This window comes from Ensifer sp. EB106-03-01-XG145 (genome assembly GCF_058792075.1).
Genome location: NZ_JBYTEC010000024.1, coordinates 1 through 54,897 on the forward strand (window position 1 = coordinate 1; position 54,897 = coordinate 54,897).

Below are 54,897 nucleotides of genomic sequence, written 5' to 3' on the forward strand. Positions count from 1 at the left end.
GGGCTGTCGAGCATCGCCTGGCCGACGACCGAGCCCTTGCCCATCACGAGGTTCAACACACCCTTCGGCAGGCCGGCACGGTGGAGGATGTCGACGATCGCCCATGAACTGCCGGGCACCAGCTCGGCCGGCTTGAAGACGACGGTGTTGCCGTAACAGAGCGCCGGCGCGATCTTCCAGGCGGGAATGGCGATCGGGAAGTTCCAGGGCGTGATGATGCCGACGACACCGACCGGCTCGCGGGTGATCTCGACGCCGATGTTGGGCCGGGCCGACGGCAGGACTTCGCCCGCCAAACGCAGGCATTCACCGGCGAAGAAGTCGAAGATCTGGCCGGCACGCACGGTCTCGCCGATGCCTTCGGCGAGCGTCTTGCCTTCCTCGCGCGACAACAACTTTCCGAGCTCGTCCTTGCGGGCGAGGATCTCGTCGGCGGTCTTCCGGAGGATCGCGTGGCGCTCGAGAATGCCGGAGCGCGACCAGGCGGGAAACGCCGCCTTGGCAGCGGCGATCGCGGCGCGGGCATCATCGGCAGACGCACGGGCATATTCGCCCACCACGTCATTGGTGTTCGAGGGGTTGATGTTGGCGACCCCGTCGCCACCGATCCATTCGCCGGCAATCAGGTTCTGGTGCAATGTCATGGTCGGTTCCATTCAGATCAACTGACGCGCCGCAAGATTGCGCATCAAGTGCGATGCACCAAAAGTCCAGGGACTGCACTCGGTCGACAATCGCACCGTGTTGACCAGTGATCCCAGCTGGGCATTTGAGATTGTCACGACATCACCGAGCTTGTGGGTAAAGCCCTGGCCCGGGACGTCACGATCTTCGACGGGAGCAAACAGCGTGCCCATGAACAACATGAAGCCATCGGGGTATTGGTGATGGGCGCCGATGGTCTGACGTACCAGATCGAGTGGATCGCGACTGATCTCTTTCATCGAGCTCCTGCCCATCAGCACATAGCCATCCTCGCCTTCTATCCGCAGATCGAGGTCGGCATTGCGCACGTCGTCGATCGAATAGCTCTCATCAAACAGCCGAATGAACGGCCCGAGCGCGCAGGAGGCATTATTGTCCTTGGCTTTACTAAGCAAAAGCGCCGAACGCCCTTCAACGTCGCGCAAGTTCACATCGTTGCCGAGCGTCGCTCCCTTTACCCGGCCCTTGCTATCCACGGCGAGTACGACCTCCGGTTCCGGGTTGTTCCACCTCGATATCGGGTGCAGCCCTACCTCATCACCATACCCAACTGCCGACATGACCTGCCCTTTGGTGAAGACTTCGGCGTCAGGACCGATTCCGACTTCGAGGTACTGTGACCAGACGCCCTCTTCGATCAAGGCCTCCTTGACCTTGGCCGCTTCCGGCGAACCAGCCTTGAGGTTGCGCAGACTGTCCCCGACAAGCACCGTCACGCGTTCGCGGATTTTGGAGGCGAGGTCGGGGTTTCCTGCGGCCCGCTCCTCGATCACCCGTTCGAGCATCGAGCGGGCGAATGTCACGCCGCAGGCTTTGATTGCCTGAAGATCACATGGCGCGAGTAGCCGGGGCGCCTCGGAGACCCTCGGAGCTGCCCCGAGAACCTCGGCCAGCTCGCAGATCGCCCTTCCCTCTCGTGCCCGGACGAACCCGACAGGATCATCCATCTCCAAGAGATCACGCATCGTTGGCGCTTCTTTTGTCGTGATGTCGAACACCACGCCGGCCCTGACTGTCACCAGGACCGGCCCCTTCTCCTCCGACAACCACACACGACCGACGAAGGTGCCGCTCCTATCGAGTTCCATATGTCTCTTCCCATTCCAAACTCATTGAACCAGTCAGCTCCTGGCCGTCTTCAAGTATCTTCAGGCCTGGCCGGCCCACGAGGTTATGTGCGTCTACTGGGTGGGAAACCGGCTCAAAACAAAAGAAGTCCGCCTTGGCGTCCGGCGAATAGAGCAGCGCATAAGCAAGATTGTCGGAGGCCGAGATCCTGACGGAGACCGCTCCCTCTCCTTGCGTGATGACCGCCTCTCCAGCCCACCCGCCGAAGGCGTTGTTGATCCACTGGTCAGGTAACGCCCGCCCTTGGTCGAAATTCCAATCTGGAACTTCGCAAAGCTTTCGCCGACCTGTCGGCAAGTGTTCCCTGTCCTCCAGCCATACCTCCGTGGCGCGAAATTGCAGCCGCGTGCCCGCATTTCGCGGAAACCACGGATGGAAACCGACACCGAAGGGCAATGGTTGTCCCGACAGGTTTTGAACCGTGAGCTTTGCTTCCAGCTTTTCGGTCCCAAGGGTGAAGACCTGTCTTGCCAGATAGCGAAATGGACCGATCTCCCCATCGCATTCGAGTTCGGCGGTATCGCCGTTGCGAGCAAGCAATCGCCAGCACCGCTGGAAGCCGTCCCCGTGAATAGGGAATGGCTCGCCGACAAGGTTAGCTGGAATGCGATGAAACACACCGTCATGTTCGAAACCGCCGCGTGAGATGCGGTTCGAGAATGGAACAAGCACATTACACCCCAGTTCAAAGGGGCCATCTTCCATTCGGCCATTCCACGGCCTGAACACAGGAAGCCACTCGCCTGACGGATGCCGTACATCAAGATGTGCGATACCACCGCCAAGTGTCGGTATTAGCTGCAAGTGCGCCTTGCTGTTCTCGACATTGATCCGCTCGACAATCATCTACCAACCGCCGTCGATGGCGAAGTTCTGTCCAGTGATCATGTCCGAAGCGGATGAGACAAGGAAATAGACGAGTTCCGCTACGTCCTCAGGCTTAACACGTGTTTTCAGGCATTGCCGCTCGAGGACCCAATCGTTGTATTCCTGAAGCCGGTCGGCAAATACCCGGTTCTCTGCTTCAGAAACCACCGCTCCCGGCGAAATCGCATTGACGTTGATCCCGAATGGCCCGAGTTCGCGAGCCAAGGATTTCGTCAGACCGATCATTGCGCCCTTCGATGCCACATAGGGCACATAGCCGTCCCATTGGCCATTGAGCGTAATGGAAGCAAAATTGAGTATCTTGCCGCGTCCTTTGCGTTTCATCAGGTCGGCGCAGGCTCGAACCGCTGCAAATGCAGCCGACGAATTGACGCGGATCTGGTCCTCATACTCCGCCAGACTGAATTCCTGGAACGGCTTATTGATTATGAGCGCAGCGTTGTTGATCAGGATATCGATACCGCCTGAGGCTTCGGATTCCTGCCGGATGACATGCTCGGATCGCTCAAGGTCGTTCAGATCGCATCCGAGAAAACGCGCATTTTCACCGCGACTTTCCGTCAGACCTGACGCCTTGAGGTCAGGACGGTCGAGCACGATGACCGTTGCGCCTTCCGCGGCGAGTTTACTGGCCTGGGCTCGACCGAGCGTGCCTAGTCCACCCGTGACAAGCGCCACTCTTCCCTGAAGTGGTTTCATGTGCGTTCCCCTCAAAGCACGGACTGGACTTCGTCGATCGACGTTTCGCTGACGCGCTTGTCGAGCACGATTTGCCCCCGCGCCATGGCGACCACCCGATCACAGGATTCGAAGACGTGGTGCATGTTATGGCTGATGAAGATGCCGGTGACGTTCTGTTCCTTCAACGAGCGAACGAAACCAATGACTTTGTTCGTTTCCTTGACCGAAAGATGGTTCGTCGGTTCGTCAAGGATCATCACCTTCGACTTGAAATGCATGGCACGGGCGATCGCCACACCCTGTCGTTGGCCGCCTGAGAGTTCGCCAACCAAAGCGTCAGGCGAGCGCAGATGAAGATCGACATCTGCGATGGCCTGCACGCTCTCCTCGCGCATCTTGCGGATATCCAGAACGCCGAGGCCGAAGACGGAGTATTTGAGCGGCTCGCGACCAATAAACAGGTTTCGCGCGATAGACATGGTCGGGACCATAGAGTTGTACTGATAGATAGTCTCGATCCCGAGCCGCATGGAGTCGCGCGGGCTCGATATCGCAGCCTCTTTTCCTTCGACAAAGATACTGCCTTCGTCCTGCTTCTGGACACCGGAAAGGATGTTGATGAGTGTCGACTTGCCCGCGCCGTTGTCGCCAATCAGACCGACGGCCTCGTTGCGTGCGAAGTCGACCGAGACGCCTTTCAGAGCATGGACGCCTGAATACCATTTGTGCAGGTTCCTGACGGATACAATAGAACCGCTCATGGCTTAGACCTCCACCTTGATCGATTTTGCCCGCTTGCGAAGCCAGGAATTGGCGACGACAGCAAAGATCGTCAGCGACCCGATTGCAAACTTAAACCAATTGGCGTCGACCTGACTGAGAATGAGACCGTTGTCGATTACGCGGATGAGGATGACTCCAATGATACCGCCGAAGACCGCCCCAACACCACCGTTCAGGGCGGTGCCACCAATGACGGCTGCGGCAACCGCTTGCAGTTCCATGCCCTCGCCAATCGAGGGCAGCGGCGAACCCAGGCGAAGCACCTGAATGAGCCCGGCAAAGCCGCTCAACACCGAGCAGAGAATGAAGCAGGCGATTTTGACGCGCGCAGTCGGGATGCCGAGGGCGTCGGCGGCCGGCAGAAAACCGCCGGTCGCTCTGATCCAGTTGCCGAAGTTCGTACGGCTCAGGAGCAGCGATACGAAAACAGCAATGACCAGAAACCAGAGGAACGACATGCGCAGCAGTTGGCCGGGCCCAACAAAACTGGTGAAGAGCCATGTGGGGAGATCAGCCGGCAAGAGTGGCGGAAAGCCGCCCGAGATCACGACCGTGAGAGATCTGGCGACAAACATCATGCCAAGCGTGGTAATAAAGCTTGGGATCGCAAAACGAATGGTCAGATAGCCATTCAGAAATCCAATCGCCACACAGACGAGAAGGCCCGCGATCAATGCTAATGGGAACGAGATCCCCGTAGCCATCAAAACGGCCATCGTCATCGGCATCAGCGCGAAAACGGCGCCCACAGAAAGATCAAATTCTCCGCAGATCATCAAAACAGTGACGCCGATCGCAACCAGCGCCATCTCCGGGAGGATCCCAAAGAAGCCTCGCAGGTTATCAAAGCTCAAGAAGACGCCTCCAGACCGGATCTGGAAGAGAACTACGAGCAGCAAGAGTAGAAGGAGCGCCGCCAGTTCCGGCTTCTCCATGTAGATTTTCAGCATTCTTTTCATCGCATGCACTCCCGTGCGGCAGGGCGGCTCGTTTCGCGGGCCTGCCGGCCAAATTCACTGCTTTGCGCGCCGTTCTCCGACGCGCAAAGCACATGCTTCATCGACAGGTTGTTTTCTCCGCAAACCATGAGATTTTTGGAGATGCCGTCTACCGCAGGCCCTGTGCTGAGAGGTCCATGATGTTGTCGGCATCAGCCGGACGGACGATCCCCTGCCCGGTATCAATGTCAGCCGGGGCGAGGCCAACATTCTTGGCGAGATAGACCTGCATCACAGGCATGAAACCCTGCATGTATGGCTGCTGATCAACCTGCACCTGCACGTAGCCCGTCTGCATTTGCTGGACGACTTCGGGCACCAGATCGAAGCCGCCCAGAAGTACCTGGCCAGGCGCGACGCCACGGTCCTTCAGCACCCTGGCTACCGCGGCATGCCAGAAGCCTGTATCGAAATAGGCGGTGGTGTCGGGGTGGGCATTCAGATAGGCGCCGACACGATCTGACGTGACAGCAAGGTCCGTTCCGCTATCGATCCGTTCCCAAGAGATTTCTCGACCGGGGTTGGCAGCCTTAAATTCCGCGAGGAATTCCATCACGCCCTGTCCGCGTGCCTCGGACCAGTTCTGGCCTGGCGCGGAAATTCCGACCAACACTTTGATCGGTCCCTCCTTCGGAAAATTCTCCGACATAGCCTTTCCAAGCGAGTACCCGGCGCGCCGGAAACCCTGGCCGACGAAAGCAGCGCGCGCATTTCCTTTCGCTCCCTCGCTGTCGTCCACGTTGACGCCGATGACCTCAACGCCGTCCTTGGCGGCCCGAGCGATGACGTCGTCAAACGCCTTGTCATCCACGATCGAGGTCAAGAGTGCGTCGGGCTTACTCGCCAACGCAGCTTCCATATTGGAGAGCTGTTGCTCAACAGAGCCCTCGGTCTGCGTGAACACCATCTGGCAACTTGCGCCGATCTTCTCACAGGCGTCGTCGAACCCCTTTTTGACTGCCTGCCAGAATGTATTCGACGCCGACGAGTGATGCGTGAAGACGATCTTCAACGGTTCCGCCGATGCGCCGAGCGCGGTCGAACCGAAAAGCGCCAACCCCAATGCACTCCCAATCAATATTGTTCGCATGCTTGCTCCTCCTTAAGCTGCAAAAAAAGAACTCGGACTTAGTCCCCGCTCGAAATGCGACGGGACACGGTAAATGCCTTTTCGAGGTCGGGATTAAGCTCCATGCCGAGACCGGCACCTGGCGGCACTGTGATCATCCCGTTTCGAACTTCCGGAAGCGCCGTAACGAGATCGCGATACCAAGTCTTGTAGAATGCGCGAACGCTCTCCTGGACCAACGCGTTGGGTGCGTTGAGCGACAGGTGCGTCGATGCGCAAAGAACGACCGGCCCGGTGCAGTCATGCGGTGCCACGGGGAGATGCCACGCTTCCGCCATCGCCGCGATCTTACGGGCCTCCGACAAACCGCCACACCAGCTGATATCCAGCATGACCACGCCAGCGGCGTCGGTCTCCAGGAGGTCGCGGAAAGCCCATCGCGAACCCAACGTTTCCGACGCCGAGATCGGCGCAGGCGAGACGGCTGCATAGCGCTTGAGGCTGGAGAGGCTGTCCATCTTGATGGGATCCTCGTGCCAGAACGTTTGATACGGCGCGAGCGCTTTGGCTATCTGCATTGCCGGCAATAGCTGCCACATCGAATGGAACTCGACCATAATATCCATGCGATCGCCAACGGCGTCGCGGATCTTTTGAAATGGCACCAACGCCGATTTCAAATCGGGCATCGAAATATACTGACCGCGCGACTTTTCCGCTGCGATGTCGAACGGCCAAATCTTCATTGCCGTAATCCCCTCTTCCAAGAGGGAAAGTGCCAGTTCGTCGGCACGGTGAAGGAAGCCGTTGAGGTCGTCGTAGTTGCGGGTGCCGGCAGACGACAGATCGTAGTTTGCGGTCGTCTGACCGGTTGCCTTTTTGATGTACTCTGTACCCGCACAGGTGTTGTACGTGCGGATCTCATTGCGGCTGAAGCCACCGAGCAACTGTGCGATCGGCTGGCCTGTCGCCTTTCCGAAGATATCCCAGAGCGCAATGTCGAACGCCGAATTGCCACGCACCTCTGCACCGGACGACCGAAACCCGAGATAACCAACCAAGTCATTTGCGAGAAGATCGATCTGCAGCGGGTTTCGCCCGATAACACGTGGGGCGACGTACTCGTGGATGTAAGTCTCGACGGTTTCTGCGCCGAAGAAGGTTTCTCCAAGCCCGGTCAAACCCTCATCGGTATGGACCAGCAGCCAAAGCAGGTTCGGCCGTTCCGCAACGCGGACCGTCTCAAGTCTCGAAATTTTCATCAGGTTGTCCTCTATGCAATTCCGGCCGCGAGCAGCGCTTTTGCGCTCTCGTCGAAATGGCGCGCCATAAGCTGGCTGGCGGCTTGCGGGTCGCCAGCAAGGATTGCCTCGGCCAACTCGATATGTATCCGGTTCATGGCATGCCGCTCGGCGTCGGACGCGCGGCTGCGCCACCCGATCGGCCAGGTCTGCCGGGAGACCCCCTGGAACGCGCCGACGATTATCGAAAAGATCGGGTTCTTGGAGGCGCGAGCGATCTCCAGGTGAAAGGCAAGGTCGCTTTCCATGACCTTGTCCGCATCAGCGAAATTGGTCTCCATCGCTTTCGCATGGCTGAGGATGATGCGGGCTTCCGCGTCGGTTCGGCGAAGTGCAGCCAGGGTCGATGTTCGCATCTCTATCGTTCGGCGAACGTCATAGACCTGGTTGATGTTGATCTGCGCCGTGTGCACGCCGTGCTCGATCATCAAAGACATTGCGCCATGATCGAGTTGGGCCACCGTGGCACGCTTTCCGACGTTGAGATCAATCAGCCGCATCGTGGCAAGCGACCTGAATGCTTCACGCACCACCGACCGGGACACGCTCAGTTCCTTCGACAGCGTGGCCTCGCTCGGCAGTCGATCGCCCGGACCAAGTTCGTTCGCCCGGATGTGCTGAGTAATGGCGCCGATAGCGGTGCTGACGAGATTACCTCCTGCAAGCTGCTCTTCGTCGACCGGCGCTACACTCATTTTCGTCTCCCAGTTTGATAAAACCTGTCGGACAGGTTGAATTGAACCGAGTCATAGTTTATGGACAAGCTGTGTGTCAAGAACCAATTTGAGAACAGCACGGAGGGTCTATGGAAATCGAAGTTGACGTGGCTTTCGCGGCGGAAAATATCGTTGGTGAGAGTGCAGTCTGGGATGATCGAGCGCACAAGCTTTGTTGGGTCGACATCGTGGGAAAAGCGATCCACCGGCTCTGCCCGATCACCGGCAACCATGAAAAGTGGAGTTTCCCCGACCTGATCACCTCAATCGGCCTTCGCAACGACGGCGGCGCGATCGTCGGATTGCGGAAATCAATCGCGTTATGGGAATTTGGAGGTGAGCTTCATGTCGTGGCCGAGGTCGAACGAGAGCTTCCGGGAAATCGACTGAATGAAGGCATCGTCGGACCAGACGGGGCTTTCTGGATTGGCACGATGCAGGACAATATCGCTGCCGATGACACGCCGCAGGCGACAACTGCAAAAGCAGGGAGACTCTATCGGTATTCGCACGGGGCATTGCATTCGGTTTCGGAGGATCGGTTCGGAATTACAAACACGCTAATATGGACCGACAATGGTCGGCTCATCACGGCAGACACGGAAGACAATGTGATCTACAGCTATGCCCTCGATGCCAATTCCTGGGCGCTTCACGACAGGCGATCGATCCTTTCGGGTTTCGATCGGGGTCTTCCGGACGGCTCTTGTATGGATGCTGAAGGCTTCATCTGGAACTGCCGCGTCGCCGGCGGCGGTTGTGTGGTTCGGTTTGCCCAGGACGGTAAAATTGACCGCGTTGTCGATCTACCCTGTTCATGGCCCACCAGCTGCGCGTTTGGCGGACCAGGCTTCGATACGTTGTTCGTTACTTCCGCTCGCTTCACGATGAGCGACGAGCACCTTGGCCTCAATCCGCAAGAGGGCGCGGTTTTCGCGGTGCGCACGGGTATTTGCGGGTTACCGGCCAACCGTTTCAGTCAATGACAGTCTAAATTGCCCCAAAAGCATATACGCGGGCTTCAAGATAGATCCTCAACGCAGCCAAGGGCGTGTGGCTAAAGCGGGAGAAACCAGTGCTACAGGATACGCTGATCGCTGTTAGGCCGAACTCGCTGCATGACACAGTCCAGTATCGTCGTGAACGATGAAACGTGCGAGCCTCGACGTTCCCGACGATACATTATGCACGCCGATGTGGACGGCTGCTCGCACATTCAGGCCGATGTGATTCAGGCGGCCCCGAAGATCGAATGCACAGGATCGACTGGCTGGGCTGCCGGAACACGACGACAAGCCCGAAATCCTGGAGGTCGATCGCCTCACCGTTGGCAGCACGAAGCTGCCGAAAGGTCGTCATCGGTGCAAACCTCTCCTTTGATCCGCGGGGGCAGATCGACCTGCCCGGGATCCCCAGCCCATGGCCGTACTTTTCCGTTGGACCGATTTCCTAGATCCATGAATTCAGGTATTTCCTCCTGTCCTCCCTGAAGGCGCGGGGACAATCCCTCGGGAGTTGGCTGGTATCCAAGCCGGTCAGTTCTCGCCAAGCGTGTTCGAACTTCGAGCTTGCAGACTGCCAGGGGGGCATGGCCTTTGTCGCAGTTACCCGCGCCAAAACAGGGCCACCTGCCCTTTCAACTGTTACGATTACGCTCCGGTGCCTGTCGTTTTCTGCGATCCCGTCCGCAACCGATCTCCCGCGCGCCACCGCCTGGCTGTCGCTAGCATGAAACGCTCCGGTGTGGTCGCGATTGACCGTCCCAAGAAGATGAATGTGAAAGAGGTATCGGCGCATCTTCGTACTCGAACACCGTCATGGCTCTCTACTTCTTAGCAGTTTCTAAAGTTCTTTGCGCGTGACAGTTGCGTGACGCGCGCCTCGCCGCCTGGTTGCTTTGTCGGGGCGCGACCATTCGTTCATCTGTCGTGTTGAAATACGAGGCCGCTCGTGCCGCCTGATGCGGCGCCCTCAGGGGCGTGACTTGCGTGCCTAAGTTCCAGCGAGATCCCCGAGACTCTGCTCGACGATGTCGAACATCTCGTTGATCTCCCCCCTTGTGATGATCATCGGCGGGCAGAAAGCGATCGCGTCTCCGATGTTGCGGGAAATCAGCCCGTTCTTCTGCAATAGGGCCGCCGCCCGGGCGCCCATAGTCCCCGTCGGTGCGCCGTCGGCAGCTTCGAGTTCCAAGGCCCCGATCAGGCCGACACCGCGCGCCTCGACCGCAAGTGGATGCCGTTCCAGCGCGTTGAGGCGCTCGAGAAAATGCGGGGCCAGCCGGCGCACGTTTCCAACCAGGTCGCGCTCCTCGATGATCGCCAGGTTTTCCAGCGAAACGGCGGCGGCGACCGGATGGCCACTTGCCGTATAGCCGTGACCGAGTACGCCGATCCCTTCCGCCTCGGAGGCGATTGGCTCGTAGACGCGCTCGTTGATCATAAGCGCCGAGATCGGCTGATAAGACGAGGAGAGCTGCTTGGACACCGTCATGATATCGGGGCGGATGCCGAAGGTTTCCGAACCGAACATGTTGCCGGTGCGGCCGAACCCGCAGATTACCTCGTCGGCGATGAGCAGAATGTCGTACCGGTCGAGGACTTCCTGGATGGCGGCCCAATAGCCTTCCGGCGGCACGATGACGCCGCCTGCGCCCATCACCGGCTCGCCGATGAAGGCGGCGATCGTCTCCGGTCCCTCCTCGAGGATCATGGCCTCCAGTTCCTCGGCACAGCAGCGCGAAAAGGCGAGTTCGTCCTGGCCGGGTTCCGCCCCGGTTCGATAATGGGGGCAGGTCGTGTGGAGGATGTTCGGCAGCGGCAGATCGAACGAACGATGATTATTGGGCAGGCCGGTCAGACTGGCGCTTAGCGCCGTCACGCCATGATAGCCCTTGATCCGCGAGATGATCTTCTTTTTGTCGGGCTTGCCGAGCGCGTTCGAACGATACCAAACGAGCTTGATCGCCGTGTCGTTCGCCTCCGAACCGGAATTGGCGAAGTAGACCTTCGACATCGGCACCGGCGCCAGGGACACCAGCTTTTCCGCCAGATCGGCAACCGGGCCGTGCGATTTTTGCGAGAAGGTGTGATAGTAGGGCAACTGGCTCAACTGCTTGCGCGCGGCCTCGACGAGGCGCTTTTCGCCGAAGCCGACGGCGACGCTCCAAAGCCCCGCCATGCCCTCGATGTAGCGCTTGCCGCTGTTGTCGAAGACGTGGATTCCCTCCCCGCGCTCGATCACCATCGGTCCATCGCGCTCCAGACATCGGGGATTGGTATAGGAATGGAGATGATACGCCATGTCCCGCGCTTCGGTGGAATTTGGCTGTGCGGTCATCGGCGTCTCCCTGCTGCAATCTCAAAGCGTGATATCATAGGTAATCCAATCGGTGCGTGACGCGACCCGGTCATAGAGCGTTCCTGCACGATAATTGTTGTCGCGCGTGATCCAGCGGATGGAGGACCAGCCACGTTCGTGTCCGATGTCGGCGACGGCGCGGATCAGAGCGGCGGCAGCACCGCTCCCGCGTGCCTCGGGCGCAACGAAGAGATCGTCGAGAAAGCCGCCGCGTACCGCAAACAAGGGCCGGACATATTCGCGAAAATGCGTCAGGCCGATCGGGTTGCCGGCGCCATCGAGCGCGAGGCGGCATTCGAGCTGGCCATCCCGGATCCAGCTCCAGACCCGATCGCGCATTTCGTCGGTTTGCTGGACGCCATAGAAGGCGGCAAACCCCGCATGAAGCTTGTTCCACGCTGACCGATCGCTCTCGCCCGCAGTGACGATCGTGATGTCACTCATAGTTGCCCCCAACCCAGGGCGGGCGAACTACCCACCCACCAGCCATTTTCGTCCCTATTGCCAGGCAGCCGCCGAGCGCTTGCGATACATCTCCCGAAACTGATTGGTGGAGACCGGTAGCAATTCACCGGTGTCCCAGTCGAGGATGACGGCATAGCGGCGGACGGCATCCATTGCATCGATCTCGCCTGCCTTGAACCGTTTGGAAACATCTTCCGGATCGACCGCCAGCCAACCGTTCCGCTCCGCCCGGATCTCCCGGCGTAAGGCGACGGTTGCATCCTTGTCGATCTCGTAGGCGCAGATTTCCGGATCGATGGGCAGGATCACGACGCCATAGTCCTTGGCCGCCCGCTCGACCGAGACGTAGTCGTCGATCACATCGTCCAGCACCCGCTTCGGATCGCGCTCCAGCGGATCGCCGAAGCCACCGCCGCCGGCGGTTGGACGGGAAAAGACGTCGCCGGGCTCGATCGCCACATCCGAGAAAGTCGCGCCGAGCCATTCCTTTTGGCCGGTAGTCGCGCGTGTCAGCGTCAGACCGTGCGGGATCGACGGCAATCCACCCTCGATACCCCAGACGATCGCCCGTTCGCGGTCGCAGATATACGAGATCACCGTGTTCTCGGCATCGAGCATGCGCGAAGTCTTCAGCACCCCGGCACCGCCGCGCCATTTCCCTGGACCGGCGGAATCCTTGAGGACTTCGAATTCGGTCGTCAGGATCGGGTTTGCCCTCTCCTGTCCTTCCACCGGCTGAGCCATCAGTCCCGTGCCGAAACAGGCGGTCGTGACGTTGCAGCCGTCTTTGCCGTTGCGCCCACCCCAGCCGCCGGGCAGCCAGTCGTAGAACATGAAGATCGGCTTTTCCTTCGCGCGGGCATCGCGCCCGCCGGTCAGCAGATATTCGAGGTTGAAGGCGCAGGCGATGGCCCGCTCCGGAATGATCTTCGACCAGATCTCGTAGATCGCATTCATGATCTTCTCGAACGGCATCAGAAACCCTGTGACCGCCACCGGCCATTTCGCATCGACGATCGAGCCTTCCGGGGCAATGATCTCGAAGACGCGATAGAAGCCGCTGTTGAGCGGCAGGTCCGGGAAGAAGGTCTTCATGCCGGCGGCAACGGCCGAGAAGGTCGCGCCGAATGCCGAGTTGTAGATGGAGCCGATCGTCGGATGGCTGCCGGTGAAATCATAGACCACCCGGTCACCCTTGATCGTCAGTTTGACCTTGATTGGGATCAGCCCTTCCTTGCCGGCGGGGTCGCGATCGATGAAGTCCTGCGTTTCCCAAGTCCCGTCGGGTAAAGCGGCAATGCGCTGGCGCATGGCGCGCTCGACATAATCCTGCACCCCGCCGAGGCCCTGACGGACTGTGCCTTCACCATATTTGCCGACGAGCCGAAGGATTTCGCGTTCGCAGACCTGCGTCGCCTGTGTCTGGGCGTGGATATCGCCGATGATCGAGGCCGGGTCGCGCGTGTTCGAAGCGATGAGGTTGGCGACGTCCTTGCAGAAGCGGCCGCGATCGAAGAGCCGGATCGGCGTGATACGCATACCCTCCTTGAACATTTCCTTCGCAGCCACATCGAAGGAGCCCGGCACGCTGCCGCCAAGGTCCGACCAGTGGCCATTGGACTGGCTGAAGGCGATGATCCGGCCATCGACGAAGATCGGACGGATCAGCCGGACGTCGTTGAAATGCGTGCCACCCGCGTAAGGGTCGTTGATCGCATAGACATCGCCCGGATGCATGTCACCGTCGAAGGCCCGAATGACGTCCTTGCAGGTGAAATGCAGCGTGCCGACATGCACCGCAATATCCTGGTTTCCCTGCGCCGCCGAGTTGCCCTCGGCATCGTGCAGCGCGCTCGAAAAATCGCGGTTGTAGATGACGAAGGAATAGCAGGTCCGCAATATCTGCTCGGCCATCTGGTCGACGCTGGTGATGAAGGAGTTCTTCAGCACCTCGAAGGTTACGGGGTCAAGGCTCTGCTGTTCAGACATTCTTTTCACCTTCGATGCGAATGATGATGTTGAGGTACTGGTCGACTTCGGCGCGAGTTTCCGGCGGGATGACGACCGTGGAATCGAGCTGCTCGACGATGGCGGGCCCCGCGAGAACGAACCCGGCCGGCAGGCTCTCGCGCTCGTAGACCGGCGTGTCCAGGCCGCGTTCGCCATCGAACCAGACCGTTCGCCGCGTCTTCGGCTCGGGCACGATACCCGTTGGCTCATGGCGCGCCAGTGTTGCCTTGGGCACCACGCCGATCGCCTTCAGATTGATGCGGAAGAGGCTCACCGGCGTTTCGTCGCGGCGGAAGTTGTATTCACGCTCATGCTCGCGATGGAACGCCTCAACGAGCGATGCGATCTCCGTCATGCCCGAAGGCGCGGCGACGGCGAGCGAGCGCCATTGACCGAGATACATCATGTCGATGCTGCGCTGGAGTACGACGTCCTTCTTGGCGACACCCTCATGGGCAAGTCGATCGAGCGCCTCCTTTTCGAGGCGGAGGAAGGCCGCCTCGATCGCAGCGGGATCAGCATCCGCCGCTGCCTTCAAATAACTTTCCGAGAAGTCGTGCTGCATGTCGACGAGCAGGCAGCCGAGTGCCGACGTCACGCCCGGATTGGGCGGCACGATCACCGCGGGGATCGAAAGCTCGCGCGCAATCGCCGCGCCGTGAAGAGCGCCGGCGCCGCCGAAGGCGACGAGAGCAAAATCACGCGGATCATAGCCGCGGCTGATCGAGATCAGCCGGACGGCGTCGGACATGTTGGCATTGGCAACGCGGATAATCGCGTCGGCAGCCTCATGCAGTCCGAGACCGAAGGCTTCCGCCACGCCCTCTTTGACCGCTGTCTCGGCGAGGCTCGCGTCGAGCGTGATCTTGCCGCCGGCAAGACTGGTGCCGAGACGGCCGAGAACCACATTGGCATCGGTGTTGGTCGGTTGCCGGTTGCCCTTGCCGTAGCATGCCGGGCCCGGATTGGCACCGGCCGACTGTGGGCCGTTGCGCAGCGACCCCGCCTCATCCGTCCAGGCGAGTGATCCGCCGCCGGCACCGATCGTCAGCACCTCAATCGAGGAGAAACGGATCGGGTAGCCGAATTCGATGAACCAGTCTTTCGTCACCCGCGACTGGCCGTCATAGGCAAGCGAGACGTCTGTTGACGTGCCGCCCATGTCGAGGCCGATCGAATTTTTGAAGCCGCAGAGTTCGGCAATATATTTGCTGGCGATCGCACCGGCGGCGATGCCGGAGCCGGCGAGCCGGGCGGCAAAGTCCTCCACGCTCTTCGGCGTCATCACCCCGCCGCCGGTGTGGAGCAGTAAGAGGTCACGTTGGTAGCCGTCCGCTGCAAGGCGCTTGCCGAGCCTGGAGGTGTAGTCGACGACGACCGGGCTCAGCGCCGCATTGGCAACCGTGGTCGAGAAGCGCTCATGCTCGAAGATCTCTGGCAGTACTTCCGACGAGGTCGAGACCGGCACGCCGGGCATGACCTCCATCAGGATCTCCTTCATCCGTCGCTCGTTCTCGCCATTCATGAAGGCGTTCATGAAGCAGACCGCGACGGCCGCGACCTTGCGGCGCTTGAGGATACGGGCGACCTCGCGGGCTTCCTCTTCGTTCAGAGGTGTCACGATATCGCCCTGGGCATCGACGCGTTCCGAAACGACGAGCCGGTCGCGCCTGGGAACATAGGGTGGGACGACGTCCTTGTAGGTGTCCCAGAGGTCTTCCTTGTTGGCTCGCCGGATCTCGATGACGTCGCGGAAGCCTTTCGTCGAAACCATGGCCGTGCGCGGCAGGCGCCGCGTGATCAGAGCGTTGGTGGCAACAGTGGTGCCATGTGAAAACAGCGCCACTTTTTCGAGATCTATGCCGGCCCTTTCCACCCCCGACATGATGCCGTCGATCGGATCGACTGAAGACGAGGTTTTCTCGACGCGGATGAGGCCCGTGGTCTCGTCCATGATGCAGATGTCGGTGAAAGTACCGCCGACATCGACCGCTACGCGAAGGTTCTGCAAATTCCGTCTCCTGTCTCGAAAAGTTGAATTCGCGCAAGGCTTCGCCGTCGGCCGAAGCGGCCGTAGGCAAGCGTCACAGTGTTGGTGCTTGTGGAGGGATCAGCCGAGCGCGGCCGGGCGCTCCGTCAGGTATCGCTCCCGCGCCTCAGTCGGGCTGAGACCAAAATGCGCCTTGTAATGGCGGCTGAGCTGGGCGTGGTCACCGAAACCCAATGCATAGGCGATCTCCGAGACCAGCTTGCGGCAGGCGGGATCCCGAAGCATCTCGTCACAGCGCAACAGCCGCTGCAGCCGGATCCAGTGGCAGACGGACGTCCCCTGCTGTTTCATGAGCTGGTGCAGGTAGCGTACCGAGATACCGCAGGCATCGGCAATCGTCTGCGGCCCGAGATCACCTCTGGCGAGATTGGCGCGCACGAAGCTTTCGACACGATGCAGATGGCCGAGCTGTACCGACGTCGCATCCGACATCAGCATGCGTTCGTCCGATGTCAACGACATGGCCAGGACGTCGACGAGATGCTTGCCGGTCATGTCGCGGGCCGATGCGTCCATCTCCACGAGGCGCGGCGCGACAAGACGGATCATGTCGACGAACAGCGCGCCGGTGCCACGGGTCGAATCGAAGCTCAACGAGGCTATCCGCTCGGGCAGGCCTACACGGGTGCGCAATGCGACGATCGGCACCTTGAGTACCCAGAGCGTGTTCTTCGCGCTGTAGCTGAATTCATAGGGCAGATGGCTGCGCTCGACGAGGAAGGCACCCGGCTTGCAGGTCACTGCCTTGCCACTCTGCTCGAAGCTGATCTCGGCCTTCTCCGGCACAGTGATCAGGTAGCTCTCTTCACGCTCATGCAGGAGATGTCGTTTTTGTCGGCGATAGAGAAGCCCATCCGATTCCAGCCGCGACAGCGAGACATTCCCGAGATCCCAGACATTGAGCTCACCGGAAAACTCTTGCGCATTCTGAAAACGCAGGTCGAGCGGGAAATAAGTGCTCGACACGGCCTCGTCCCAATAGCGCTTGCGCTCGAACGCAGCAGTGCCTGCCGTGGAATAACTCACGTCCATGCGAAGCTCCCATCAAGTCCGACGGCCCGTCGCCCGGCTGTTCCCTTGGTGCCGCGCGCGGCCGATCTCGGCCATTCTCCGATCCCGCTCGCCTTCGTTTTGCGACATCTTCGTGTCTTGCGCGCGAGGCTTTCGCGAAGGATCGAGGGTCAGTTAACTACGGCTTTGGCGCCCCGGCTAGTCTGAGAGCGCGCTCGCTCTTGTCGTTGGGCGTAGTTCAAACCTCTCGATACCCCGCGCGCACCACGTTTTCGGCGGCCAGCGCCACGGAGAGCAGATGCGTATCGTGGTGCGGCAGAGCGGAAAGCAGAAGGCCGACGGGCATGCCGGCTTCTCCAGTGCCACAGGGCAGCGACACGCCGCACCAGTCGAGGAAGTTGCCAATCGACGTGTTGCGCAGCGTCCTGCCATTCATTTCCACGAACAGCGCATCATCCGCTTCGAGCTGCGCCGTCGCAGGCGCCACATGGGGGACCGTCGGATAGGCGATAATCTCGCTCGGGCCGATCGACGCCGAGACCTCGGCGATGAGCCGCTCGCGGGCGGCGAGAACCGCGATGTAGTCGGAAAGCTCGATCTTCTCCCCAAGCCGCGCCCGCGCAACAACACGCCTGTCCATCAACCCGGCGTCCGCGCCTTCGAGCCTGGAGCGATGCAGGGCGAACGCCTCGGCCGTCACCAGCGGGCCGTGAGCGGCCATGATCTCGAAGATGTGCGTGAAAGCTGGGAAGGCCTGGCGCCGGACCCGGGCGCCCGCCCGTTCGAGCCGCAACAGCGCCTCTTCGAAGGCCGAGACCACTCCGTCTTCTGCACCATCGAACACGACATCGCTCGGTACGACGATCGAAAACCCCTCGAGGTTCCCCCTGCGCACCTCTGATGCGGGAAGACCCCGCATCGCGGCGTCGGTCCAGACGGCATCCTGCACCGTACGGCAGAGCGGCCCAAGGGAATCGAGGCTTTTGGCCAGGGGGAAGACACCGTGCATCGAATAGCGGCCGCGCGTCGCCTTGTAACCGACGATACCGTTCAGCGCCGCCGGGATGCGGATCGAGCCACCCGTGTCGGTGCCGATCGAGACCGGCACCAGGCCGGCAGCAACCGCGACACCCGAGCCGGAGGACGAGCCGCCAGGTATGCGCTCGACGTCCCGCGAGCACGGATTGCGCGGCGTGCCGTGGTGTGGATTGAGGCCGAGGCCGGAAAAGGCGAACTCGCTCATGTTGACCCGCCCGACACTGACCATGCCGGCCTTGGCAAGTGCTGCGACGACGGCCGCGTCCTCGCTGGCGGCCGGGTGGCTCTTCAGAACCGTTGAACCGGCGGTGGTCGGCAGTCCCTTGATCGCGAAGAGATCCTTCCAGGCGACGGGGATGCCGTCGAGAAGGCCGAGCGAACGGCCGGATGATAGTCGTTCGTGCGATGCCTCGGCCTCGCGCATGGCTCGCTCTGGCGTGACGGACGTAAAGATCGCCTGATCCGCATGATCCAGGATCCGTGCGAGCGTCCACTCTGTAAGGGCGCGCGGGTCGAGCGCGCCGGATTGCAACAACACCGAGAGCTGCGCGATCGAGCGCCCGCCAAGATCCTGCGTCATCGAGACTTCCTTTAGCGTTCCACGAGTTGCATCCAGCGGCGGACCAGATAATTGTGCTCGTCCATGGTGGTGTTCCAGACGGCAATGCAGTTGGCGCGCTGCCAGTAGGAGCCGCCACTGCGCACCGAGCCCGCCTTGATGCGGATGGTGCCGTCAGGCCCCGGCAGATCTTCCGCTGCCGGTAGCCCGCCGTACCAATAATCCCACTCCGCCGCGGACATGAATGCGCGTGATCGTTCGGGGGTCGAAATGTAGTAACCCTGCCGGGCAACGACTGCGCCCGGCCAGCCGGAAATCCACCAGTTGAGATACTCGTAGGCGACGTCAAGCATGCGGCCGGAGAGATGGCGCGCCAGGCAAAGGCCCCCATGCCAGGCGCGATAGCCCTCCGCGGGCACCGCCTGTTCCACCGGCAAGCCCTGACCGTTGAGGATGTTGATGCCCGTCGACCACATACTCTGGATATCGGTCTCACCCTTGAGCATCAGGCGGGCCGCATCTTCCGCGGTGCGCCAGAAGGCACGGAAGTAGCCATCCTTCTTGCGCTCCTCCAGGAGCCCGATCAGGCGATCGATCTCGTCGACGCTCATGCTACCGATGTTATTGAAGCTCATGAGGCCTGCCGCCTGCGCGGCGAGCGCCGCATCGAAGATGCCGATCGCCGGTTCGTCAACCAGCGCGGCGCGACCGGCCCAGCGCTCGTCCAGCAACGCCGCCCAGCTGTTCATCGCGACAGAGTTCGGCGCGACATCAGACCGATAGGCAAAACTGTCGAAGTTGTGGGTCGTTGGCAGCATGGAGATCGACGTGGACGGGGTATCGCCGAGTTCGAGATTGGGCTGAACGAAGAGCTTCTTGACAGGTGCATCCCCCTGCCCCAGCCGGGCATTGGGGCCGATATGCCCGGTCTTCGTCAGATCGTTGATCTCGTCCCAGAGTGCAATGCGCCCGATCCTGATCGGCTGGATCGCCCGCCAGTACCAGACGATGTCGAGGTTGTGGAAGCACTGATCGTAGATGTCGTAGCTGTCCGGCTCTTGCGCCGCCTTGTGCTGGGTGGTCAGGAAGTCGTTGTTGTCGAACACGACCTCGATGCCGAGATCCGCTTCGGCACGCAGCCGCAGTTCCTCGAGCAGCGAAATCGCCGTCCCGAGCACCCTGAGCTTCGGCCGCCCGGCCAGATGCAGAGCGGGCGTGGCAACTATCGATTGATCGGACTTGTGCTTGCTCATGGGGACGAAAGGCGTTCCTGTAAAACGGGTTCCTCGGCAACACCCGCTGCGTGCACGGGCGTCCGATCGAGCGCGAATGCCTCGAACGACCGTTTGAGCAGTCCGACATCGAGACCGTCAACGATAAATACGATCCGCGAGTGACGATCGTCGTCGGGCCAGCGTTCCATATGAACCGGCGTATGTACCAGATGCTGAACGCCATGGATGGCGACAGGCCGCTCTTCCCCGACGATGTTGAGGATACCCTTCACGCGCAAGACGCGTTCGCCGTGGCGATTGAGCAGCATGGTGAGCCAGAGGCCGAAGGCTGTCCAGTCCACCGCCCTTTCCATCGTCATTACGAAAGAGGTCACGGCGGACGCATGTGCCGTGCCGTCAGCCGTCGTCAGCACTGCCGGACCATCGCAGTAGAAACCGCTGGCCGACTGCAGGCCGTTCGCACGCAGCGTCGGCCTCTCGTCGATGAGAGCGGCAAGATCGATTGCCGGGTCGGCGGCAAGCGCCAGCGGCGCGTCCGGATTGATGATCCGCAGTTTGACCGACAGCGCCGCCACAACGCCGACATCAGCCAGATCCGACTTTGTGACGACCAAGCGATCGGCGACCGCTGCCTGGCGGTTGGATTCCACATAGGTCTCGAGCTGTGTCAGGCCGTTGACCGCGTCGACCGTGGTGATGACGTTTCCCGGGCGGAAATGATGGCGCAGCACCGGGTCCGCCTTGATCGTGGAGAGGACCGGAAACGGGTCGGCAAGGCCGGTGCTTTCGACGACGATGCGCCGGAAAGGCGGAACCAGTCCGCGCTCGCGCTTTGAATGAAGGTCCTTGATGGCGTCGGCCAGTTCGCCGCGAACGGTGCAGCAGAGACAGCCGGACTGCAGCAGCACCATGGTGTCGTCGATGCGCTCGACGAGATGGTGGTCGAGTCCCACTTCGCCGAATTCGTTGATCAGCACCGCGGCGTCGCTGAGCGCCGGGTCGGCAAGCAAACGCGACAGCAACGTCGTCTTGCCCGACCCCAGGAAACCGGTCAAAAGGTTGATGGGCGTGAGCAGCGGTATTTCTTCGGCCATCAGTCCTCCTCCGCCACAGCAATGAAAGCCCGGTCAAGCGGATCGCAGACCCGGCCACAGAGCCGTTCGGCTGCCGGCCACAAATGACCGAGATCCTCGATGATCTCGCTCTTTCCCGTACGCGTCGACAGCACGAAGGAGGCACCCTGCCAATCGGCAAGGGTCAGGCCGAAGCGGGCGAGCATCGTATTGGCGATGCGCACGCGATTGGCGCGCTCGCGCCGGCGGTCGACCCGCTCGACGTTGCGGGTGAAAACGCCGGGTCTGGCCACGGCGTCCGCCCAATGTTCGTTGCCTCCGAGGATACCGCAAAGGGAGCACATGATACCGTCCGTCCTGAGATGTCAGACGGGGTGACCAACGGGCCACCCCGTCTCGCTTTATTTCTTGCGCGGGAAGCGCTTGGCGAAATCATCGGCGATTTCGTTCATCGTCACGAACTTCACGCCGGGATGCTTGATCATATGGGCATAAAGGCGCTCCAACATCATCAGCACCTGCGGACGTCCGGCAACGTCAGGATGGATGGTGATCGGGAACACGGCATAGTCCATCTCGCGATAGACCCAGTCGAACTGGTCCCGCCACATCTGCTCGATATCGTGCGGATTGATGAAGCCGTGGCTGTTCGGTGACTTCTTGATGAACATCATCGGCGGCAGGTCGTCGAGGTACCAGGAAGCCGGGATTTCGATAAGATCGGTTTCCTTGCCGCGCTGCAGCGGCACCATCCAGTCCGATGGTTTCTTGGAGTAGTCGATCTTCGTCCACTTGTCGCCGACGCGCACATAATAGGGCGTGAAGTCGTTGTGCATCAGCGAGTGGTCGTACTTGATGCCGCGTTCGAGCAGGAGCTCGTTGGTGACGTTGGAGAACTCCCACCACGGCGCGACATAACCCGTCGGCCGCTTGCCCGACAGCTTGGTGACGAGCTCGATGCACTTGTCGAGCACTTCGGTTTCCTGCTCGCGCGTCATGGCGATCGGATTTTCGTGGGTGTATCCGTGAATGCCGATCTCATGGCCCGCATCGGCAACCGCCTGCATCTGTTCCGGGAAGGTCTCGATCGAATGTCCGGGGATGAACCAGGTGGTCTTGATACCGAAACGTTCGAAGAGCTTCAGCAGCCGTGGGCTGCCGACCTCGCCGGCGAAAAGACCGCGCGAGATGTCGTCCGGCGAATCCTCGCCTCCATAGGAACCGAGCCAGCCAGCGACCGCATCAACGTCGATGCCGAAGCTGCAAAAGATTTCCTTGGCCATGGGTTTCAGTCTCCTTCGTTTTCTCTTTTCATTGAGTCAGAGCGGAATGCGGGCGGAACGCCGCGCACATTTTTCCGCGGTCGCAATCAAGCTGGAATGACGGTCGCTTCGGTCAGTTGCCAGCTCAGAAGAATGTCGGCTCCGACCGGGAAAGCGTCGGGCTGGTACTTGTCGACATGGGCCTCGAGCGAGACGGTGCGCCCGTCCGGCAGCGCCGCCGTCAAATGCGAGACATGACCGACGACGTCGAAGCGTGTGACATTGGCGCCGACGACATTGCCGCCGTAGTTCGCTGCAATCCGGTCGCGGTCGACACGCGCGGCCGGGTGAACTTCAATCGCCTCCGCAGGAATGACGACGTTGACACGCGTCCGGCCGCTAAAGGCGCCGTTCGCGCGCCCGGACAATTGGCCGACGGCGGTCTGCACCAAAGCCCGCTCGCCGGAGGCATCGTCGACCTCACCGTGAAAGATGGTGTTGTTACCGATGAACTGAGCGACGAAGGCTGTGTTCGGCCGCGTGTAGAGCTGATGCGGCGGGCTGATCTGTTCGACGCGACCCTGGTTCATGACGACGATGCGGTCCGACAGGGCAAGCGCCTCGGACTGCGCATGAGTGACGAAGATGAAGGTCACGCCGAGCGTCTTCTGCAGCAGCTTGAGTTCGTTCTGGATCGCTTTGCGCAGATTGGCATCGAGCGCGCCAAGCGGCTCGTCGAGAAGCAGGATATCGGGTTCGACCACCAGGCCGCGCGCCAACGCGATGCGCTGCCGCTGGCCGCCCGAAAGCCGATCGGGTTTCTTGTCGGCGATATCTTCCAGACCGAGCGTCGCCAGGATGCGATCGACCTTGGCATCACGCTCCGGCTTGGCCATGCCTTTGACCTCAAGACCGTAACCGACATTGCGGCGCACGGTCATGTGCGGAAAGAGCGCGTAGCTCTGGAAGATCATCGATGTCGGCCGATGTTCGGGCCGAACGTCGTTCATCCGCTTGCCCTTGATCAGCATGTCGCCGGAGGAGATCGCCTCGAAACCGGCGATCATCCTGAGCGTGGTCGTCTTGCCGCAGCCGGAGGGGCCGAGGAACGCAATGAACTCGCCCTTGGCAACGGACAGATTGAAGTCGATCACGGCGGGCGTGCCGTTGTCATAGACCTTGCCGACATTGTTGAGTTCGAGGTCGAAGATCATCGTGGCGCTCCGGTACTGTCTTCTTATGCGTTGGTGAAAGGCCGGGACGGGTTGACGCCCCGGCCCCGTTCGTCAGGCGTTCAGGAACTCGTCCCACTTCTGGATCAGGTGGTCGTATTCATCCGGCCACTGGTGCCAGTAGGCGACGTTCTTGGCGCGCTCTTCGAGCGAACCGCCATCGCGCAGGTCGCCTTCCTTGATGCCGCGCTCCGCAGCACCGACCCAGGGCTTGCCCTCGTACCAGAAGGCATATTTTTCCGGCGCCATGACGTTCTTGATGTTGGTCGACGGCGAGTAGTAGCCCTGCTCCGAGACCGTGATGCCCGGTTCGCCCGAGAGCCAGTAGTCGGCATAGGCGATGACGGCTTCCTTGTTCGTGGTGCCGGCAATCATCGCCGGGCCGATCGCCCAGCCGCGATAGCCTTCCTTCGGCACGGCGTAGCGGCAGGGCTTGCCCTGCGCCTTGACCGCCATGACGGCCGGTTGCCAGGCGTCGCAAACCACCATTTCGCCCGATGCCATGAGGTTGACGAGTTCGCCGAAATCGCCCCAGAGCGCGCGGAACTGGCCTTCCTTCTTCTTGGAGATCAGGAACGCAGCCGCTTCGTCGATTTCGGCGGCAGTCGGATTGCCGGGGTTCTTGACATCGGAAAGGCCGAGCGAGTTCATCGCCATGATCGCCTGGCCGATCGCGATCAGCGGATCGGTGTTGATGCCGGACTTGCCCTTCCACTTGGGATCGAAGATCGCCGCCCAGCTGTTGGCTTCCTCTGCGGAAAGCACGTCGGGATTGTAGCCGATGGAATCGTAGTTGTAGACGGCCGGCACCATGTTGAGAGACGATTGGCTGTCGTCGGTCCAGATCTGGCCGACGATCTGCGCTGCGCGGTCCCACTTGTCGCTGGCGGTGGTGAAGGTATCGCGGATGTTTGCCCAGTTCTTCAGCGCCGATGCCGGGATCGGCTCGACATTGTTTGTCATCACGATCGAGGGCAGGCGCTCGGCGATGATCTCCCAGCAGTCATAGTCCTTGGAGCCAGAGAGGATCTTCGTCTGTGCGTCCGGGAAGGTCGCCGCCGTTCCCGAGGTGCCGCCGACGCCGGCAGCCGTCTTGAACTGCTCGAGAATGCGCTCCTGCACGGTCACCGAAAGGCCGATGGTGCGAAGCTGTTGGCTGGCGAGGTCGCTCGCCTGCGCAAAGGCGGCGCGCGAGGAGAGGAACGGCGTACCGCCCCCGATCGCAAGCGCCATCATTCCGGCGGAGCGTTTGAGGAGCGAGCGGCGATTGAGTTCCATACTAGGCATTGTCTCTTCTCCAGTTTTCGTTGTTCCCCGGAGACCGTTCGCCGGCCCCCATTTCATCATTCGCCGCCACCGCGGCACTCAGTCCGGAGGCCTGGAGCGCGATTGCTCCTTCGTGGCCGCCGTACAATTCCAGGGCCGATCAGTAGCGCCCGACCAGCAGTCCGCCGTCGACAACGAGAACCTGCCCGGTCATGTAGCGAGCAGCGTCGGACGCCAGGAACGCGATGACGTCGGCGATATCCTCCGGCGTGCCGAGACGCTTCATCGGAATGAAGTCGGCCGCCGCTTCGGCCCCGACGGGACCAAGCGAATTCTCTTCGGAGAGCAATTGCGCGGTGCGGATGTAGCCAGGCGCCACGCCATTGACGCGCACGCCATCAGCCGCAAGTTCGACTGCCAGTCCACGGACGAGGCCGACGACCCCAGATTTGGCGGCGGAGTAGTGGACATGCTCGTCCCAGCCATAGGCAACGCCCATGATCGACGAGAGCGCGACGATGCTGCCTGCCCTGCGGCGACGCATGCCGGGAGCCACCGCCCGTGCCAGCCGGAAAATGCCCTTCAAGTCGATGTCGAAGGTCAGATCCCACTTGTCGTCGGTCAGTTGGCCAAGCGGCGTGCGATGGGCAATCCCGGCATTGGCAACGACGACGTCGACACGACCGTGCCGGCTTTCGATGTCGGTTACCAACGCATCGGTCGCCGCGGTCGAGCGCACGTCGTAGTAGGCGAACTCGGCCGAACCGCCGGCTGCGCGGATCGCCTCGACCGTCGCTGCACCCTCGCGCTCCAGTATATCGGTCACCACGACATGATCACCGGCCGATGCGAAGGCTTTGGCCGTCGCTTGGCCGATACCGATACCGGCACCGGTGACAATGACAAGGCGGGAAGTCTTGGGAGGATTTGTCATCGCATCTTTCCTGTCAGAGCATTACGTCGCCGGAGTTCGGTCCAAGCGTCTGGCCGACGAAGAGGCTTGCCGCCGGCGACGCCAGGAACGACACCGTGGCGGCCACCTCTTCCGGCTCGCCGAAGCGGCCGAGCGGCAATTGCTGTTTCTTCGCGGCGCGCCAGTCGTCGGAAAGTTCCATCACGAGTGGCGTGTTGATCGGCCCCGGGGCGACGGCGTTGACGCGCACTCCGCGGCTCGACACTTCGCGTGCCAGTGCCTTGGTCATGCCGATAATCGCCGCCTTGGCACCGGAGTAGTGGACGAGTTCGACGCCGCCGATCTGACCGAGTTGCGAGGCGACGTTGATGACGACGCCCTCGCAGCGCTCGAGCATCGGGCGGAGCACCGCCTTGGTCATCAGGAACGTGCCGCGTACGTGAACGGCGAACATGCGGTCGAAATCGACGACATCAAGGTTTTCGAACAGCGTCTGATGCGCGATGCCCGCATTGTTGACGAGGAGCGCCGCGGCACCGTGCGCGGTCGTGCCCACCTCCACTATCCTATGGACATCGGCCTCGCTCGAAACATCGCCGGCAGCGGCGGTCGCCTTGCCCCCTGCACGGACGATCTCGTCGGCGACCGACTGGCTGCGCTCGGGCGAGAGATCATTGACGAGTACGGCGTAGCCGTCGGCGGCAAGCCGCAGGGCAATCGCGCGGCCGATGCCGGAACCGGCACCGGTGACGATCGCCGCCGGAGAAGGTGCCCCTGCCATCATGCTTCCTCCTGGATCGCAACGCGCTTGGCGCGGCGCACCGACAGCGTCATCAAGGCCGCATAGGTACCGAGCAGCGCGAAGGAGAAGAGCGTGGTCAGCACGCCGAAGGCGAAGACGTTCGGATGCACTTCGACCGAGAAGGTGCCGTAGATCGCCAGCGGCAGCGTCAGGTCGCGGCCCGAAGCAAAGAGCGTGCGCGAGAACTCGTCATAGGAGAGCGTAAAGGCAAAGAGCATGGCTGAGAGCACGCCCGGGAAGATCAGCGGGAACGTGACCTTGCGGAAGGTGCGCGCCGGGGTGACACCGAGCGACCAGGACGCCTCCTCCATGCTGGGGTCGAAGCGGTTGAAGATCGCCAGCATCACCAGGAAGGCGAAGGGGAAGGTGTAGACCACGTGCAGCACGAAGGCCGTGCCCCACCAGTGGCGGTCGATGCCGAGCGTGTTGGCGACCAGCGCCATGCCGAGGCCGACGAGCACGCCGGGCACCATCATGCCGAGGACGATGAGATAGAACACCACGCCGGAACCGCGGAACTTGCGGCGGAAGGCCTGGGCGGCGGTCACGCCGAGCACCGTGGACACGATCATCGTCATGACGGCGAGCACCAGCGAACGGACCAACGCCTGTTCGATCGGCAGCGGCGCAATGCGCGACGGCGGCGTCAGGCCGAAGAGATGCTGATACCAATAGGTCGACCATTCGATGATCGGGAACTGCGGTCCACCTTCCGGTCCGGTCTGGAACGAGAGGATCGCCAGAACCGCAAGCGGTCCGTAGAGGAAGACCAGGAAGAGCGCGGTATAGGCGCCGAGGCCGAGTTTCATGCCGCTGGCGTTCATGATCAGAGTTCCTTCCTGAGGTCGACGACCCTGAGGAGGGCGGCGATGACCGCCCCCATCAGGATGGTGAGGACGACGCCGGCGACGGCGGCAAAGGCCCATTTCAACGAGCCGACCTGGGTGACGATGATATTGCCGAGCAGGTTGACCTTGCGGCCGGAGAGCGCGGCAGAGGTGGCGAATTCGCCGAGCACCATGACGGAGACGAAGATCGCGCCGACCACCACGCCCGGCATGGACAGGGGCAGGATGATGGTGCGGAAGATCCGCCAGAAACCGGCCCCCAGATCCTGCGCCGCCTCGATGACGGAGTGATCGATACGGCCGAGCATGAAGGCGATCGGCCCGACCATGAAGACGCAGTAGATCTGCGTCATGCCGATGATGACCGAAAGCTCCGAAAACAAGAGAACCTCGATCGGCGCGTCGGTGATGCCGAGGTTCATCAGGATCATGTTGATCGCACCTTCCTTGCCGAGCATCGGCCGCCAGGCGAGAACGCGGATCAGGAACGAGGTCCAGAAAGGAATGACGCAAAGGACGAGCAGAACCGTCTGCAGCGCCTTGTTCTTGACGAAGAGCCCGACATAGAGTGCGGCCGGGTAGCCGACGAGGACAGTCGCGACGAGCACGATCAGCCAGATGCGCACCGTCGTCCAGAGCGCACCGAGATAGGTATCGCTGGTGAAGAAGGTGACCCAGCTTTTCAGCGTCAGCGTTGGCTCGATTTTGAAGGTGGTCTGCGTCCAGAACGAGACGTAGACCATCATCAGCATCGGCAGGACGAGGAACAGGACCATCCAGAGGACGCCAGGGGCGAGCAGCCATAGCGCCTTTCCGCCGGGCTTCTTCTCAGCGACGGTTTCCGCTTCCGTCTGTTCCGCAACGGCCATCATGCTCATCTCTCAATCTCCGGGGACCAGTGCAGCACCGAAGCACCGGCTTTGGCAGTTTCAGTTTCGGGCGCTTCAGGCATCGGTGTTTCAGGCGTAGACAAGGGCGTCCTCCCGCTTCCAAACGAGCGCATAGCGGCCCTGATCCACATAGGTTTCAGGCGCGGCATGGCTGAGATGGGTCTCCACTTCGAAGACCCGCCCGTCATCGAGGGTGAAAAAGGAATTGACCGCAGCGCCGGAATACTCGCTGGCGACGAAGTTGCCTTCGACGCGCACCTCATTCTCGCCGATCGCTGCCTCGCGCGGGCGCACCGCGACGCGGTCGTAGCGGATCGCATAGGCCGGTTGCGTCGCCCGGGTTGCCGGGCGGTTGCCGAGCGAAAAGCGCCCGGCACTGCCGACGAAGGCACCGCCTTCGAGGCGCCCGGGGAAAAGGTTGTAGCAATTGAGGAAGCGGGCGACCGCCGGTGAAGCCGGACGGTTGTAGATGGTGTCGGAATCGGCCGATTGCGCGATGCGGCCGCTGTCGAGCACCAATACCGTGTCACCCATTGCCAAGGCCTCGGTCTCGCTTCCCGTAACATGAAGGAACGTGACGCCGCAGCGCTCGCGGATGGCGCGCAGTTCGGTGCGCATCCGGGCGCGCAGATTGGCGTCGAGCGCGCCGAGCGGCTCGTCGAGCAATACCATGCGCGGTTCGGTGACCAGCGTCCGCGCCAACGCGACGCGCTGCCGTTGGCCACCGGAGATCTGTGTGACGGCGCGGCCTTCCAGACCGCTTAGGCCGACCAGAGCGATGATGTCCTTAACCAGGCCCTCGACCGCGCGACGGTCTGTCACCGCATCGACCTCGCGGTTTTCCAGGCCGAAGGCGATGTTCTGGGCGACAGAGAGATGCGGGAAGAGAGCGAAGTTCTGGAACACGAAGCCGATGCCACGCTGATGCGGCGCTACGGTGTCGATGCGCTTGCCGTTAAACAGGATGCTGCCGCCGTCCGGATCCTCGAAACCGGCGATCACGCGCAACAAGGTGGTTTTGCCAGAGCCGCTCGGTCCGAGAAGCGAGATATAGGCGTCGCCCGGCAATGCGAGGTCGATGCCATCGAGAGCACGCATCTCGCCAAAGGCCTTGGTGACGTTCTTGAGCTGTAGGACTGTCGACATCGCTTTCCTGCCCGTTGTCGCCGACCGACCACCAGCCAACGCTTCGCCCTCGCCGGTGCCGATCAGGCATCCGAACGCACATGCGAAAGCAATCACGCATGGGTCACATGCGCGGCTGAGATGACGGTCCTTTGCGATTCAAAAATAAGTTCCACCTGTGCGCTTCTTCTGAGCGCTTGCATGTCACGAACCATGACACGAATGATTTTTGTATGCAATAGACTTTTATCGGCTTTTGCCGAGTGTGAATGAATAGCATTCTGACAACGCAAACACGACGTCCGCACACCTGCCCTGCACTCGAGCCGCATACCGCCCACAGATGAGAACACCGCGCAATTGCACCAGGTTCATGGGGTGCAACCGCAGGAGATCTCCAATCAGGCTATAGCCTCACCATCGCCGCAGCCACGCATACTCATGCTGGCGCGCCACGTCTATCGGCGACAATGCGATAGACAAGCGCATAGAAAAATTGCACATATGTATGCAATATGCATTTATTTTGCGCTGTCACGGTCACCGGCAAGTGGCGTAAAGAAAGGGGACGACATTGCCAGCCAAACGGAAGATGCCAGACCGCATGAGCGAGCCACGCCTCGGCCAGAATACGCAGCGCCGATACGAAATTGCCGAGGATGTGCTGCGCACGAACATTGCCGAAGGCACCTTGCCGCCCGGCCTTGTTCTGCTCGAAGGACCGATCGCCGATATCTTGCAAATCTCCCGCGCGCCGGTGCAGCGCGCCCTGCTGCAGCTCGAAAGCGACGGGCTCGTACACCGTTTCAAGGGACGCGGCTATCTCGTCGGCCCTCCCGGCCGGGCGATCGAGCCAAACCGCACCGACATCAAAACACTCGGCCTCATCGTGCCGCAACACGCCGACGAGGCACTGCAAAGCCGCTCGTCCTGGGAGCGCATCTACGACGAGATCGAGAACGATGTCGCCGGCTGCGTGATCTTTGGCCAATACCGCATCATCGAAAACGAGCTCGCCAACCACTTTAACGTCAGCCGCACGGTCGTGCGCGATGTGCTGACCCGATTGCGCGAGCGCGGGCTCGTGCGCAAGAACCAGAGCTCGCACTGGATCGCCGGCCCGCTGACGGCCCAGACGGTAAAGGATCATTTCATGTTGCGCCGGCTGCTGGAGCCGCAGGCGCTGGCGCTTGGCGCGCCGCACATCGACCGCGACCGGCTTGCCGCACTTTTCAACCGGCTCGTCGAGTTCGGCCAGACGCAAGACGGTGACGGCTGGCTGGGCCTTGAAGACATCCTCCTGGAGTTCACCGAGGCTTGCGTCCTTGCCATGCCGAACGAACGCCTGCGTGAGCTGATCCGCAACAATCTCCTGCCGGTCACCGCCACCGAAAAGCTGCTGCGGCAACTGGGGCTGCCGGGTGATCCGGCTGTCATCGCCGAACTGAAACTCATCGTCGAGCTCATGGCGCGAGGCGCCAATTCGGCGGCCGCGTCGATGCTCGAAAGCCATATCGACGCTTCGCTGAACCGCACCATCGCGCAGATGAAGATCGTGGCGATCATCCCCGGGCCGAGCTTCACCGCCGCCTATCTGACACGTGTTGTCGAATAGAGCGCTCGCCGGCTTGAAACGGGCGCAGTGAAGCCGAGCGGCCGCTGCCGCCGGTTGCAAGATCAGGTCCGTCCTCCTCACCGCCTGCCCTCCTGTCTTCACAACGCCTGTTCGGTTGCAGTGATCGCGCTGCTAACGCTTTAGCGCCGCCGGACGCCCTTGCGTCCGGTCGCCAACTGCGTCACGCGCTTGTAGCGATAGCCGTCCGCAGCGCTTCGAGCCGCTTGCCTTCTTCGGCGCGGGCCGCCAGCGCCTCCTCCATCGTCACTTCGACGAAGCGCGTCGGCGTGTGCGGCTGCAATTGCCCGATCAGGTCCATATCCGCCGAGATCACCGTTCCGACCATGAAGTAGCCGCCACCCGATACTGCATCGCGATGCAGGATGATCGGCTCTGTGCCACCCGGCACCTGGATCGAGCCGTAGGGATAACAACTGTCGACGATGTTCGAGGGATCTGACCCGGCACCGAACGGCTGGTCGCGATCGACGAAGCTCAGCTTGCGGCCACCGCGGAAGCGATAGCCCATGCGATCGGCCTCCGGCGCAACCTTCCACTCATCGGCGAAGAAGCTCTGCTTTGCCTCGTCCGTCAGGCGATCCCAGTAGAGCCCGGGCAGCACACGCAGGGCTGCAGGTTCCGCCGGCTTGCGGCGCAGGCTTTCATCCACCGTCAGTCCCTTGCCGGCGGCGCGGGCCTGCCCGACTGGCAGAACATCGCCTGCCGCAAGCGCGCGTCCCTTGTATCCACCAAGTGCGCCGATCGGATAGGTCGAGCGGCTGCCGAGCGCCTCCGGCACGTCGATGCCGCCGGAGACGGCGATGTAGATGCGCGCGCCGGACTTGAGGAAGTCGAAGCTCAAGGTCTGTCCGGCCTTGACGCGAAAAGCCGTCCATCCCGGCTGGAGTACATCGTCCACCTTGACCGGCATATCGGCTCCGGTGACGGCAACGACCGCGTCTTCGGTGAATTCGAGCTTCGGCCCGAGGAAGACTGCCTCCAACCCGGCGGCGCCCTCGTCGTTGCCGACGAGCAGATTGGCGGCCCGCATGGCGTAGCGATCCATTGCCCCGCCGATCGGAATTCCGAGATGGAAGTAACCGGGGCGGCCGAGGTCCTGGATGGTGGTCGCCAGACCATGATGCAGCACATTAATGGCCATTGAGCACACCCTCCAGCTTGGTGTTGTAGCCGGCGATGCCCTTCTGGAACTCGCGCAGGTCGAAGCTGACGTCGCGGATCGGCGGTGCGAAGCGTCCCCTGTCGACATCCTCCACCGCCTGGTCGTAGGCATCGCGGTCGATGGGCTTGAACTTGACGATATCGCCGGGTCGGAAGAAGACCATGAAATCGCGCAGATAGCTCGTCGTCTGCGTCGGATCGAAGATCGGCATCGGCGTGATGCCGAACATCTGGTAGCCGCCGGCGCCCCGCACCGAGTAGATGCAGCCGAAACAACCGCCGTGACCAACCGTCAGCTTCGGCGTATCGGTCCGCGGCCGCAGATATTTCGGCACCTCGATCTGCCGCTGGCGCTCGACCATCTGATACATGAAGGGCAGGCCGGCCACAAAACCGACCATCGAGACGAACCAGGGTGAGCCCGAATGGGCGGCCACGAAATCGGCGACTGCGTCGTAGCCATTGATCCGTGCTGCGTAGTCTAGGTCGGTACCATCAGGATCCTGGTGCCGTTCGCGGAAACGCATCAGCGTCTCGTGCGTCCACGGATCGCTATAGAAGACCGGGATCTCGACGATGCGCGTGCGAATGACGGGCTCGGCCCGTTCCGCTGCACCTTCGATCGCCTGAACTTCCTTCAGCACATCGTCCGGCTTGATCACGTCAGGATCGAACTTGATCTGGAACGAGGCGTTCGCCGGGCAGATCTCCGTGACGCCGCGGATGCGGCTTTCCCGCACGCCCTTTGCCATGGACAGGCTCTTGAAGAAGGCTTCGAGAGACATCTCGTCGCTGCATTCGACGAACAGATGCTCGTCACCTCCGAATGAATAACGTGTCGGCATCACGCGACCTCCACGGTGCGGCCGCCTGGCGCGGCGAACTCAGTTTCCAGCCATGTCTCGAGAAAGCGGGTGTGGAAGGCACCGGCAGCAACGTTCGCATCGGCGGCCAGCGCCTGATGCAGCGCAATCGTTGTCGGCACGCCTTCAATCTTCAGATCTGCAAGCGCCCGGGAGAGTCTTGCAAGGCACGCCGTCCTGTCCTCACCCCAGACGATCAGCTTGCCGAGCAGAGAGTCGTAGAAGGGCGGTATCGTGTAGCCCTCGTAGAGCATCGTGTCGAAGCGAACGCCCTCGCCTTCCGGCACGGCCAAGCGCGTGATTGTGCCCGGCGCCGGCATGAAACCGCGTGCCGGGTCTTCGGCATTGATCCGGCACTCGATCGCGTGGCCGCGAACCGAAATGTCCGATTGGCGCACGGAAAGCGACGCGCCGCCGGCGACACGGAACATCTCCTGGACGAGATCGATGCCGGTGATCATTTCGGTCACGGGGTGCTCGACCTGGATACGGGTGTTGACCTCGATGAAATAGAAGGCCTGACTTTCGTCGTCGTAGAGATATTCGACCGTACCGGCGCCGCGATAACCGACGGCCCGGGCGAGCGCCACAGCGCTGTCGCAGAGCTTCTGTCGGACATCGGCAGGCAAGAGGAATGAAGGCGCCTCCTCCCAGACCTTCTGCCGGCGGCGCTGCAGTGAGCACTCCCGCTCGAAGCAATGCACGAAGTTCTCTCCGTCGCCGAGGATCTGTACCTCGACGTGACGCGCTCGGGTGATGACCTTCTCGAGGTAGAGGCCGCCGTCGCCGAAGGAGGCGAGTGCTTCGGCCGACGCCTGGGGGAATTGCTTGTCGAGTTCCGCCGGATCGTTGACGATCCGGATGCCACGCCCGCCGCCACCGGCGGCGGCCTTGATCATGATGGGGAAACCGGTCTGCGCGGTTACCGCATGCGCCTCTTCCAAGCTCGCTATCCGGCCGTTGCTGCCGGGCACCGTCGGCACGCCTGCCTTCTCGGCCACGGCACGGGCCTGCACCTTGTCACCGAGTAGCCTGATAGCATCACCGGAAGGGCCGATGAAGATCATGCCGGCAGCAACGACCGCATCGGCAAAGTCGCCGTTCTCCGACAGGAACCCGTAACCCGGATGCACCGCGTCGGCACCCGCGCGCTTGGCCGCCGCGATCACGGCGGCAATGTCGAGATAGGATTTCTTTGGCGCCGGTGGACCGATTTCGATAGCTTCGTCTGCGAGCTTCACCGCCAGCATATCCGCGTCCGCAGCGCTGTAGACCTGGACCGAACGGATGCCGAGCGCCTTTGCCGCTCGGATAATGCGCACAGCGATCTCACCGCGATTGGCAATCAGGACCGAGCGGATCGTCATAGCTCCACCTCGGCGATCACCTGACCGGCCATGACCGGCTCTTCATTGTCGACGAGGAACCGGATGCTGCCGCCGGCGACGCCCGCCTGGATCTCCTGGAACGTCTTCATCACCTCGATCAGGCCGATGGCCTCGTTCGAGGCGACCGCGTCGCCATCCGATTTGAACGGCGGGACATCCGGAGCAGACGACCGATAGAAGGTTCCTGGAAGGGGCGATCGGATTTCGTGCTTGCTCATGGTTGCCTCCGCTTGGTCAATTGGTCTTGAGCTGTGAAACAGGAGCGATCCGGATACCCTCCGCCGCAAGCGCTTCCCGCATGAGGCGCACGATATCGAGTGCGCCGAGCGTATCGGAATGGAAACAGATGGATTCGAAAGCGATGTCGATATCGCTACCGGTCACGGTGCGCACGCGACCTTCCTTGCAGGCGCGCACCACCTTTCGCGCGATCGCAACTGCGTCGGGGCGACCGGCGTCGCGTGTGAAGACGATCGAGCCGCTGTCGTCGTAGCCGCGATCGGCATAGAACTCGCGAATGACCGGCTGCCCGACTTCGCGCGCAGCGATTTCCGTCTCTGAACCCGCCATGCAGAAGACGAAAGCCGTCGGCGCGACCGTGCGCATATATTGCAGGAAGATCTGTGAAAGCTCGCGGTTGACCGCCATTTCCATGTAGAGGGCGCCGTGCGGCTTGACGTGCTGCAGGCTGGCGCCGTGTCGTCTCGCAAACTCCCTGACAGCGCCGACCTGGTAGACGACATCGTTGACCAGTTCGCGTGCCGTGCCGGCGATCTTGCGGCGACCGAAGCCCTGCAAGTCGCGATAGCCCGGATGCGCGCCGATACCGACGCCGTGCTCGGCGGCGAGCCGCACGGTCTCGTCCATCAGATTGGGGTCCCCGGCGTGGAAGCCCGCGGCAATGTTGGCAGAGCTGATCAGCGCCATCAAAGTCGCGTCATCCGTATCGCCGATGTGCCAGCGACCGAAGGACTCTCCCATGTCACAGTTGATGTCGACGACGTCGAGCAAAATCTCTTCCTTCGATTGTGGCCGCCGAGAAGCCAGCCGAACCTGCGATAGGCAAACGCTAGGGGCAATCCGTGCATTTGAAAAATTCAATTTTCATATGCCATGTATCTATTTTTCAGAATTCGCACTTGCAATATTCTTCCTGAGAAAATATCGTTAAAACCGCCAGTTAAACGAGTCTGCCTGTGTTTCGATCAAGTATCTGCACAAGGAGAAAGCAAACTTTCTGATTTATGGGCGTACATTATCGAAAAATCATAAGAGCAATCGATGTCGTTCAGCCTTCGCCAGCTTCGCTATTTCGTCGCGACCGCCGAACTCGGGCAGATCTCGCAAGCCGCCGTCGATCTCTCCATTTCGCAATCGGCCATTACCACGGCAATCAAGGAACTGGAGCGCATCGTCGGGGCGAGCCTGTTCCTGCGGACGCCGAGCGGCATGGACCTTACCTTGGCCGGGCGGCAATTCCTCTCCCACGCCTATGAGATCCTGAAGAAGGTCGACGAAGCAACGCATCTCAACGTCGTCAGCAGTGCGGTCGAGGGCACGCTGGCAATCGCCGCAACCTATACGGTGATCGGCTACTTCCTGCCGCAGCATATCGAGCGGCTACGGCGGCTGTTCCCGAAACTGGAACTTCAGCTTTTCGAACTCAATCGCGAGTCGATCGAAGAAGGCCTGTTGACCAACCGCTACGATATGGCGGTGTTGTTGACCTCCAACATCCTCAACCCGGCGCTGACGACAGAAAAGCTCATGAGTTCGACGCGGCGGCTCTGGGTGCCGGCCCAGCATCCGCTGCTTGCGCGCGACAGTGTCGGCTTCCGTGAAATCGCCCAGGAGCCTTACATCATGCTGACGGTTGACGAGGCCGCGCACACCTCGCTGAAATACTGGAGCGCGTCTACCTACCAGCCGCGTGTCATTCTCCGGACCTCCTCCGTCGAAGCTGTTCGCTCGCTGGTGGCCAACGGCCAGGGAGTGGCTATCCTTTCCGACATGGTCCACCGCCCCTGGTCGCTTGAAGGCCGGCGCATTGAAACGATCGACGTTCGCGATCCGGTGCCCGCGATGGACGTCGGGCTTGCATGGCGTCGCGGCACGGAGTTCTCGCCAGTAATGACGGCGCTGCGCTCCTATTTTCAGCAGACCTTTCAGAAGTAGCGCTTATAGCGAACCAGAGTTGATCCCGGAAATCGATAGAGCAGCATGAGCGAAGCTGCGCAGTACCGTACATTCCAGTCGATACATTATGCGATTTTCGAGCTCCTCCCGCCGCGCGTAGATCGTTCCACGCCTCCTCCCAGAGCCGATTAAGTTCAAAAGCCCAGGAACCTCCGCCCGTGTCGCAGTGGGTTTGTAGCGCCGCGCCTCACCGTCCTGCTTCCTTGACCGCGCGCCTTCCCTTACAATCCCTTCCGGACACAATGGAGTTGCGCCATGAGCGAAGACGCCTTCAACATGTCGATCCGCAAGTTCCTGAAGGAAGTCGGCATCACCTCGCAGCGCAAGATCGAGGATACGGTGCGCGAAGGGCAGGCCGGCGGCCAAAAGCTGAAGGTTCGCATGACATTAACGGCGGAAGGCACCGACCTCAACCACGTAGTGAATGGCGAGATCGAACTTCCATAAGAAGCATCGCGCTTCCTACCGTGCAACGTCGCATCCCCTAATACGAATTCGGAGCCGTCAGAACGCCATTCACCTAACCACAGACCCATGCTGCACGCCCTGGAAACACCGCAGCGCATAACTGTGCCGCAGAACCCAAAATGCAGCGGCTCCGACGAGCAGTTGGATCCTGCCACCCTGCAGTTGCAAATGGAAAGCAGCGGGCAGGCCAGTTCACGCCTTCTTAACCATGAATTGTGAAAATGTGCACATCCGGTGGGCATGATGCCGACCGTTCGTTTGGGGTAAAAAGTGCATGCGTAAGCCGCAAGATCAGAAGCTGTCCTCTGGCGCCCCCATACCGGAGTCCGGGTACATCGTCTCCCGCCGCGCCGTGCTTTCGGGACTCGGTGTCATGACCCTGCTTGGCGCTTCCGGCTGCTCGCAGACGCTCGAACTCCCGTCGCTGGGACCTATCGAGCCGTCTGGTGGTATGCCGCCTATGGGCGTTGACCACATGCCGACCGGGTCCATACGCCCGATCCCACCGATCAGCGTCGACAGCAACATCACCGACAACGGCACGATGTATGCCTCGCTGATCGATAATGGTTTCGTGATCCCGGCAATCCCATTCCAGAAGGTCAGGCCGGAATTCCGGCGTCAGATCGTCATCGACCCGACCGGCGAGGCGCCGGGCACGATCGTAGTACGGCTCAACGAGCGGCATCTCTATTGGGTGCAGGAAGGCGGCGAAGCGATCCGCTACGGCGTCGGCATCGGCAAGGCCGGCTTCGAATGGAGTGGCCGCGCGGAGATCCAGTACACAAAGGAGTGGCCGATCTGGACGCCGCCCAAGGAGATGATCGCGCGCAAGCCGGAGCTGGTGAAATGGACGGGCGGTCAGCCGGGTGGGCTCGACAATCCGCTCGGCGCCCGCGCGCACTATATCTACAAAGACGGCCACGACACTGGCTATCGCGTGCACGGCTCACCGGAATGGTGGACCATTGGCACTCAAGCATCTTCCGGCTGCGTGCGCATGATCAATCAGGACGTCATCGACCTCTACAACCGGGTCAAGGCGTCATCGACCAAAGTCCCGATTGTGGTGGCGTGAAAGCCTTCCCCTCGAGGTACGGTTCGAGGACCAGAATTTCGCACCTGACCCGGTTTCCGCGTCGCCCCGCTTTACATTTTAGAAAGCTCGAACTTCTGCGAACTGTGAACTTGGAATCAGCCCGAAAACTTGTAAGTTGAGCGACCTTTTCCAACCTACGAGCGGCTAATGCAGGTTCTAGTACGTGATAACAATGTTGATCAGGCGCTCCGCGTCCTGAAGAAGAAACTCCAGCGCGAGGGCATTTTTCGTGAAATGCGGATGCGCGAGGCTTTTGAAAAGCCCTCGGTTAAGAGAGCACGAGAGAAAGCCGAGGCGGTGAGCCGCCAGCGTAAGAATGCTCGCAAGCAAATGCAACGCGAAGGCCTGCTCCCGTCGAAGCCGAAAAAGAGCAGATAGCTCTATGAACGCTCAAGGCCGCCGCTGTGACGGTGGGGTAGAGCGCGCGCCTCAATTTTACGAACGCGCACCTTGGTTGAGCCTCCACCCCCTGCGGAGGCTCAAGCCGACTGCGAATCCCTCGCCTTGATGGGAATCGAACCCGCGATCCCACCCCACTCGACGGGACCGTGTCCATCTCAGTAAAGGATCCGCAGTGAACTGTTAGCATAGTCCGTAAGAAGTCGAGGGTGCCAGAATGGAAGGCAAGCAAGAGCCTAAGCCGAAACCGACGTCATGCAGTGGCCATATCTGAAAACGTGCGTCAGAAAGCTTCACTTTTCCCTTTCCTGCGAAATTGAAGGTGCAGGTGGAACGGAGCGATCTTGGTGTCGGCATCGTTCTCGACGCCTGCTTGGGGAATGGGAGAAGGCAATGTTTAGACAGCTACTTGCACTCGCGTTTATCTGCCCGGACTACGATCACGCACTCGACGCAAATGGCGAAGTCACGAATGGGCAGACGTTCTGGAATGCGCTCGCAGCAGTTTTCAAATAGCGGGATTTCAGGCAACGTAAAACCCGGCGCTCCACAATAGAGCGCCGGGTTATTCTTTCAGCTGCGGGCACCTGTGATGTAAGAGATAATCTCATCCGTCGTCGTATGCGATGTCTGCAATTCAGCGGCGATCCGACCTCGGCGGAATACGTAAACCCGGTTGCTGAGTTCCATGACCTGCTTCATGTTGTGGCTGACGAGAAGGACAGCAACACCACGTGATTGCAGCGCCCGGATAATGTCATGAACATGGGCAGTTTCCTGAACGCCGAGCGCCGCGGTAGGCTCATCCATGATGATCAGCTGCGACCCCCATCCCGCCGCACGTGCGATCGCAACGCCTTGGCGCTGACCGCCGGACAAACCACCAACAATGTCACGCACACCCGGGACGTTTACCCCGATTTCGTTCAGTAGTTCTTCGGCCCGCGCGGTCATCTTGCGGCGGTTCAAAATACTGAGACCGCCGAACTTGAAGTAGAACTCCTCGCGACCGAGAAAGAGATTGGTCAGGACATCAAGGTGCTCAGCAAGTGAAAGGTCTTGATACACGGTCTCGATGCCTGCCTCGCGGGCATCGCTAGGCCGATGAAAGATTACTTCACGCCCTGAAACGACGAGCTTGCCTTCGGTTGCGGATTGGGCACCCGAAAGGATTTTGACAAAGGTGCTCTTCCCGGCTCCGTTGTCGCCGACGATGGCGACCACCTCGCCTGGCATGACTCTAAGGTTCGCACCCGAAAGGGCGATCACGCCACCATAGTGCTTGGCGACGCCGACTGCCTCCACAATCGGGGTGGATGTCTCGGGCATAACGACAGCCTCGCTTTGGCGGACTACAGATAAGGGCATTGCACCTCTCCTAAACTAAGTTCGTCAAGTGAGAACCCGCGCCATCTTGGCGGCGCGGGTCGATCCGCATTAGTAGTCAGCCGGAACCTGCTCCACGTTGTCCTTCGTGATCAGCGTGTTCTGAATGATGATCTTGGATTCAACCTTCTCGCCGCGGATCGCCTTGTCGGCAGCTTCAACTGCGAGCTTTGAAAGCAAAGCCGGGCTCTGAGAAACCGTGGCGGTGAGAGTGCCCTCCTTGATGGCGCGACGCGCGTCCTCGGGATAGTCGACCGCAAAGAACATCACTTCATCCCGGCCCTGCGCCTTCGCATACTCGGCAGCGGCAACGAGTTCCGGGCCGTGAGCGAAGACTGCGTTCAGTTCACCCTTGGGGTACTTGGAAAGCCAATCCTGGATCAGTGCGACGGTCTTATCCGCAGCCCAATCGTTTGCCTGCTCTTCGACGATCTTGATCCCTGGTGCGGTCTTGAGCGCGTCATGCTCTCCCTTGGCTCGACCGATCTGAGGCGCAGTTCCGAGGATGCCCGTCATGATGGCGACATTGCCTTCGCCATTCAGCATCTTAACAGCCTGTTCCGCATGGAGCCGGCCGATGAATTCTTCGTCAGAGCCGACGAAAGAAGTGATCGGTGCTTCCGGAGAGATACCCATCGAATAGGAAACGACGGGAATCTTGGCATCGGTTGCCTTCAGGACGCTGCCGACAAGGCTGTCGGGATCGGCAGGCGCAACGATGATGGCGTTCACGCCTTGAATGATGAACTGCTCGATCGCGGCGTTCATCTGCGCCACGTCGTTGTGACCGTCAACCACAGTGACCTCGTATCCGAGCTTCTTGGCGTTCTCTTCCATCGCCTTGACGCCCACGTTCATCCACGGATCGACGCCGATGTTGTAGATCATCACGCCGATCTTTTTGTCTTCCGCCGTTGCCGGTGCTGCGAACGCGGTGCCCACGGCAATTGCGATGGACGCTATACCGAGCATTCGTCTTGTGAGTTTCATTGCAGTCCTCCTAGTTTTGGCAGTGTTTTCTGCCGGTTCCACTCTTAGTATTTGCGGCCGCGCCGCAGGGCTTCGTAACCAACGGCCAGGAGAACACCTGTTCCCATGAATGCCGGTTGCCAGAAGGCTGAGATGCTGTAGAGGGTCATCGCGTTGTTCAGGATCGTCAGAGCGAAGATGCCGATGACCGCGGAACTGATGCCACCGACCCCGCCGGTCAGCGGCGTACCGCCGATGACGACTGCCGCGATCGAAAGGAGCGCCCAGGTGGTTCCAGCTTGCGGGCTCCCGATGCCGGCGACAGAGGTCAGCAAAAGGCCGGCGATGGCAGCGGTGAAGCCGCCGATTGCATAGGTCGCAATGAGGACGCGGTCGACATTGACACCTGCGCGGCTGGTCCCGACTTTGTTGCTGCCAACCGCACGGACATGCTGTCCATAGCTGGTGAAGTGCAGCACGAGCGCCAACACCACAACAACGACGATAAACACCATGCTCGGGAAAGTCAGGCCACCGACATGGAAGAAGCCGAGTTCGCGCCACTCGCGCGGCAGCGGCGCGATCGGACGCGCTTCAGTAAGCGCGTACATCGTGCCAAGGATGATCGCTTGCGTTCCGAAAGTCGAAACAAAGGGGTTCATCCCTACCTTCGCGATCAAGCAGCCGTTGGCGATGCCAATGAGGAGGCCGAGGACCAACGCCGCGACAATCCCGGCCGGAACGCCCGCCGACAGGGATACGGTCGCGGCGAGACATCCGGCGGCCGCGGCAATCGCTCCCACAGAAAGATCGAAGCCTCCCGAGATGATCATTAGCTGCATCCCGCAAGCCACGATGCCGACCATCGACGCCTGTTGGATGATGTTCAACAGATTGGCCGGGTTCCTGAAACTCGGGTTGGCGATTGACAGGCCGATGACGCTGACCACCAACAGCAACAGCATGACGCGTTGCACCATTACGGCAGGATGCTGCGGCGAGAGGAACCGACGCAACGGTCCCGGCTTGTCGACTACGAGCCGACCTGTGGCGACATGTGTCATTCCACTTCCCCTTTTTAACGGTTTTCTCGAAGACGCCAGCTGCTGACGCCTGTCGTATTTGACCTACGAGTGTAGCTCTGCGGGGTGCTGTGACAATTTCGCAAACAGCGGACTGATGACGCAGCTTGAAGCACCGAGCGCTTCGGATCGATCGGCACGGCACAGGACTGGAAAACGTGCGCCACACTGCTTCAGATATTCGCTCGATGCGAAGTTGATGTCCGACATCGGCGGTGAGAGTTGATCAAGTAAATGAGGAACAGATCAGATGCCGAACTTGATTTCAGATATTCCTGCGAAGCGTCGCTTCAGCGTTGGCATGATCGGAGGAGGCCTCGGCTCGTTTTTCGCGGGTATCCACCGCGCGGCCATGCGCCTGACCGGTTGTTTCGATGTGAAAGCTGGAGTGTTCTCTTCCGACGAGGCCGTATCCCGGGAGGCGGCAGAAGCGCTGGGCGTCGCTCCTGACCGGACCTATCGGACTTTCAGGGACATGGTTGCGGCAGAATCGAACCGCTCGGACAGGATTGACGTCGCCGTTGTCGTAACGCCCAATCATCTTCATTACGAACCTTGCAGGCTGTTTCTCGAAGCGGGAATTCCCGTCGTCTGCGACAAACCGTTGGTCAATGCCTCCGGAGAAGCCGAGGAACTGATCAGATTGGCCGCAAACAGGAATTTGTTCGCCGCCGTCACCTACACTTACACCGGCTACCCGATGGTGCGCGACGCGCGGGCTCGTGTCCGCAACGGCGAAATAGGCGAAGTGAAGTTCCTCTACGTGGAGTACCTGCTCGAGTGGTTGGCCAACGACCCCACGAAGCTTGGGAAGGGCGGCATCTGGCGGGGCGACCCTGGAAAAGCCGGATTGACCGGAGCACTCGGCGACGTCGGAACGCATGCCTTCAACATCCTCGAATTTGTCTCCGGCAGGCGGTGTGTCGCTTTGAACGCAAGGCTCTCGACTACGGTCGACGGGTTTGGGCTGGACGACACCGGCGTTGTGCAGATGGATTTCGAAGGAGGTGCCGAAGGGTTACTTTGGTGCAGTCTGGCAGCGCCGGGGCATCGAAATGGCCTGCGTTTCAAAATCGTCGGAAGCAAGGGTACCCTTGAGTGGCGGCAGGAGCAGCCCGAAACGCTGCATCTTTCTCGTATGGGGCAGGCCGATCTCATTTACCGCAGGGGAGCGTCAGACATGACTGAGGAAGGAGCATCGTGTGTTAGCCTTCCCGCTGGAAATCCCGAAGCCTACCTGGAAGCCCTCGCCGTGCTCTACACCGACTACGCCGCCGCGCTGGAGGCCGGACCGAACTGGCGGCATGCTGGTAAGACGCCGATCTCGGACCTCAACGAAGGCTTGCGTGGCGTTCTTCTTTCGGAAATCTGCGTCCGCTCGTCGCAAACCAAAACGTGGCACCCGTTTCCAAAGTAGTCAGTTACTCGGCGCAAAAAACATAGCGCCGTGCGGCGGTCGACCCATTCTCCTCCCGGTCGGCCGCCATTTTTTTACCGGTTGTCCGCTAGAATCATGGCCGCGGCCTTTTCGGCAATCATCAACGTGGGAGAATTGGTGTTTCCGCTGACGATGGTGGGCATGATCGAGGCGTCGGCGATACGGAGCTTGCCTACGGCGCGCATTCTCAACCTGGTGTCCACCACCGAGGCGGGGTCATCGCCCATGCGGCAGGTGCCGACGGGGTGGAAGATCGTTGTTCCTATATCGCCCGCCGCCTTATACAGGTCATCGTCCGTACGATACTCGGGTCCAGGACGGTACTCTACCGGACGGTATTTCGCGAAAGCAGGCTGCTCCGCAATTCTGCGAGCAACCCGTATCGAGTTCGCGGCAACCTCCAGATCGCCCTTGGTCGCCAGATAATTCGGCCTGATGGCAGGTTGCGCGCGGAAATCGGCTGTTCTTACGTGGACCGTTCCGCGGCTCTCAGGCCGCAAGTTGCAGACCGAAGCGGTGATTGCCGGAAACGTGTGAACCGGGTCGCCGAATTTGTCGAGCGAGACAGGCTGGACGTGAAACTCGAGGTCCGGGGTGGCCTTCTCCGGTCCCGATCGCGTGAAGATACCTACCTGGCTGGGGGCCATAGCCATGGGCCCCGACCGTCGAAATAGGTATTCCAATCCGATGGCGGCCTTCCCGAACATGCTGGAGGCTTTTGCGTTCAAAGTCGGGACGCCTGTTACCTTGTAGACAAGACGCAGCTGGAGATGATCCTGAAGATTGGCTCCCACACCGGGGACTTCCGTGTTCACTTCGACACCCGCGGCGCTTAGAGCGGAGCCTTCGCCAATCCCGGAGAGCTCGAGGATGTGAGGCGACCCGATTGCGCCGGCTGCCAAGATTACCTCGGCCCGGGCCGCCGCAGTCCTATCTTGGCCGTTTTGCTGGAATACCACCCCCATGACTTCGCCGTCCTGGATCACAAGTCTACGAACTTGGGCTTCGGTCTCGACGCGCAGGTTTTTTCGGTTGAGCGCCGGGCGCAAGAACCCTTTGGCGGTATTCCATCGAACGCCGGAGCGCTGGTTGACGTCGAAGTAGCCACCGCCTTCGTTGGTGCCCCGGTTGAAGTCCGGGGTCCTCGGAATTCCGGCCTGCTCAGCCGCGTCCAGAAAGGCGTCGAGAACCTTCCAACGTACGCGCGCCTTTTCAACTCTCCACTCTCCACCGGAGCCATGATCGTCCGAAGCGCCTGCGTGAAAGTCCTCCTGCCGCTTGAAGAGAGGAAGAACGTCGTCCCAACCCCAGCCGACGCATCCGAGTTGCCGCCAGTGATCGTAGTCGGCCGCTTGGCCACGCATATAGATCATGCCGTTGATCGATGAGCAGCCCCCGAGCACCTTCCCACGTGGGTAAGACAAACTGCGCCCGTTGAGACCGCTTTCGGCGTCGGTCTTGAAGCACCAATCTGTCCGCGGATTTGATATGCAGTAGAGATAGCCGACCGGAATGTGAATCCAGTGATAGTTATCCCTCCGGCCCGCTTCCAGGAGGAGGACGTTGTTGCGCGGATCGGCCGAGAGCCGATTTGCGAGAACGCAGCCTGCGGACCCTGCGCCCACGACGATGTAGTCGTACTCGCTCATGTCTATCCTTCATACGGTTGCAAAGGGCCTTGTTGGCCATGTGGCCGAGACGCCCGATCATAGCGCTATTCGTCATTTCAAGAGCTCGATCAGCAAGTTCGCACCCGTCCGATATGTGACGCACACTGACGCAAGTGGCCGGAATCTTGCTTCTCCAGATATTCCGCCAGTGTTAGAAATCTCGCAATCGATCGGGTCGCCGGATTGGAACGGACGCTCCAAAGCAACTCATAGCTCCGGGAACAACATGGAAAATTACGACGTAATTATTATCGGAAGCGGGGTTGGCGGAAGCGTAACGGCCCGTAGACTTGCTGAGAATGGAGCGCGCGTTCTCATACTTGAGCGCGGCGATTTCGTGCCACGCGAGCCGGAAAACTGGAGCGTCGACACGGTCTTCTTTCAGAAGAAGTACAAAGCCAAAGACACCTGGCTCGATCGAAAGGGTAACCCCTTCGATCCCGGAGCTTGTTACAATGTCGGCGGATCGACCAAGTTCTACGGAGCAGCCCTATTCAGGCTGAGAGAGAGGGATTTCGAGACACTTGAACACAAGGGCGGCATCTCACCTGCCTGGCCTATGAGCTACTCGGAAATGGAGTCCTATTACGACGAGGCGGAGAGAATGTTCCGCGTGCACGGGGACGATACGGGAGACAAGACCGCGCCGCACCGTAACGGGCCTTACCCCTTCGGCCCTGTACCCTCTGAACCAGTCGTCGCACACTTGGCGGATCGGCTGCGCAGCCAGGGTATTTCGCCGTCGGCCATGCCGAGTGGCGTGAATTCCGGGACCGCTGGAAGCTGCATTCTCTGTAGGACCTGCGACGGCTTCCCTTGCAAGATCGGACAGAAGAACGACGCAGAGACATGCGCGCTCGAGCCCGCGCTAGCGACAGGGAGAGTCGATCTCAAGACCAATACCTTCGCACGGCGCATCGTTCTGTCGGGGGACGGCAGGAAGGTCGAGGCCGTCGAGGTAGAGGAAAAGGGTGAGACAAAACGCTATTCGGCCCCGCTATTCGTGGTGTCGTGCAATGCGGTCAATTCGGCTGCGTTGCTCCTGCGCTCTTCCAGCAGCGCCGCGCCAAAGGGCGTTGCAAATAGCTCGGACGTCGTGGGCCGCCACTACATGGTCCACAACCAGACGGCGCTCATGGGCCTATCGCATCGGATCAATTCGACGAAGTTCCAAAAGACGTTGGCAATCAACGATTGGTACTTCGGCGACACGGATTTTCCTTGGCCGATGGGACATATGCAGATGCTGGGCAAGCTCCAGGGCGGCATGCTCACAGCCAACGTGCCCTACCTCCCGAAATTCTTGGGCAATGAGATGGCACGGCACGGCATGGACTGGATCGCGTTGTCGGAGGATTTGCCGGACCCGAACAACCGGGTAACCCTCGAGGGCGGTCAGATCAAGCTGGCGGTAACGCTCAACAATATGGAGGGCCACCTCGAGCTGGTAAAACGTATGAAGCGTGCGTTGGAGCGGGCGGGCTACCCAATCGTCGTCACAAAATCGCTCGTGGCGCATGCGACGGCTCATCAATCCGGCACCGTGAGAATGGGCAGCGACCCGGCAACATCAGCGCTCGACCAGTATTGCCGCACCTGGGATCACCCGAACCTCTTTGTGATCGACGCGTCCTTCTTCCCTTCGTCGGCGGCCGTAAATCCTGCACTCACGATCGCAGCGCAGGCGCTGCGTGCGTCTGACCACATCCTTGCGACGGAATTCAAGAAGGCTGCTTAGTCGACCGTACTGAGATATTGCTGGACCTCGGTGGGGATCGACCGGTCCCCTTTTTCCAGCGTGGTCACCCTATCCAAGTGTTCGCGCTTTAGCAGGCCAGGCCCGCGGAAATGCATCGCGACTTTCGTCGAGTAAGGCGGGCGAAGCATCGTCTCCGCAATTCCGCTCGTGATCCCCATCAGGAAGCTCTTAGAACTCCGCTGAACCGGAGCGTAGATTCCAAACGTCATCTCGTTTTTCTGAACGGCCTCGAAATCCAGCGAGAAGAGCCGCCCGCCCAAGGGAATGGTGAAGCCGTGATATTTGAAGACGAAATCTATCTTGTTCTGGTCTTCGAGATTGGGAAAGCGCTCGATGTAGTAGTGCTGCAGGAAGTCCCGGTTCCGGTAGATGCAATAGGCCGATCGTAGCACCTTGCCCTTGTAGATCGTCGAGTACTGATACCGATCGTACACCCCCACATACTCGTCTCCGGCCGTATTGTCCGCAACCAGCAACGTGTCAAGGAAAGCCGCCATCTTCTCGGAACCCCGCAAGGTATCGATGGCATAGAAATAGTTGCCCTCCATGAGGGTGCGAAACTCTTCAGGGTCGGCGAACAGCACTGACCTGCTGAGCCCGAAGAAATTCGCGATCAGACGTTGGTTCTGCATCGACGGCAGGTGAAGACCAGACAGGTACTTGTTGAACTGCTGCCTGTTTATGTTGATTTTCCGGCAGATGCTCGAGACCGTACCTTGGCGTTCGCACAAAAAGCGCAGGTTCGCGCCGAAATTCTGGGTCTGTAAGGAATCGATGACTTCGGTGTTCACTAATGCGCGCCCAGGGTGCTTCACTACTCCTACCGAGAATGCGTCAGTTTGCGCCAAGTTTCAAGGGCCTGCGAAATTGTCCGCGACAGATCATTGGACCACTCTGCCCCGAACGAAATGAGCCACTCTTCCGACGATGGCGGAGGTCTCGGATCAAAAGCGGGATATTGCTATGATAAGACATCTGAAACGGCCTCTGGCCGAGGCGTCAAATTTCCATGACGAAGCCGTTACGACTGCAGTCCAGAACCTTATTGCCGATGTCGAGGCTGGTGGTGACGAAGCCGTCCGGAAACTGGCTATCCGTTTCGATGGTCTCGACCGGACGAGTTATCGCCTCACGAAATCGGAGATCGACGCCTGCGTGAACGGCATCACGTCTCAGGAACGTGAGGACATCGAGTTCGCACAGGATCAGATCAGAAATTTTGCTCAAGCCCAGCTCGACACAATGGCGGAGCTGGAAGTTGAGACGATGCCGGGCGTCGTGCTCGGCCACAAGCATGTTCCCGTCGACAGCGTCGGTTGCTACGTCCCCGGCGGCAAGTATCCACTGCTCGCCTCCGCTCACATGACTGTTCTGACGGCAAAGGTCGCGGGCTGTGACCGCGTTATCACCTGCGCTCCTCCATTCAAGGGCGCTCCAGCACCCCTGATCGTCGCTGCCCAGCATCTTGCGGGTGCTGACGAAATTTATGCTCTGGGTGGTGTCCAGGCCATAGCCGCCATGGCTATCGGCACGGAGACAATCAAACCCGTCAGTGTTCTCGCCGGCCCGGGCAATGCCTATGTAGCCGAGGCGAAGCGTCTCCTTTTCGGCCGCGTGGGCATCGACCTCTTCGCAGGGCCGACCGAGGTCCTCATCATTGCCGACGACACAGTGGATGGTGAACTCGTTGCAACCGACCTGCTCGGGCAGGCAGAGCACGGCACCAACTCGCCCGCTGTCTTGATCACCAATTCCGAAAAGCTCGCGAAGGACACATTGTCTCAGATCGACCGTCTTCTGGGCATCCTTCCGACGGCGGCGATTGCGGGTGAAGCATGGCGAAACCACGGCGAAATCATCGTGTGCGACAGCCGAGAAGAAATGCTGTCGGAAGCCGATCGCGTCGCTTCCGAACACGTCCAGGTAATGACGAGCGATGACCAGTGGTTTCTGGACAACCTCAAGAACTACGGTGCTCTTTTCCTCGGCGCTCGGACGACGGTCGCATATGGCGACAAGGTCATTGGAACCAATCACACGCTGCCCACCATGCGGGCGGCGCGTTACACCGGTGGCCTTTGGGTCGGGAAGTTCGTCAAGACCTGCACGTATCAGAAAATCCTGACCGATCAGGCTTCCGCACTCGTCGGAGAGTACACTTCCCGCCTCTGCATGATGGAGGGATTTGCCGGGCACGCGGAACAGGCGAACGTGCGGGTTCGTCGTTACGGGCATCGGAATGTAGACTATGCGACCGCCGTTGAGCCGATCGCAGGGCAGAAAAACTGGAGGTAACGAAATGAAAATGGACAAAAAAATCGAAGGGGTCGATTCTTCGCGCGAGATGACTGGCGGCCAGATCATTGTTGACCATCTTATCCGCGAAGGCGTTACGCACGTCTTCGGTATCCCGGGCCACGGCGACACGGCGTTGATGGACGCCTTCGTCGACCGCAAGGAGGAAATCAACCTGCTGCCGGCCATGCACGAGCAGAACGCCTCGCACATGGCGGACGGCTTCTACCGTTCGTCAGGCAAGGTCGCGGCGGTCGTGACCTCTATCGGTCCGGGTGCAACGAACACCTTGACCGGTATCGCAACGGCTTTCGCCGACTCCCTCCCGCAGCTCGTCATTACGGGTGGCGTTCACACCTACATGATGGGCCGTGGAGTGCTTCAGGAGCTCGACCGTCCCCACTCGGACAACTTCCCTCGGATGGCTGAACCGGTGGTGAAGCGGTGGTTCAACCCGAGCCACGTCGAGCAAATCCCGAACATGATGGAGCAGGCCTTCAACAGCATGCTGGAAGGCCGCATGGGTCCCGTGCTCATCAACATGCCACAAGACATCCAGGCCGAGACCGGAAACGTGGTCATCAATGACAGCAAGAAACGCCGGACCGCAGCGCGCACCTACGGCGATCCCGCCTACATCGCCGAGGCGGTCGAGTTGCTTCTGTCGGCCGACCGGCCCGTTATTCTCGCGGGCGGCGGCGTTATTACCGCCGAGGCGACCGAGGTTCTGCGTGAGATCGCCGAATTCCTTGGCGCGCCGGTGACCACGTCGTTCATGGGCAAGGGGTCGTTCCCGGAAGACCACGAGCTGTTCGCCTGCGCATGCGGTGACCTGGGGTCGATTCCGGGCAATGCGATGACACGCTCGGCGGACGTTCTCCTGGCGATCGGCTGCCGCTTCTCCGACCGCATCACCTCGTCCTACCAGCCGGGGGTCACGTTCGACATCCCGAAGACCAAGCTCATCCAGGTCGATTTGGACGGCTTCGAGATCGGCAAGAACTATCCTGTGGAAGTCGGAATCGTTGGCGACGCCAAGGCGGTCCTATCGGTAATCCTTGCCGGCCTCCAGGAGAAAGGCAAGCCACGGAACTACAAGAACAGCGCGCAGTTCAAGGAATTGCTGGAACGCAAGGTGGAGTGGGAAGAATTCCTCCGCCCGCTTCGAACGGCCAATGTGCAGCCAATGACCGCCTCCCAAGTGCTCGTCGAAGCCCGCAAGGCACTCCCGCGCGATGCGATCGTCGTAACCGACAGCTCCAACCCGCAGAACCAGGTCTTCAACGAGTTCCCGGTATACGGCCCGCGCCAGCACATAACCCCCGGCGGCATGTCGGGCATTGGTTTCGCCCTGCCGGCCGCCATCGGCGCGAAGCTGGGGAAACCCGAGGCTCCGGTATGCGCGGTTTTCGGCGACGGCGCGTTTCTGCAGACGGGTACCGAGCTGGCCACTGCCGCCATGCTTGGCACCGCGGTCGTCTTTCTGGTGATCAACAACGGCGGTTGGGGCGCGATCCGCAATCTCCAGCTCAACATGTTTGGCGAGGACCGTGAGATCATCACGCAATTCAAGACGCCGGACGGCGAACCTTGGATGGCTGACGCCGCGGGCGTGGCAAAGTCGTTGGGCTGCGAAGCCGAGCGGGTGACCGATCCGGCCGAAATCGGCCCGGCCATCCAGCGAGCTCTCGCGTCCGGCAAGCCCTATCTCATCGACGCTATCTGCGCGATCGAGCGTCCATACTCCAACATGCACGTGACCGGTTGGTGGGACATCACCGTCCCTGCGTATCTCGGCGATCTCCGCGCCAAGTATGTCAAGGGTCGTGGCTTCTGATGAAGAAGGGCCAGCCAGCTAGGCTGGCCCGACACCTTAGCGAGGGAAAATGACGCAGGAAAATCGCACACGGCCTTTGAGTTTCAACGGCACCTTCGTAAAGGCCCACATGGTCTATGACGCCCGGAACTACACGACGACGGGCGTCGTCACCAATCTCTCGGACGAGCCGATGTACATCGCCGGCGAGCCGATTGGCGTCATTCCGCCTTGGCGTTCAGTGATCCTCAAGGACGGGATCATCACCAGTGGCAAATGCGCCTCAGTTGTACATGTCCCCAATGACATCAACCTTGGCGGCGTAGTTCTCGACGGTTGGAAATGGCTTGGCGAGACCGTGCCGGAGTTTCCGAGGCGCACACCGCTCTACATTTCGCCCAAGGACGTAGTCGCACGCGTCGAACTGAACCCTTGGAAACTTTCCAACAGTCCCGAACCCAGGGACGAACTCCAGCAGTTTGACATTCAGCTGAACCTTTGGTGGGCGCCTGCGCGCACGGACGCAGTGATCCACAACACGCATTCCTTTATCGAACTGCACACGCAAATTTTCGGCCATGGACGCATCCAGTTGTTCAAGGATGAAGCAGGCAAGGAGATGTATCGCGAGATTAGCGCTTCGCCAGGCGATACCCACGATCCCATCGTCTGGGTAGTCGACAAGCGCACCTTCTCCTACCCGTGGCACCGAGGCTGGACAGATACCGAGTGCATCTGGATGGCGATTGAGTTCCACCCAACGGCCTAATCGGGGCCCAAGTGCGAATTCCTGGTCCAGATTAGTAAGACGGACACTTTTCATAGTCGGAGGGTCTAACGTGCCCACATTGGTGCAGCTCTATTCGTCCCGCAACGTGCTATCCCAAACCGAGGCGCTCGACCGGATAGCCGCGGCTGGATACGACGGCGTAGAGGGCTGCTGGCTGAACTTCGAGGATCCTGCCGCTTTCCGGAAAGAACTCGATCTGCGCGGACTGGCGATGCCGCAGGCTCATGTTCCGCTGGAAATGCTGGAGAATGAGTTCGGTCGCGTCATCGATCTGACCAAGCACCTCGGCATCTATACTGTGATCGCGCCATGGCTGCCCGAGGGTGAACGGCCATCGAGTACGGATGGCTGGCGAAACCTCGGCGAGCGCCTCGATCTTATCGAGGGCAAGCTCCGCGCGTTGGGCCTCCGGTTCGCTTGGCACAATCACGATTTCGAACTCATCTCCCTGCCAGACGGACGCACGCCGATCGATATCCTTTTGGAAGCCGCGCCGGGGATGGATTGGGAGGTGGATGTGGGCTGGATACTGCGTGCCGGCCAGGATCCCGTCCGGTGGTTGACGTCCTATGCAGGGCGGATCGTCGCCGTTCATCTCAAGGATATTCGGCCCGACACCCTCGAAGAGGGATGGGCCGACCTGGGTTTCGGTGAGAGCGATTGGTCCGATGTTTTTCGAACGCTCCGCGCCCTGCCGCGGCTGGCGGCACATGTTGCCGAGCACGATGCACCCCTCGATTTTTCTCGCTTCGTGTCCCGTTGGAAGATCGCCCATGATCGCTTGTCTGTGCTTCGCCGCGACCGGTCCTTCGAGGGCTTCACCCATGTGACGCTGAAGGTTCGCGACCTCGATACTCAACTCTCGTTCTACGAGCGCGTAATGGGTTTCCGCGAGATGTTCCGGTTGCCGAATGAAGATTGCTCAGTGTTCCTGGTCTATCTGCGCATCAACGATCGCCAATATCTGGAGCTGTTTCCTGGCGCGATCGGGGAGCAAGCTCCGAACCCCGACGCACGTGGTTATCAGCACATCTGCCTTGAGGTAGCCGATGTCGATGCCACGGTAGAGACGCTGCGGGCTCGCGGAGCGCGGATGTGCTTGTGGCGCAACGATCTGTCCGGAATCTACGAAGTGAACGGAACCGCGATCACGATGGGACGGGATGGCAATCGACAGTCGTGGATCAAGGATCCGGAGGGCAACCGCATCGAACTGATGGAGTTGAACTTGGCCGGCATGCAGTACGGCGCCATGGCTGCGCGCCTGTCGACCAGCATCCGATGACTGATCTAACAAGGATGGGGCCAGAAATGTTGTCCGCGGCCAAACCGACGCGACGTGTCCAAGATTCGCTCGGCGACATCGATGTTCCCGTAGCAAGCTACTATGGCGCGCAAACTGCTCGGGCAATCGCCAACTTCCAAATATCCGGAATATCGATCGGTCATTATCCCGTCTTCATTCGTGCCATGGCATATGTGAAGAAGGCCGCGGCTCTCGCAAATGTCGAGCTCGGCGATCTCGACCTCGACAAGGGCTTGGCCATCGTCGCGGCGTGTGACGACATCGCCGACGGCATTCTGGCCGACCAATTCACTGTCGATGTGTTTCAAGGCGGCGCAGGAACCTCCACGAACATGAATCTCAATGAGGTGATCGCCAACCGCGCGCTGGAGCGACTGGGGCGTCCAAAAGGTCGGTTCGACGTCATCCATCCCAACAACGACGTCAACCTTTCGCAATCCACCAATGACGTCTATCCAACGGCCATCCGTCTTGCGCTGCTTCTCAGCTACGAAACCCTCGTATCGGCGCTCGACGAGCTTTCGACCGCATTCGAACTGAAGTCGGCCGAGTTCTCCGACATTCTGAAACTCGGCAGGACGCAGCTACAGGACGCTGTGCCAATGACGCTCGGCCAGGAGTTCAAGGCATTTGCGGTAACGCTGCGCGAAGATATCCAGCGCCTCGCCGAGGTGTCATGTCTCTTGAAGGAGGTCAATCTCGGCGGTACCGCGATCGGAACGGGGATCACCGCCGACCCGCGATACGCGGCCTTGGCGCTGGCGAAGCTCCGCGAGGTATCCGGGGTCGATCTGAAATCGGCGCCCGATTTTTTCGAGGCCTGCTGGGACACGGGCGTGTTCGTGCTTTTTTCCGGGACCCTGAAGCGGACGGCCGTCAAGCTTTCGAAGATATCGAACGACTTGCGACTGCTTTCGTCCGGGCCTCGAGGAGGACTAGGCGAAATTCATCTGCCGCCGATGCAGGCCGGATCGTCAATAATGCCCGGAAAGGTCAACCCTGTTATCCCGGAAGTGGTCAACCAGGTTGCCTTCCAGGTCATTGGCTCGGACCTCGTCGTGACGCTCGCAGCCGAGGCAGGGCAGCTCCAGCTCAATGCCATGGAGCCCGTCATCGTCTTCAACCTGCTGCAATCGATCTCGATGATGGCGAATGCGGTCCGGGCGCTCGCTTCCAAATGCGTCGTCGGCATTACGGCGAACGAAGCGCGCTGCCGGGAGCATCTCGAGTCCAGCACCGCTCTCGCGACAGCCCTGACCCCTCTCATCGGCTACGAGAAGGCCGCGGAGATAGCCGCGGTAATCTTAAGCAGCGGCCGTCCCATACGGGGGCTCCTGGAGGAAAAAACTACGCTCGCCTCCGATCTCATCGATCGCGTGCTCGACTCCAAGGCGCTCGTCAGCCCAACTCGGTTTAGGTCGCCGACGACTGAGCGATAGCCGCGATGCAATCAAAGCGTTGGAAGGGAAGACCTACCCGGCCGCGCCAGTGACCGGGCAATGTCGATGATGTCGTCGCGAGACGCCGTTGGGTCTTCCTTATTCCAGGCAACACCGAGCCCGATCTTGAGATCGACGCCACGCACGGGTCTGAGCTCGAAGTTGCGGTTCGGCAGATCCTTCGTCCATTCCGGGGCAAAGCCGATGCCGAGGCCGGCCGAAACCAGCGACACCAGCGAGAAGGTGTCGTCGCAGCTCACATGAGGATTTTGACGTCAAGATCGATCATCAATACATAGCGTTCTTTCTCCCATTTCTTGCAAACCCGT

At 60.6% G+C, this 54,897-nt stretch carries 50 protein-coding genes and 1 pseudogene; 13 read left to right on the forward strand and 38 right to left on the reverse strand.

Annotation, left to right across the window (positions count from 1 at the left end; all coding sequences use genetic code 11):
- The 9 genes from AC3WWH_RS30225 to AC3WWH_RS30265 all read right to left on the reverse strand — a co-directional run.
- The coding region (locus AC3WWH_RS30225; RefSeq protein ID WP_492377423.1) for an aldehyde dehydrogenase family protein at positions 1-644 on the reverse strand (644 nt) is incomplete at its 3' end.
- Between the two features lie 12 nt (positions 645-656).
- The gene (locus AC3WWH_RS30230) at positions 657-1,793 is read right to left on the reverse strand and encodes a fumarylacetoacetate hydrolase family protein (RefSeq protein ID WP_058320712.1); all 1,137 of its coding nucleotides are present in this window, start codon (positions 1,791-1,793) and stop codon (positions 657-659) included.
- Positions 1,780-2,679: an aldose 1-epimerase gene (locus AC3WWH_RS30235; RefSeq protein ID WP_063891423.1), complete on the reverse strand. Its 900-nt coding sequence runs from the start codon at positions 2,677-2,679 to the stop codon at positions 1,780-1,782. Before AC3WWH_RS30235 ends, AC3WWH_RS30230 begins: the two co-directional genes overlap by 14 nt.
- Positions 2,680-3,420, reverse strand: a complete 741-nt coding sequence (locus tag AC3WWH_RS30240; RefSeq protein WP_058320715.1) for an SDR family oxidoreductase — start codon at positions 3,418-3,420, stop codon at positions 2,680-2,682. It lies immediately after the preceding gene.
- 11 nt (positions 3,421-3,431) lie between these two features.
- Entirely contained in the window at positions 3,432-4,163 is a 732-nt protein-coding gene (locus AC3WWH_RS30245) for an ATP-binding cassette domain-containing protein (protein ID WP_058320716.1), read from the reverse strand.
- A 3-nt stretch (positions 4,164-4,166) separates the two neighbouring features.
- Positions 4,167-5,144, reverse strand: coding sequence for an ABC transporter permease (locus AC3WWH_RS30250; RefSeq protein WP_058320717.1), 978 nt, complete (start codon positions 5,142-5,144; stop codon positions 4,167-4,169).
- Between the two features lie 148 nt (positions 5,145-5,292).
- Entirely contained in the window at positions 5,293-6,273 is a 981-nt protein-coding gene (locus tag AC3WWH_RS30255; protein ID WP_058320718.1) for a sugar ABC transporter substrate-binding protein, read from the reverse strand.
- A 38-nt stretch (positions 6,274-6,311) separates the two neighbouring features.
- Positions 6,312-7,514, reverse strand: coding sequence for a mandelate racemase/muconate lactonizing enzyme family protein (locus AC3WWH_RS30260; RefSeq protein WP_058320719.1), 1,203 nt, complete (start codon positions 7,512-7,514; stop codon positions 6,312-6,314).
- Positions 7,515-7,525: 11 nt separating this feature from the next.
- A complete protein-coding gene (locus AC3WWH_RS30265) occupies positions 7,526-8,248 on the reverse strand; it encodes a FadR/GntR family transcriptional regulator (RefSeq protein ID WP_058320720.1) in 723 nt (240 codons plus the stop codon).
- Positions 8,249-8,358: 110 nt separating this feature from the next.
- Here AC3WWH_RS30265 and AC3WWH_RS30270 point away from each other — a divergent pair, with 110 nt between their 5' ends.
- Positions 8,359-9,255, forward strand: coding sequence for an SMP-30/gluconolactonase/LRE family protein (locus tag AC3WWH_RS30270; protein ID WP_058320721.1), 897 nt, complete (start codon positions 8,359-8,361; stop codon positions 9,253-9,255).
- A gap of 463 nt (positions 9,256-9,718) precedes the next feature.
- Here AC3WWH_RS30270 and AC3WWH_RS30275 read toward each other — a convergent pair whose 3' ends face one another.
- The 18 genes from AC3WWH_RS30275 to AC3WWH_RS30360 all read right to left on the reverse strand — a co-directional run bounded on the left by AC3WWH_RS30275 (position 9,719) and on the right by AC3WWH_RS30360 (position 29,429).
- Positions 9,719-10,066, reverse strand: coding sequence for a DUF6894 family protein (locus tag AC3WWH_RS30275; RefSeq protein ID WP_492377424.1), 348 nt, complete (start codon positions 10,064-10,066; stop codon positions 9,719-9,721).
- Positions 10,067-10,261: 195 nt separating this feature from the next.
- Complete coding sequence (locus AC3WWH_RS30280) at positions 10,262-11,608, reverse strand: aspartate aminotransferase family protein (protein ID WP_058323962.1); 1,347 nt, start codon at positions 11,606-11,608, stop codon at positions 10,262-10,264.
- A gap of 21 nt (positions 11,609-11,629) precedes the next feature.
- Entirely contained in the window at positions 11,630-12,073 is a 444-nt protein-coding gene (locus AC3WWH_RS30285; protein WP_058323963.1) for a GNAT family N-acetyltransferase, read from the reverse strand.
- A gap of 54 nt (positions 12,074-12,127) precedes the next feature.
- Positions 12,128-14,083, reverse strand: coding sequence for a hydantoinase B/oxoprolinase family protein (locus AC3WWH_RS30290; protein ID WP_058323964.1), 1,956 nt, complete (start codon positions 14,081-14,083; stop codon positions 12,128-12,130).
- A complete protein-coding gene (locus AC3WWH_RS30295; RefSeq protein ID WP_058323965.1) occupies positions 14,076-16,115 on the reverse strand; it encodes a hydantoinase/oxoprolinase family protein in 2,040 nt (679 codons plus the stop codon). The genes AC3WWH_RS30290 and AC3WWH_RS30295 overlap by 8 nt, the downstream gene beginning before the upstream one ends.
- Before the next feature lie 99 nt (positions 16,116-16,214).
- A complete protein-coding gene (locus AC3WWH_RS30300; RefSeq protein ID WP_058323966.1) occupies positions 16,215-17,186 on the reverse strand; it encodes an AraC-like ligand-binding domain-containing protein in 972 nt (323 codons plus the stop codon).
- Positions 17,187-17,403: 217 nt separating this feature from the next.
- Entirely contained in the window at positions 17,404-18,783 is a 1,380-nt protein-coding gene (locus AC3WWH_RS30305; RefSeq protein ID WP_058323967.1) for an amidase, read from the reverse strand.
- Positions 18,784-18,794: 11 nt separating this feature from the next.
- Positions 18,795-20,015 (reverse strand): ABC transporter substrate-binding protein, encoded by a 1,221-nt coding sequence (locus AC3WWH_RS30310; protein ID WP_058323968.1) that lies wholly within the window; start codon positions 20,013-20,015, stop codon positions 18,795-18,797.
- Positions 20,012-21,091 carry a CobW family GTP-binding protein gene (locus AC3WWH_RS30315; RefSeq protein WP_058323969.1) on the reverse strand — a complete coding sequence of 360 codons (1,080 nt, stop codon included), beginning with the start codon at positions 21,089-21,091 and terminating at the stop codon, positions 20,012-20,014. Before AC3WWH_RS30315 ends, AC3WWH_RS30310 begins: the two co-directional genes overlap by 4 nt.
- On the reverse strand, positions 21,091-21,414 hold the full coding sequence (locus AC3WWH_RS30320; protein WP_058323970.1) for a hypothetical protein: 324 nt from the start codon (positions 21,412-21,414) through the stop codon (positions 21,091-21,093). Before AC3WWH_RS30320 ends, AC3WWH_RS30315 begins: the two co-directional genes overlap by 1 nt.
- 57 nt (positions 21,415-21,471) lie before the next feature.
- Entirely contained in the window at positions 21,472-22,353 is an 882-nt protein-coding gene (locus AC3WWH_RS30325; protein WP_058323971.1) for a polysaccharide deacetylase family protein, read from the reverse strand.
- An 86-nt stretch (positions 22,354-22,439) separates the two neighbouring features.
- The gene (locus AC3WWH_RS30330) at positions 22,440-23,546 is read right to left on the reverse strand and encodes an ABC transporter ATP-binding protein (RefSeq protein ID WP_058323972.1); all 1,107 of its coding nucleotides are present in this window, start codon (positions 23,544-23,546) and stop codon (positions 22,440-22,442) included.
- A gap of 72 nt (positions 23,547-23,618) precedes the next feature.
- Complete coding sequence (locus AC3WWH_RS30335) at positions 23,619-24,851, reverse strand: ABC transporter substrate-binding protein (protein ID WP_058323973.1); 1,233 nt, start codon at positions 24,849-24,851, stop codon at positions 23,619-23,621.
- Between the two features lie 139 nt (positions 24,852-24,990).
- Positions 24,991-25,764, reverse strand: a complete 774-nt coding sequence (locus AC3WWH_RS30340) for an SDR family oxidoreductase (protein WP_113398792.1) — start codon at positions 25,762-25,764, stop codon at positions 24,991-24,993.
- 13 nt (positions 25,765-25,777) lie between these two features.
- The gene (locus AC3WWH_RS30345) at positions 25,778-26,524 is read right to left on the reverse strand and encodes an SDR family NAD(P)-dependent oxidoreductase (protein ID WP_373419917.1); all 747 of its coding nucleotides are present in this window, start codon (positions 26,522-26,524) and stop codon (positions 25,778-25,780) included.
- Entirely contained in the window at positions 26,524-27,369 is an 846-nt protein-coding gene (locus AC3WWH_RS30350) for an ABC transporter permease (protein WP_058323976.1), read from the reverse strand. Before AC3WWH_RS30350 ends, AC3WWH_RS30345 begins: the two co-directional genes overlap by 1 nt.
- A 2-nt stretch (positions 27,370-27,371) precedes the next feature.
- Positions 27,372-28,262: an ABC transporter permease gene (locus tag AC3WWH_RS30355; RefSeq protein WP_373419918.1), complete on the reverse strand. Its 891-nt coding sequence runs from the start codon at positions 28,260-28,262 to the stop codon at positions 27,372-27,374.
- Between the two features lie 90 nt (positions 28,263-28,352).
- Positions 28,353-29,429, reverse strand: coding sequence for an ABC transporter ATP-binding protein (locus AC3WWH_RS30360; protein WP_058323978.1), 1,077 nt, complete (start codon positions 29,427-29,429; stop codon positions 28,353-28,355).
- Between the two features lie 583 nt (positions 29,430-30,012).
- On the opposite strand from AC3WWH_RS30360, the gene AC3WWH_RS30365 reads away from it, so the two are divergent.
- Complete coding sequence (locus AC3WWH_RS30365) at positions 30,013-31,023, forward strand: GntR family transcriptional regulator (protein WP_058323979.1); 1,011 nt, start codon at positions 30,013-30,015, stop codon at positions 31,021-31,023.
- A 181-nt stretch (positions 31,024-31,204) separates the two neighbouring features.
- On the opposite strand, the gene AC3WWH_RS30370 is transcribed toward AC3WWH_RS30365, so the two are convergent.
- Genes AC3WWH_RS30370 through AC3WWH_RS30390 form a run of 5 tightly spaced genes read right to left on the reverse strand, consistent with a single transcriptional unit; the run spans position 31,205 to position 35,470 of the window.
- Positions 31,205-32,185 carry a 5-oxoprolinase subunit C family protein gene (locus tag AC3WWH_RS30370; protein WP_058323980.1) on the reverse strand — a complete coding sequence of 327 codons (981 nt, stop codon included), beginning with the start codon at positions 32,183-32,185 and terminating at the stop codon, positions 31,205-31,207.
- The gene (locus AC3WWH_RS30375) at positions 32,175-33,050 is read right to left on the reverse strand and encodes a 5-oxoprolinase subunit B family protein (protein ID WP_058323981.1); all 876 of its coding nucleotides are present in this window, start codon (positions 33,048-33,050) and stop codon (positions 32,175-32,177) included. The genes AC3WWH_RS30370 and AC3WWH_RS30375 overlap by 11 nt, the downstream gene beginning before the upstream one ends.
- Positions 33,050-34,435: an acetyl-CoA carboxylase biotin carboxylase subunit gene (locus AC3WWH_RS30380; RefSeq protein ID WP_058323982.1), complete on the reverse strand. Its 1,386-nt coding sequence runs from the start codon at positions 34,433-34,435 to the stop codon at positions 33,050-33,052. Before AC3WWH_RS30380 ends, AC3WWH_RS30375 begins: the two co-directional genes overlap by 1 nt.
- Entirely contained in the window at positions 34,432-34,674 is a 243-nt protein-coding gene (locus AC3WWH_RS30385) for an acetyl-CoA carboxylase (RefSeq protein ID WP_058323983.1), read from the reverse strand. The genes AC3WWH_RS30380 and AC3WWH_RS30385 overlap by 4 nt, the downstream gene beginning before the upstream one ends.
- A 16-nt stretch (positions 34,675-34,690) precedes the next feature.
- Entirely contained in the window at positions 34,691-35,470 is a 780-nt protein-coding gene (locus tag AC3WWH_RS30390) for a 5-oxoprolinase subunit PxpA (RefSeq protein WP_373419919.1), read from the reverse strand.
- A 267-nt stretch (positions 35,471-35,737) separates the two neighbouring features.
- Here AC3WWH_RS30390 and AC3WWH_RS30395 point away from each other — a divergent pair, with 267 nt between their 5' ends.
- The 4 genes from AC3WWH_RS30395 to rpsU all read left to right on the forward strand — a co-directional run bounded on the left by AC3WWH_RS30395 (position 35,738) and on the right by rpsU (position 38,597).
- The gene (locus tag AC3WWH_RS30395) at positions 35,738-36,631 is read left to right on the forward strand and encodes a LysR family transcriptional regulator (protein ID WP_058323985.1); all 894 of its coding nucleotides are present in this window, start codon (positions 35,738-35,740) and stop codon (positions 36,629-36,631) included.
- Positions 36,632-36,907: 276 nt separating this feature from the next.
- A complete protein-coding gene (locus AC3WWH_RS30400; protein ID WP_058323986.1) occupies positions 36,908-37,099 on the forward strand; it encodes a DUF6494 family protein in 192 nt (63 codons plus the stop codon).
- A 295-nt stretch (positions 37,100-37,394) separates the two neighbouring features.
- Positions 37,395-38,198 carry a L,D-transpeptidase gene (locus AC3WWH_RS30405; RefSeq protein WP_058323987.1) on the forward strand — a complete coding sequence of 268 codons (804 nt, stop codon included), beginning with the start codon at positions 37,395-37,397 and terminating at the stop codon, positions 38,196-38,198.
- Between the two features lie 168 nt (positions 38,199-38,366).
- On the forward strand, positions 38,367-38,597 hold the full coding sequence (gene rpsU, locus AC3WWH_RS30410; RefSeq protein WP_057249963.1) for a 30S ribosomal protein S21: 231 nt from the start codon (positions 38,367-38,369) through the stop codon (positions 38,595-38,597).
- 594 nt (positions 38,598-39,191) lie between these two features.
- Here the strand turns inward: rpsU and AC3WWH_RS30415 are convergent.
- The 3 genes from AC3WWH_RS30415 to AC3WWH_RS30425 all read right to left on the reverse strand — a co-directional run bounded on the left by AC3WWH_RS30415 (position 39,192) and on the right by AC3WWH_RS30425 (position 42,037).
- On the reverse strand, positions 39,192-39,986 hold the full coding sequence (locus tag AC3WWH_RS30415) for an ATP-binding cassette domain-containing protein (protein WP_492377425.1): 795 nt from the start codon (positions 39,984-39,986) through the stop codon (positions 39,192-39,194).
- Positions 39,987-40,055: 69 nt separating this feature from the next.
- A complete protein-coding gene (locus AC3WWH_RS30420; RefSeq protein ID WP_082641083.1) occupies positions 40,056-40,994 on the reverse strand; it encodes a sugar ABC transporter substrate-binding protein in 939 nt (312 codons plus the stop codon).
- A gap of 44 nt (positions 40,995-41,038) precedes the next feature.
- Entirely contained in the window at positions 41,039-42,037 is a 999-nt protein-coding gene (locus tag AC3WWH_RS30425; RefSeq protein WP_082641085.1) for an ABC transporter permease, read from the reverse strand.
- Between the two features lie 268 nt (positions 42,038-42,305).
- Here AC3WWH_RS30425 and AC3WWH_RS30430 point away from each other — a divergent pair, with 268 nt between their 5' ends.
- Positions 42,306-43,472 carry a Gfo/Idh/MocA family protein gene (locus AC3WWH_RS30430; RefSeq protein WP_113398791.1) on the forward strand — a complete coding sequence of 389 codons (1,167 nt, stop codon included), beginning with the start codon at positions 42,306-42,308 and terminating at the stop codon, positions 43,470-43,472.
- A 74-nt stretch (positions 43,473-43,546) separates the two neighbouring features.
- Here AC3WWH_RS30430 and AC3WWH_RS30435 read toward each other — a convergent pair whose 3' ends face one another.
- On the reverse strand, positions 43,547-45,142 hold the full coding sequence (locus AC3WWH_RS30435; RefSeq protein ID WP_113398790.1) for a GMC family oxidoreductase N-terminal domain-containing protein: 1,596 nt from the start codon (positions 45,140-45,142) through the stop codon (positions 43,547-43,549).
- Between the two features lie 247 nt (positions 45,143-45,389).
- On the opposite strand from AC3WWH_RS30435, the gene AC3WWH_RS30440 reads away from it, so the two are divergent.
- Positions 45,390-46,901 (forward strand): GMC family oxidoreductase, encoded by a 1,512-nt coding sequence (locus AC3WWH_RS30440; RefSeq protein ID WP_058323992.1) that lies wholly within the window; start codon positions 45,390-45,392, stop codon positions 46,899-46,901.
- On the opposite strand, the gene AC3WWH_RS30445 is transcribed toward AC3WWH_RS30440, so the two are convergent.
- On the reverse strand, positions 46,898-47,713 hold the full coding sequence (locus AC3WWH_RS30445; RefSeq protein WP_058323993.1) for a helix-turn-helix domain-containing protein: 816 nt from the start codon (positions 47,711-47,713) through the stop codon (positions 46,898-46,900). The two genes, AC3WWH_RS30440 and AC3WWH_RS30445, sit on opposite strands and share 4 nt — an antisense overlap.
- A gap of 172 nt (positions 47,714-47,885) precedes the next feature.
- Between AC3WWH_RS30445 and hisD the strand changes: the two genes are divergently transcribed.
- The 5 genes from hisD (at position 47,886) to AC3WWH_RS30470 (ending at position 54,568) form a co-directional block, all read left to right on the forward strand.
- On the forward strand, positions 47,886-49,217 hold the full coding sequence (gene hisD, locus AC3WWH_RS30450; protein ID WP_058323997.1) for a histidinol dehydrogenase: 1,332 nt from the start codon (positions 47,886-47,888) through the stop codon (positions 49,215-49,217).
- Positions 49,171-51,054 (forward strand): thiamine pyrophosphate-binding protein, encoded by a 1,884-nt coding sequence (locus AC3WWH_RS30455; protein WP_492377426.1) that lies wholly within the window; start codon positions 49,171-49,173, stop codon positions 51,052-51,054. Before hisD ends, AC3WWH_RS30455 begins: the two co-directional genes overlap by 47 nt.
- A 49-nt stretch (positions 51,055-51,103) precedes the next feature.
- Entirely contained in the window at positions 51,104-51,802 is a 699-nt protein-coding gene (locus AC3WWH_RS30460) for a hypothetical protein (RefSeq protein WP_063891527.1), read from the forward strand.
- A gap of 70 nt (positions 51,803-51,872) precedes the next feature.
- Positions 51,873-53,108, forward strand: coding sequence for a VOC family protein (locus tag AC3WWH_RS30465; protein ID WP_156433192.1), 1,236 nt, complete (start codon positions 51,873-51,875; stop codon positions 53,106-53,108).
- A gap of 26 nt (positions 53,109-53,134) precedes the next feature.
- Positions 53,135-54,568: an aspartate ammonia-lyase gene (locus tag AC3WWH_RS30470; RefSeq protein ID WP_113398789.1), complete on the forward strand. Its 1,434-nt coding sequence runs from the start codon at positions 53,135-53,137 to the stop codon at positions 54,566-54,568.
- A gap of 11 nt (positions 54,569-54,579) precedes the next feature.
- Here AC3WWH_RS30470 and AC3WWH_RS30475 read toward each other — a convergent pair.
- Positions 54,580-54,840, reverse strand: a pseudogene (locus tag AC3WWH_RS30475) (LysR substrate-binding domain-containing protein); the annotation flags it as partial.
- Between the last annotated feature and the right edge of the window lie 57 nt (positions 54,841-54,897).

Excerpts from the sequence above, each read along its gene's own strand:
- AC3WWH_RS30290 (WP_058323964.1), bottom strand. The coding sequence starts at position 14,083 with ATGTCTGAACAGCAGAGCCTTGACCCCGTAACCTTCGAGGTGCTGAAG.
- AC3WWH_RS30380 (WP_058323982.1), bottom strand. The coding sequence starts at position 34,435 with ATGACGATCCGCTCGGTCCTGATTGCCAATCGCGGTGAGATCGCTGTG.
- AC3WWH_RS30245 (WP_058320716.1), bottom strand. The coding sequence starts at position 4,163 with ATGAGCGGTTCTATTGTATCCGTCAGGAACCTGCACAAATGGTATTCA.
- AC3WWH_RS30315 (WP_058323969.1), bottom strand. The coding sequence starts at position 21,091 with ATGGCCGAAGAAATACCGCTGCTCACGCCCATCAACCTTTTGACCGGT.
- AC3WWH_RS30370 (WP_058323980.1), bottom strand. The coding sequence starts at position 32,185 with ATGGCCATTAATGTGCTGCATCATGGTCTGGCGACCACCATCCAGGAC.
- AC3WWH_RS30255 (WP_058320718.1), bottom strand. The coding sequence starts at position 6,273 with ATGCGAACAATATTGATTGGGAGTGCATTGGGGTTGGCGCTTTTCGGT.
- AC3WWH_RS30425 (WP_082641085.1), bottom strand. The coding sequence starts at position 42,037 with ATGACACATGTCGCCACAGGTCGGCTCGTAGTCGACAAGCCGGGACCG.
- AC3WWH_RS30300 (WP_058323966.1), bottom strand. The coding sequence starts at position 17,186 with ATGGACGTGAGTTATTCCACGGCAGGCACTGCTGCGTTCGAGCGCAAG.
- AC3WWH_RS30415 (WP_492377425.1), bottom strand. The coding sequence starts at position 39,986 with ATGCCCTTATCTGTAGTCCGCCAAAGCGAGGCTGTCGTTATGCCCGAG.
- AC3WWH_RS30260 (WP_058320719.1), bottom strand. The coding sequence starts at position 7,514 with ATGAAAATTTCGAGACTTGAGACGGTCCGCGTTGCGGAACGGCCGAAC.
- AC3WWH_RS30270 (WP_058320721.1), top strand. The coding sequence starts at position 8,359 with ATGGAAATCGAAGTTGACGTGGCTTTCGCGGCGGAAAATATCGTTGGT.
- AC3WWH_RS30280 (WP_058323962.1), bottom strand. The coding sequence starts at position 11,608 with ATGACCGCACAGCCAAATTCCACCGAAGCGCGGGACATGGCGTATCAT.
- AC3WWH_RS30435 (WP_113398790.1), bottom strand. The coding sequence starts at position 45,142 with ATGAGCGAGTACGACTACATCGTCGTGGGCGCAGGGTCCGCAGGCTGC.
- rpsU (WP_057249963.1), top strand. The coding sequence starts at position 38,367 with ATGCAGGTTCTAGTACGTGATAACAATGTTGATCAGGCGCTCCGCGTC.
- AC3WWH_RS30275 (WP_492377424.1), bottom strand. The coding sequence starts at position 10,066 with ATGCGCCGATACCTCTTTCACATTCATCTTCTTGGGACGGTCAATCGC.
- AC3WWH_RS30405 (WP_058323987.1), top strand. The coding sequence starts at position 37,395 with ATGCGTAAGCCGCAAGATCAGAAGCTGTCCTCTGGCGCCCCCATACCG.
- AC3WWH_RS30345 (WP_373419917.1), bottom strand. The coding sequence starts at position 26,524 with ATGGCAGGGGCACCTTCTCCGGCGGCGATCGTCACCGGTGCCGGTTCC.
- AC3WWH_RS30325 (WP_058323971.1), bottom strand. The coding sequence starts at position 22,353 with ATGGCCAAGGAAATCTTTTGCAGCTTCGGCATCGACGTTGATGCGGTC.
- AC3WWH_RS30365 (WP_058323979.1), top strand. The coding sequence starts at position 30,013 with ATGAGCGAGCCACGCCTCGGCCAGAATACGCAGCGCCGATACGAAATT.
- AC3WWH_RS30385 (WP_058323983.1), bottom strand. The coding sequence starts at position 34,674 with ATGAGCAAGCACGAAATCCGATCGCCCCTTCCAGGAACCTTCTATCGG.
- AC3WWH_RS30400 (WP_058323986.1), top strand. The coding sequence starts at position 36,908 with ATGAGCGAAGACGCCTTCAACATGTCGATCCGCAAGTTCCTGAAGGAA.
- AC3WWH_RS30395 (WP_058323985.1), top strand. The coding sequence starts at position 35,738 with ATGTCGTTCAGCCTTCGCCAGCTTCGCTATTTCGTCGCGACCGCCGAA.
- AC3WWH_RS30265 (WP_058320720.1), bottom strand. The coding sequence starts at position 8,248 with ATGAGTGTAGCGCCGGTCGACGAAGAGCAGCTTGCAGGAGGTAATCTC.
- AC3WWH_RS30430 (WP_113398791.1), top strand. The coding sequence starts at position 42,306 with ATGCCGAACTTGATTTCAGATATTCCTGCGAAGCGTCGCTTCAGCGTT.
- AC3WWH_RS30355 (WP_373419918.1), bottom strand. The coding sequence starts at position 28,262 with ATGGCCGTTGCGGAACAGACGGAAGCGGAAACCGTCGCTGAGAAGAAG.
- AC3WWH_RS30460 (WP_063891527.1), top strand. The coding sequence starts at position 51,104 with ATGACGCAGGAAAATCGCACACGGCCTTTGAGTTTCAACGGCACCTTC.
- AC3WWH_RS30455 (WP_492377426.1), top strand. The coding sequence starts at position 49,171 with ATGCGACCGCCGTTGAGCCGATCGCAGGGCAGAAAAACTGGAGGTAAC.
- AC3WWH_RS30420 (WP_082641083.1), bottom strand. The coding sequence starts at position 40,994 with ATGAAACTCACAAGACGAATGCTCGGTATAGCGTCCATCGCAATTGCC.
- AC3WWH_RS30305 (WP_058323967.1), bottom strand. The coding sequence starts at position 18,783 with ATGACGCAGGATCTTGGCGGGCGCTCGATCGCGCAGCTCTCGGTGTTG.
- AC3WWH_RS30310 (WP_058323968.1), bottom strand. The coding sequence starts at position 20,015 with ATGAGCAAGCACAAGTCCGATCAATCGATAGTTGCCACGCCCGCTCTG.
- AC3WWH_RS30240 (WP_058320715.1), bottom strand. The coding sequence starts at position 3,420 with ATGAAACCACTTCAGGGAAGAGTGGCGCTTGTCACGGGTGGACTAGGC.
- AC3WWH_RS30330 (WP_058323972.1), bottom strand. The coding sequence starts at position 23,546 with ATGATCTTCGACCTCGAACTCAACAATGTCGGCAAGGTCTATGACAAC.
- AC3WWH_RS30320 (WP_058323970.1), bottom strand. The coding sequence starts at position 21,414 with ATGTGCTCCCTTTGCGGTATCCTCGGAGGCAACGAACATTGGGCGGAC.
- AC3WWH_RS30235 (WP_063891423.1), bottom strand. The coding sequence starts at position 2,679 with ATGATTGTCGAGCGGATCAATGTCGAGAACAGCAAGGCGCACTTGCAG.
- AC3WWH_RS30350 (WP_058323976.1), bottom strand. The coding sequence starts at position 27,369 with ATGAACGCCAGCGGCATGAAACTCGGCCTCGGCGCCTATACCGCGCTC.
- AC3WWH_RS30230 (WP_058320712.1), bottom strand. The coding sequence starts at position 1,793 with ATGGAACTCGATAGGAGCGGCACCTTCGTCGGTCGTGTGTGGTTGTCG.
- AC3WWH_RS30335 (WP_058323973.1), bottom strand. The coding sequence starts at position 24,851 with ATGCCTAGTATGGAACTCAATCGCCGCTCGCTCCTCAAACGCTCCGCC.
- AC3WWH_RS30250 (WP_058320717.1), bottom strand. The coding sequence starts at position 5,144 with ATGAAAAGAATGCTGAAAATCTACATGGAGAAGCCGGAACTGGCGGCG.
- hisD (WP_058323997.1), top strand. The coding sequence starts at position 47,886 with ATGATAAGACATCTGAAACGGCCTCTGGCCGAGGCGTCAAATTTCCAT.
- AC3WWH_RS30340 (WP_113398792.1), bottom strand. The coding sequence starts at position 25,764 with ATGACAAATCCTCCCAAGACTTCCCGCCTTGTCATTGTCACCGGTGCC.
- AC3WWH_RS30470 (WP_113398789.1), top strand. The coding sequence starts at position 53,135 with ATGTTGTCCGCGGCCAAACCGACGCGACGTGTCCAAGATTCGCTCGGC.
- AC3WWH_RS30285 (WP_058323963.1), bottom strand. The coding sequence starts at position 12,073 with ATGAGTGACATCACGATCGTCACTGCGGGCGAGAGCGATCGGTCAGCG.
- AC3WWH_RS30360 (WP_058323978.1), bottom strand. The coding sequence starts at position 29,429 with ATGTCGACAGTCCTACAGCTCAAGAACGTCACCAAGGCCTTTGGCGAG.
- AC3WWH_RS30440 (WP_058323992.1), top strand. The coding sequence starts at position 45,390 with ATGGAAAATTACGACGTAATTATTATCGGAAGCGGGGTTGGCGGAAGC.
- AC3WWH_RS30375 (WP_058323981.1), bottom strand. The coding sequence starts at position 33,050 with ATGCCGACACGTTATTCATTCGGAGGTGACGAGCATCTGTTCGTCGAA.